This is a genomic window from Spirillospora sp. NPDC046719 (assembly GCF_040645715.1).
In the GTDB taxonomy this organism is placed as follows: Bacteria; Actinomycetota; Actinomycetes; order Streptosporangiales; family Streptosporangiaceae; genus Spirillospora.
Map to the genome: position 1 here is coordinate 1 of NZ_JBEYYT010000027.1, position 46,702 is coordinate 46,702.

Annotated in this window: 39 protein-coding genes and 1 pseudogene; 17 read left to right on the forward strand and 23 right to left on the reverse strand. The window is 70.6% G+C overall.

The annotated features are described in order from the left end of the window. Together ABZ914_RS07535 and ABZ914_RS07540 are read right to left on the reverse strand one after the other, a co-directional pair. A partial coding sequence (locus tag ABZ914_RS07535) for a LacI family DNA-binding transcriptional regulator (RefSeq protein WP_500192239.1) occupies positions 1-566 on the reverse strand: 566 nt, incomplete at its 3' end. A gap of 18 nt (positions 567-584) precedes the next feature. Continuing rightward, a complete protein-coding gene (locus tag ABZ914_RS07540) occupies positions 585-1,088 on the reverse strand; it encodes a winged helix-turn-helix transcriptional regulator (protein WP_500192276.1) in 504 nt (167 codons plus the stop codon). A gap of 90 nt (positions 1,089-1,178) precedes the next feature. Between ABZ914_RS07540 and ABZ914_RS07545 the strand changes: the two genes are divergently transcribed. The 4 genes from ABZ914_RS07545 to ABZ914_RS07560 all read left to right on the forward strand — a co-directional run bounded on the left by ABZ914_RS07545 (position 1,179) and on the right by ABZ914_RS07560 (position 4,175). Further along, on the forward strand, positions 1,179-1,880 hold the full coding sequence (locus ABZ914_RS07545; RefSeq protein WP_500192240.1) for an SDR family oxidoreductase: 702 nt from the start codon (positions 1,179-1,181) through the stop codon (positions 1,878-1,880). 37 nt (positions 1,881-1,917) lie between these two features. Next, positions 1,918-2,343, forward strand: a complete 426-nt coding sequence (locus ABZ914_RS07550; protein ID WP_500192241.1) for a tautomerase family protein — start codon at positions 1,918-1,920, stop codon at positions 2,341-2,343. A 390-nt stretch (positions 2,344-2,733) separates the two neighbouring features. Further along, positions 2,734-3,375, forward strand: a complete 642-nt coding sequence (locus tag ABZ914_RS07555) for a hypothetical protein (protein ID WP_500192242.1) — start codon at positions 2,734-2,736, stop codon at positions 3,373-3,375. A gap of 317 nt (positions 3,376-3,692) precedes the next feature. Continuing rightward, positions 3,693-4,175, forward strand: coding sequence for a hypothetical protein (locus ABZ914_RS07560; RefSeq protein WP_500192243.1), 483 nt, complete (start codon positions 3,693-3,695; stop codon positions 4,173-4,175). Between the two features lie 928 nt (positions 4,176-5,103). Here ABZ914_RS07560 and ABZ914_RS07565 read toward each other — a convergent pair. The 5 genes from ABZ914_RS07565 to ABZ914_RS07585 form a co-directional block, all read right to left on the reverse strand. Continuing rightward, the gene (locus tag ABZ914_RS07565) at positions 5,104-6,537 is read right to left on the reverse strand and encodes a M1 family metallopeptidase (RefSeq protein WP_500192244.1); all 1,434 of its coding nucleotides are present in this window, start codon (positions 6,535-6,537) and stop codon (positions 5,104-5,106) included. 194 nt (positions 6,538-6,731) lie between these two features. Continuing rightward, the gene (locus ABZ914_RS07570; protein WP_500192245.1) at positions 6,732-8,705 is read right to left on the reverse strand and encodes a serine hydrolase domain-containing protein; all 1,974 of its coding nucleotides are present in this window, start codon (positions 8,703-8,705) and stop codon (positions 6,732-6,734) included. A 199-nt stretch (positions 8,706-8,904) separates the two neighbouring features. After that, a complete protein-coding gene (locus tag ABZ914_RS07575; protein WP_500192246.1) occupies positions 8,905-9,510 on the reverse strand; it encodes a response regulator transcription factor in 606 nt (201 codons plus the stop codon). A gap of 11 nt (positions 9,511-9,521) precedes the next feature. Next, complete coding sequence (locus tag ABZ914_RS07580) at positions 9,522-10,475, reverse strand: nucleoside hydrolase (protein ID WP_500192247.1); 954 nt, start codon at positions 10,473-10,475, stop codon at positions 9,522-9,524. A gap of 107 nt (positions 10,476-10,582) precedes the next feature. Then, entirely contained in the window at positions 10,583-11,023 is a 441-nt protein-coding gene (locus ABZ914_RS07585; RefSeq protein WP_500192248.1) for a hypothetical protein, read from the reverse strand. Between the two features lie 120 nt (positions 11,024-11,143). On the opposite strand from ABZ914_RS07585, the gene add reads away from it, so the two are divergent. Genes add through ABZ914_RS07600 form a run of 3 tightly spaced genes read left to right on the forward strand, consistent with a single transcriptional unit; the run spans position 11,144 to position 13,897 of the window. After that, positions 11,144-12,178: an adenosine deaminase gene (gene add, locus ABZ914_RS07590; protein ID WP_500192249.1), complete on the forward strand. Its 1,035-nt coding sequence runs from the start codon at positions 11,144-11,146 to the stop codon at positions 12,176-12,178. Continuing rightward, positions 12,175-13,230, forward strand: coding sequence for a LacI family DNA-binding transcriptional regulator (locus ABZ914_RS07595; RefSeq protein WP_500192250.1), 1,056 nt, complete (start codon positions 12,175-12,177; stop codon positions 13,228-13,230). Before add ends, ABZ914_RS07595 begins: the two co-directional genes overlap by 4 nt. 40 nt (positions 13,231-13,270) lie before the next feature. Next, positions 13,271-13,897, forward strand: coding sequence for a TetR/AcrR family transcriptional regulator (locus ABZ914_RS07600; protein ID WP_500192251.1), 627 nt, complete (start codon positions 13,271-13,273; stop codon positions 13,895-13,897). A 158-nt stretch (positions 13,898-14,055) separates the two neighbouring features. Here the strand turns inward: ABZ914_RS07600 and ABZ914_RS07605 are convergent, their stop codons facing one another. Then, on the reverse strand, positions 14,056-16,539 hold the full coding sequence (locus ABZ914_RS07605) for a DUF4429 domain-containing protein (RefSeq protein WP_500192252.1): 2,484 nt from the start codon (positions 16,537-16,539) through the stop codon (positions 14,056-14,058). A 677-nt stretch (positions 16,540-17,216) separates the two neighbouring features. On the opposite strand from ABZ914_RS07605, the gene ABZ914_RS07610 reads away from it, so the two are divergent. Further along, a complete protein-coding gene (locus tag ABZ914_RS07610; protein WP_500192253.1) occupies positions 17,217-18,137 on the forward strand; it encodes a cyclase family protein in 921 nt (306 codons plus the stop codon). Between the two features lie 406 nt (positions 18,138-18,543). On the opposite strand, the gene ABZ914_RS07615 is transcribed toward ABZ914_RS07610, so the two are convergent. Continuing rightward, the gene (locus tag ABZ914_RS07615) at positions 18,544-19,419 is read right to left on the reverse strand and encodes a YhjD/YihY/BrkB family envelope integrity protein (protein ID WP_500192254.1); all 876 of its coding nucleotides are present in this window, start codon (positions 19,417-19,419) and stop codon (positions 18,544-18,546) included. Between the two features lie 240 nt (positions 19,420-19,659). Continuing rightward, positions 19,660-21,930, reverse strand: a complete 2,271-nt coding sequence (locus ABZ914_RS07620) for a catalase (RefSeq protein WP_500192255.1) — start codon at positions 21,928-21,930, stop codon at positions 19,660-19,662. Positions 21,931-22,115: 185 nt separating this feature from the next. Here ABZ914_RS07620 and ABZ914_RS07625 point away from each other — a divergent pair, with 185 nt between their 5' ends. Further along, positions 22,116-22,916, forward strand: a complete 801-nt coding sequence (locus ABZ914_RS07625; RefSeq protein WP_500192256.1) for a helix-turn-helix domain-containing protein — start codon at positions 22,116-22,118, stop codon at positions 22,914-22,916. 117 nt (positions 22,917-23,033) lie between these two features. Beyond that, a complete protein-coding gene (locus ABZ914_RS07630) occupies positions 23,034-23,429 on the forward strand; it encodes a VOC family protein (RefSeq protein WP_500192257.1) in 396 nt (131 codons plus the stop codon). 337 nt (positions 23,430-23,766) lie between these two features. Here ABZ914_RS07630 and ABZ914_RS07635 read toward each other — a convergent pair whose 3' ends face one another. From ABZ914_RS07635 to ABZ914_RS07660, 6 genes are all read right to left on the reverse strand, one after another. Next, a complete protein-coding gene (locus ABZ914_RS07635; protein WP_500192258.1) occupies positions 23,767-24,618 on the reverse strand; it encodes an oxidoreductase in 852 nt (283 codons plus the stop codon). A gap of 130 nt (positions 24,619-24,748) precedes the next feature. Continuing rightward, on the reverse strand, positions 24,749-25,624 hold the full coding sequence (locus tag ABZ914_RS07640) for a helix-turn-helix transcriptional regulator (RefSeq protein ID WP_500192259.1): 876 nt from the start codon (positions 25,622-25,624) through the stop codon (positions 24,749-24,751). A 274-nt stretch (positions 25,625-25,898) separates the two neighbouring features. Next, a complete protein-coding gene (locus ABZ914_RS07645) occupies positions 25,899-26,624 on the reverse strand; it encodes a hypothetical protein (protein WP_500192260.1) in 726 nt (241 codons plus the stop codon). Between the two features lie 28 nt (positions 26,625-26,652). Next, positions 26,653-27,768 carry a hypothetical protein gene (locus tag ABZ914_RS07650; RefSeq protein WP_500192261.1) on the reverse strand — a complete coding sequence of 372 codons (1,116 nt, stop codon included), beginning with the start codon at positions 27,766-27,768 and terminating at the stop codon, positions 26,653-26,655. A 663-nt stretch (positions 27,769-28,431) separates the two neighbouring features. After that, on the reverse strand, positions 28,432-28,839 hold the full coding sequence (locus ABZ914_RS07655) for a DUF4328 domain-containing protein (RefSeq protein ID WP_500192262.1): 408 nt from the start codon (positions 28,837-28,839) through the stop codon (positions 28,432-28,434). 12 nt (positions 28,840-28,851) lie between these two features. After that, entirely contained in the window at positions 28,852-29,136 is a 285-nt protein-coding gene (locus ABZ914_RS07660) for a hypothetical protein (protein ID WP_500192263.1), read from the reverse strand. Between the two features lie 707 nt (positions 29,137-29,843). Between ABZ914_RS07660 and ABZ914_RS07665 the strand changes: the two genes are divergently transcribed. Both ABZ914_RS07665 and ABZ914_RS07670 read left to right on the forward strand, forming a co-directional pair. Beyond that, positions 29,844-30,650 carry an SAM-dependent methyltransferase gene (locus ABZ914_RS07665; RefSeq protein WP_500192264.1) on the forward strand — a complete coding sequence of 269 codons (807 nt, stop codon included), beginning with the start codon at positions 29,844-29,846 and terminating at the stop codon, positions 30,648-30,650. 302 nt (positions 30,651-30,952) lie between these two features. Further along, on the forward strand, positions 30,953-32,221 hold the full coding sequence (locus ABZ914_RS07670) for a barstar family protein (RefSeq protein WP_500192265.1): 1,269 nt from the start codon (positions 30,953-30,955) through the stop codon (positions 32,219-32,221). A 35-nt stretch (positions 32,222-32,256) separates the two neighbouring features. On the opposite strand, the gene ABZ914_RS07675 is transcribed toward ABZ914_RS07670, so the two are convergent. The 3 genes from ABZ914_RS07675 to ABZ914_RS07685 form a co-directional block, all read right to left on the reverse strand. Next, positions 32,257-33,279, reverse strand: a complete 1,023-nt coding sequence (locus ABZ914_RS07675; protein WP_500192277.1) for an LLM class flavin-dependent oxidoreductase — start codon at positions 33,277-33,279, stop codon at positions 32,257-32,259. A gap of 157 nt (positions 33,280-33,436) precedes the next feature. Beyond that, entirely contained in the window at positions 33,437-34,561 is a 1,125-nt protein-coding gene (locus ABZ914_RS07680; RefSeq protein ID WP_500192266.1) for a hypothetical protein, read from the reverse strand. Beyond that, entirely contained in the window at positions 34,554-35,123 is a 570-nt protein-coding gene (locus ABZ914_RS07685) for an RNA polymerase sigma factor (RefSeq protein WP_500192267.1), read from the reverse strand. Before ABZ914_RS07685 ends, ABZ914_RS07680 begins: the two co-directional genes overlap by 8 nt. A gap of 252 nt (positions 35,124-35,375) precedes the next feature. On the opposite strand from ABZ914_RS07685, the gene ABZ914_RS07690 reads away from it, so the two are divergent. Further along, entirely contained in the window at positions 35,376-37,634 is a 2,259-nt protein-coding gene (locus tag ABZ914_RS07690; protein WP_500192268.1) for a hypothetical protein, read from the forward strand. A 218-nt stretch (positions 37,635-37,852) separates the two neighbouring features. Continuing rightward, positions 37,853-38,278 (forward strand): PH domain-containing protein, encoded by a 426-nt coding sequence (locus ABZ914_RS07695; RefSeq protein WP_500192269.1) that lies wholly within the window; start codon positions 37,853-37,855, stop codon positions 38,276-38,278. A 56-nt stretch (positions 38,279-38,334) separates the two neighbouring features. Here the strand turns inward: ABZ914_RS07695 and ABZ914_RS07700 are convergent, their stop codons facing one another. Continuing rightward, positions 38,335-40,023: an MFS transporter gene (locus ABZ914_RS07700; RefSeq protein WP_500192270.1), complete on the reverse strand. Its 1,689-nt coding sequence runs from the start codon at positions 40,021-40,023 to the stop codon at positions 38,335-38,337. Positions 40,024-40,162: 139 nt separating this feature from the next. Next, a pseudogene (locus ABZ914_RS07705) lies at positions 40,163-40,858 on the reverse strand (acetoacetate decarboxylase family protein); the annotation flags it as partial. A gap of 17 nt (positions 40,859-40,875) precedes the next feature. Between ABZ914_RS07705 and ABZ914_RS07710 the strand changes: the two are divergent. After that, complete coding sequence (locus tag ABZ914_RS07710; protein ID WP_500192271.1) at positions 40,876-41,613, forward strand: TetR/AcrR family transcriptional regulator; 738 nt, start codon at positions 40,876-40,878, stop codon at positions 41,611-41,613. Positions 41,614-41,656: 43 nt separating this feature from the next. On the opposite strand, the gene ABZ914_RS07715 is transcribed toward ABZ914_RS07710, so the two are convergent. Together ABZ914_RS07715 and ABZ914_RS07720 are read right to left on the reverse strand one after the other, a co-directional pair. Beyond that, positions 41,657-44,905: a tetratricopeptide repeat protein gene (locus ABZ914_RS07715; protein ID WP_500192272.1), complete on the reverse strand. Its 3,249-nt coding sequence runs from the start codon at positions 44,903-44,905 to the stop codon at positions 41,657-41,659. Beyond that, a complete protein-coding gene (locus ABZ914_RS07720) occupies positions 44,902-45,399 on the reverse strand; it encodes a hypothetical protein (RefSeq protein WP_500192273.1) in 498 nt (165 codons plus the stop codon). Before ABZ914_RS07720 ends, ABZ914_RS07715 begins: the two co-directional genes overlap by 4 nt. Before the next feature lie 359 nt (positions 45,400-45,758). On the opposite strand from ABZ914_RS07720, the gene ABZ914_RS07725 reads away from it, so the two are divergent. Then, positions 45,759-46,448, forward strand: coding sequence for an RNA polymerase sigma factor (locus tag ABZ914_RS07725; RefSeq protein ID WP_500192274.1), 690 nt, complete (start codon positions 45,759-45,761; stop codon positions 46,446-46,448). Next, on the forward strand, positions 46,445-46,702 hold a 258-nt coding region (locus tag ABZ914_RS07730), incomplete at its 3' end, for a hypothetical protein (RefSeq protein WP_500192275.1). The genes ABZ914_RS07725 and ABZ914_RS07730, both read left to right, overlap by 4 nt.

Consider the following 46,702-nt stretch of genomic DNA (forward strand, 5'->3'; position numbering starts at 1 on the left):
TCCTGCCCGATCGCCAGCCCGATCCGGCGGTGGCCCATTGCGGCCAGATGCCCGACGATCGCCTCCAGCGACGCGACGTCGTCATTGGAGATGAAGGGGGCGTCGATGTCGGGCCGGTACCCGTTCACGAGCACGACCGGTAGTGCCTGCTCGATCAGCCGCGCGTACCGGGCCCGGTCCGAGCGCGCGTTGGCGTGCAGCCCGTTGACGAAGATGATCCCGGCGACGCCGCGTTCCAGCAGCATCTCGATGTAGTCGTCCTCGGCGACGCCGCCCGGCGCCTGCGAGCACAGCACGGCCATGTACCCGTGCCGGGCCAGCGCGCTCTCGATGACCTCGGCGAACGCCGGGAAGATCGGGTTGGTCAGCTCCGGGATGATCAGCCCGATCAGCCCGGCCCGCTGCTGGCGCAGCCGGGCGGGCCGTTCGTAGCCGAGCACGTCCAGCGCGGTCAGCACCGCCTGGCGGGTGGACGGGGACACGCCCGGCTTGCCGTTCAGGACCCGGCTCACGGTCGCCTCGCTCACCCCGGCGTGCGCGGCGATGTCCGCCAGGCGTGTCGTCATAGATCTCAAATCACGTTTCTAGGTGCTGCGGTCGCGGCCGCCAGCCGCGCCGCCAGGGGGGTTCAGCCGGATCTCGATGTTGTTGGACATCGCTTCCGGCGCTGGCTCGGCGGTGACACGGGCCCGTACCGGACGGCCGGTTCCGGCCTCGACGAACGACAGGGGCGGGTGGTCTTCCTGCAGGTACTTGTCGCCCCATTGCATCAGCGACAGGAACACCGGCAGCAGGTCCTCGCCGGCCTGGGTCAGCCGGTACTCGTCGCGGGCCCGGCTCCCCGGCTCCCGATAGAGAACGGGCTCGACGACACCCGCGACCTTCAGCTGTTTGAGCGCCCGCGACACCGCGGGTGCCGAGGCCCCGATCCGTGCCACGAAGTCGTCGAACCTGGTTGTGCCATAGAAGCATTCGCGAACCACTAGGAACACCGTCTTGGTGCTGAGCAGGTCCAGCACCCGACCCGCCGAGCATCGGTCGCCGATCGCCCACGCATCCCGGTCGCTCAGCCGTTCCTCGAAGTTCATCGCCACCCCGTCAGTGTAACTAACGCTTGCGTTATTCAGCAGGGTGTGATTCGATCTAGCTAACGAGATCGTTAGTCAGGTGGAGGTGCCGTGGTTGCCGTAGCGGGCAAAGTGGTCGTGGTGACCGGAGGCCGACGTGGACTCGGCGCGGCGCTGGTCGACGAGGTGCTGGGGCGCGGGGCGCGAAAGGTGTACTCGACCGCGCGCTCGGCGTACATCGACGACCGTCCAGAGGTGGTCACCGCCGAGTTGGAGGTTCGCTCGGAGGCGTCGGTCGCCGCGCTCGCGGAGGCCGCCGCCGACGCGGAGATCGTGTTCAACAATGCTGGGATCCTGCTGCCGGGCCCGCTGCTGACGGGTGACTTCCAGCGCGCCGTCGTGACGTTCGACGTCAATGTCTTCGGGTCGCTGCGGATGGCGCGGGCGTTCGCGCCGATCCTGGCCGGGAACGGCGGGGGCGCACTGGTGAACGTGCACTCCGTGCTGTCCTGGCTGGCCGGTAGCGGCGCCTACGGGGCGTCCAAGGCGGCGGCGTGGTCCGTCACGAACTCGCTCCGACTCGAACTGGCTCGTCAGAACACCCAGGTCGTCGGCGTACACGCAGGGTTCATCGACACCGAGATGGTCTCCGCCATCGAGCTGCCGAAGGCGACGCCGGCGGAGGTGGCCGCGCGGATCGTCGATGGTCTGGAGGCTGAGGCCACGGAGGTGCTGACGGACGACGCCACAGTCGCCGCCAAGGCGGCGCTCTCCGGCCCTGTGGAGCACCTGGCCTTCTCGGTCGCCCGTTGAACACTCCAACCCGACAATCGAGGAGTGGCGAACCGCCATGCCGTTGTGGACTATTCATCACACACCCGGAATCTTCGCCGACGAGGAAAAGCGCCGACTCGCCTCACACATAGCCGATCACTATGAAAAGGTCGGGTTGCCCCGGTTCTATGTGGTCACACTGTTCCATGAAACCCGGCCCGAGGAGTTCTACGTCGGCGGGGAACCCACCCCGCTCGGGGTCCGCATCGCCATCGACCACATCGCCCGGCGCAGCCCCGACCGGGAGAGCCGGCGTCGGAACGCCCAGTGGATCAAGGGCATGCTGGAGCCCTACCTCGAACGGCACGCAGGGCTGCACTGGGAGTTCCACGTCGACGAGACCAGCGAAGACCTGTGGATGATCAACGGGATCGCACCGCCCCCCGCGGGCTCCGACGCTGAGAAGCTCTGGGCTGAGAACAATGCGGCGTCCCTCTACTGACTGCGCCGCCGGTACCGTGCCCGGAGTAGACGAGCCGGACTGCCATCAGGTGGCTGGTCTGCGCGTACTTGTGGGGGCTTACGGTCATTGGCCCTCCATGTGTCAACAGTGGCGATCAGAGAGGTGCCGATGACTGCAGAGTTGGGACTCCAGCGCCGCGCCACGCCGGCCCGAGCGATCACCTAGGTGAGCGCCGTAGCGCTGCATGCTCGCAGAAATGAGTAGGGCTGATAGACCGGACACTTCCGCCGGGCTGCGTCCGGTTTATCCTTGACCTCCGTTCTCGCAACCCCTCGCCTGGCGCAATTCTGGAAAATGGCGGGGTGATCGCTCGCCGGGGCGCGGGAGGCGGTGGTCGGTTTGTCCTTCCGCTGACGAGGAGGTCGCCGCGTGGAGCCCGGGATCGTCGTGGTGTTGAACGGCCTTACCGGCGCGCGGAAGGCGGGTGCTATCGCCGGGTTGGCCGTGGGAGCGTTTATGGCGGCCGCTTTGGGGGTCGCCTTCACTGTCGGTGTGACGATGGGGAGTTGTTCGCGGGCGGGCGTTGCCGCCTGGGCGGGTGGCGTGGCGGTGCTGATCGCCACCGTCGTGGTGTGGCCTTCGGTGCCGCGCCTGCGGCGCCGGTTCGCCCATCCTGCGGTGTGGCTGGAGGGGACGGTTCTGCACGCCCGCATGGGCGACGGGTTGCGGAGTTGCGACCTTGCGACCGCGCATGTCGTGATAGACGACGTCCCGCCCCGGCGGGGCCGGCAGTGGAATCCGGCGTTCCAACGGGCGGGGATCGTGACGGTCCCGGGGATCGCGCGTTTCCGGGTCGAAACCGACGCGGGGCCGATCGATTTCGCGCTGTATGACTCCCACCGGCGGGCGGAGGTGTCGCGGGAGGTGCTGAAGGCGTTGGCGGACGCGATTCTTGCCGGTCCGGACCGTTACGGGCAGGCCGGTCAGGACACCGAAGATGCTGTCCGGAAGCTGCGCGAGCGGGCGGTGGCGGCGTTGAAACTCCGGGGGCAGCCGCGGTGGCTTCGCTGAGCGGCTCGACACTGCGGAGGTCTAGCAGGTGCTGCGGTGCTTCACCCACGGCAGCCCCAAACACCCCACCTATCAAGGACTCGAAGAACTCGGCCGCACCCTGCTCACCATCCTCGCGTGCGAGCCGGCTGGATGCGCACTCGGCCAGCACGTGCACGGCGGCCCACACGTTTTCGAACTTAGAGTAGGGCAGTCGTTACCGGACTTTCTGTGTTCAAGTACGGCGATCTTGGAAATGGGAACGGTTGCGAAGGGTGGCACGTCCGAGAAGGGCGAACTGGGTGCGAGATATGCACCACGTGAGAAAGAGGAGCATCATGCCGCTTGCCGACCAGAACGGCCGCCTGTCGTCCCGGAAGCTCCTGCCCGGAGAAAAATGGCTTCCATCCGTCGCCGCCGGGTGGTTTATCGCGGTGGCCTTGACTGGCGCCACCTTCCTGTTGAGTTGGGGGATCGCAGGGAGCGTCGACGCCGGGTGCGATTATCATTACAACCGCCGCGGCCAGCGCTCCTGCGGAGTGCCGGACGACGGAATGGATAGTTTTATCGCAGTAATGATCGGAGTTTTCTCGTGGGGGCTTGCGGTGTGCGCACTGGGCTTCCGAGTGATGTTCAATGGTTCGTGGTGGCCTGCTCTCGGCGTCACCGTCGGTGCGGCCGCGGCCTTGGTGGTCTCCGTGATGGGAGGCGTCACCACGGGTGAAAAGGTCATGCTATTCATGGCCCTGGCGGCCGCCGTGGCCGTGCCATGGGTCACCCGCTACCGCAGTAACAAGCGATCCGAGAGGCAGGGGAATTGAGCGGGCAGAAGGGTGGAGGACGCGGCTGGCGGGCAGCCGAGCACGCTGATGGCGGCAGGTCGATCAGGGTGGTGGCCGTTGCGTCACCTCGCTGGTCGAGGGCGGCGAGGTCACCGCGGCGATCGAGGTGTCCGATGTGTTCGTGGCCGTCGCCGCCGAGCAAGGGCGTCCTGACGGCGGCCGCCTTCGAGGCTACCTGACCGCCGGGCGGCCCGCCCTGAGGCCACGAAGGCAGTCGTCAGGCACGCCTCACCGGCTCCTGCGCGCCTCGCCATCTGACCGGCGGCCGGGGTAGGAGCGATCCGCGCGCGATGTTCAGTTGGTCCTTCTGCGGAGGACGACACAGGACGCGGAGCGGACGCTCACCATCACGCAACGAGCACTGCGATGGACCAGCCAGAAGCACGGGCGGCGGAGGGTCGCCCTCAGGGGCGGATGGTCGCCGGCGCCGAACCTTCGCCGCCGCGCCAGCGTGGCGGCGCCGTGCCGCAAGTGGTGCACCCATACCGGCGGCAGCCGGTACTCCACTGGCAGGCCCTGGAACATGGGCGTGAGCCGCCGCGAGGAGACCGGGCCGCCGTTGAGGCTGGTGCCCGCTCACCTGCCGTCGCGGTACCGGTCCGCGTACGCGGCGGCCGCCACCTGCTACGGGTTCCGAATGGCACGCAGCGCCGCGATCGCGGTGCGGTCCAGCGCGATCACGCGGACGCTGTACGCGGTCTTGGGCGGACGCACCTCCAGCCGTCTGCGCCGCCGTCGTGACCGTGTACAAGCGACCATGAACCGCCCGACCGGGGGCCGCAGGGCCTCCCGCGTTACGGTTGATCTTGAATCTGCTCATCGGTCATGAGCTCCCCCTGGGCCTGTTGGCCACGCACCGAACGCCGTGGAAGATGATCTCGCTTGGCGTGGCATCGGGCCGACGCCTTCAGCGGTCCCAGGTGGGCTTGCCCGGCGAGTGCAGCCAGACCCGGAAGAACTCGCGGAGGTCCTGCCCGGAGATCCGTTCGGCGAGCGCTTCGTAGTCCTCCGTGGTCGCGGTGCCGTACTTGTGCTCGGCCAGCCAGGTACGGGTCAGCCGCAGGAACCGCTCGTCGCCGATCCTGTGCCGGAGCGCTTGCAGCGCCATCCCGCCGCGGAGGTAGATCGAGCGGTGGAACATCTGGTCGCGGGACGGGTCGGCGATCGCGAGGTCCCAGAACCCGGGGCGGCCGGGCGGCATGGGCGGCGGGTCGGCGTAGATCTGCTGGAAAGCCTCCTGCGCGGACTGGCCGCCGTGCTTCTCCGCCCAGTACTTCTCCGTCCAGACCGCGTAGCCCTCGTTCAGCCAGGTGTCACTCCAGCGGCCGACCGAGACGCTGTTGCCGAACCACTGGTGGCTGATCTCGTGCACCACGCCCTTCTCGACGGGCGGCGTTTCGTAGGTGGGACGGGTCTGCGTCTCCAGCGCGTTGGGGACGTTGAGCGGCGGAACGTTGTTGTTCTCGATGATCGAGCCGGTCGTGGTGAACGGGTAGGGACCGAAGTAGTCGGCCAGTTCGTCGGTCGCCCGCGCTGTCCACGCCGGAGTGCCGACCGAGCCCGGGTCGGACGCCACACCTGGATCGACCGCGTCGAGCTGCGGGATGCCCTTGCCCGTGGTGGTCCTGGAGATGTCGAACCGTCCGATCGAGCCGGTCGCCAGGTAGGTCGCCATAGGGCGGTCCTCGCGCCACACGAAGGTGTCCTTGCCGTCGGCGCGCCACCGCTTGACCAGGCGGCCGTTGCCGATCACCTGGAGCCCCTGCGGCACGGTCGTCTCGATCGTGAAGAACGCCTTGTCGCGCGGATGGTCGTTGGCGGGGAACCACGTGGACGCGGCGTTCGGCTCGGAGACGATCGTCGCGCCGTCGTTGGTGTGCAGGAACCCGTACGGCAGGTCGAACCCGATCGGGCCGCCCAGCGTCTCGGGGACGCCGTCGTAGCGGACGACCACCGTGAACCGGCTCCTGTTCCGCAATCCCTGGCGCGGCGTGATCTCCAGTTCGCGTTCGCCGCTGCGGGCGAACGGGACGCGGTGGCCGTTCACCTGCACCGATCGGACGTTCATCTTGTAGAGGTCGAGATCGAACCGGGACAGGTTCTGGGTGGCGGTCGCTCTGATCGTGGTTTCGCCGATGAGCTGGTCGGTGGCGGGATCGTAGGCGGTCTTCAGGTGGTAGTCGCCGACGTCGTATCCGCCGTTGCCGAGATCGGGGAAGTAGGGGTCGCCCAGCCCCGGCGCACCGGGTTCGTACCGGACGTCGGCGTTCGCGGCCGGCACGCACAGCCCGAGCGCGATGGCGGCGGCCGCAGTGATCCGCGCAGGCTTCACAAGTCCCATCGAATGACCTCTCCCTCGAAAATCACACAAAGGCCGTCGAGACAGTCCAATTTGATCAACATCAACCGAGTTCGTCGATCATGCGAACAGGACGGGCCCGCACCGGCGCCGGGCAGGGCGGTGACGCGGGCGGCCCGTCGGTCAGCCCGCGTTCATGGATCGGAAGTACTTTTTCGGCGGTCATAGTGCCTCGCTCAGTTGGTCGGGAACGGCAGCGCGAGGAGGTTGTAGGTCATGGCGACCTTGTAGAAGGCCACGGCTGCCACCACCAGGAGCGTGTAGGAGAGCCGGCCCGTCCACCCCCACCAGCCGCGGACCCAGGCGACGACTGCGGCGCCGGTGACCGCGATCGAGAACAGCAGACCGGTCGTGGCCACGAACGGCAGCGCGGCGAACCGCGGTGAGTTCAGTGCGGTGAGTTCCATGAGCACGTTCGGGTCGGACACGGTCACGGCCACCGCGGCGGTGAAGCCCGTCACGATCGCGGCGGTGACCCAGGCGAGCAGTTTCGCGGCCCGCGGGCCCGCGGGCTCGGGAGGAGTTCCGGTGCGGGACGGGCGCCGCGCGACGCGCACCAGCCCTTTGACCGGCAGGAGGAGGAAGCAGACAAGGAACGCGAGCGCGCCGAGACCGAGAAGGATGACGTGCGGCGTCGGGGTGTCGTACCAGGCGAGCTTTTCCAGGGCCTCGGAGGGGTTCATCGAGCTGGTCAGCGTTCCGTCGCCGGTGAAGGCGATGCGGGCCTGGCCACCGCGTTCCTGGAAGAGCCTTGGACCGATCCGGACCCAGTGCTGGGTGGTGTCGTCCGGGTCGGGGGAGAGTCCGGTGGTCGTTAGGGTCCCGTCGCTATGGGCCTCGACGGACGGCGCCGCGAACAGCGACGCGACCTTCATGATGCTCGTCCTGCTCGTGCGGGTGGACCGGTAGGTGCCGGCGAGGCCCTTGATGTCCTCGGCTTTGGTGGCGGGGGCCGGCGGGGCCTGCGACGTGGCCGGAAAGTAGCGGTCGACGATCTGGTTGACCAGGCTCTGGCCGTCCCATGGGGCGGTGGTGCCGACGCCGTCGCCGTTGTAGACGACGTAGATGCCGGTGCGGTCGTCGGGGAGCAGGGCCATGACGTTGTGGTGGCCTGGGACGTCACCGTCCTTGTAGACGAGGCGGTGCCCGTTGCGCGGCCGCTGCTCCAACACATAGCCCATGCCGGGGATCCGAGGGTCCTGCGCGTAGTGCTGCTGTTGCATGCGCCGCGCGACGTCGCGGCCCAGGCGCGGGTCGTTGCTCAGCTGGGCGAGCATGAGGCGGCCCATGTCGGCGGGGGTGGTGACCGGCCCCGTTCCGGTCGGTGTCCACGGCCCGTACTGGCCCTTGACGGTGGCGTAGCCGTCCCCGTTCGGGCGGTACGCGCCGGCGAGGCTCGCGTCCAGCTCCGCCGTGTGCGGCACCGCCATGCTGGTCGCGGTCATGCCCAACGGCTTCAGGATGTGCTGCTCGACGTACTGGGCGAACGGCTGGCCGGACGCGATCTCCACCAGGTGTCCCGCGAGTGCCATGCCGTAGTTGTCGTAGGCGACACGTGTGCCGGGGGGCCGGACGCGGCGGGGCTGCCGGTCGGCGAGACTGCGTGCCAGCGAACCGACGTCGGCTGGGTCGGCCTTCGCGAGCCCGACGATGTCGTCGTCGAAGCCCGCGGTGTAGGTCAGCAGGTGCTCCAGGGTGACGGGTCGCCCCGGGTAGGAGTTCTTGATCTTGAAGGTGGTCAGGTAGCGGTTGACGTCGGCTCGCAGATCGAGCTTGCCGGCGTCGACGAGTTGCAGTGCCGCGGTGGTGGTGAACAGTTTGGCCAGCGACCCTGTGAAGAAGCCCGTCTTCGGGGTCACCGGCTTCTTCCCCGCTGCGTCGGCGGTGCCGTACCCCTTGGCGAGAACGGTCCGGCCGTCCGAGACCACCACGACCGCCGCGCCGGGGATCTTGTCGTCGGTGAGCTGCCGGCGGACGATGCCGTCCACCAGCCCGGTGAGCCCGGGGAGGTCGGCGGAGCGGGGCGGCGGGACGATCGGTCGTGTGGGCCCCGCCGGGGGCGGAGCGAGGGCCTGTGCCGGCAGGGCGAAGCCGAGGACCGTGGCCGAGGCCAGCGCCATGGCCGCCCAGCGGGCGATCTTCGGTTTCATGATGATCACAGTGCCGACCTGCATGGGGACCGGACCAGTGTCTGCCGCCCGGTTCTCATGTGCGGAACGCACGAACAGGACGGGCGGTACGATCTCGCCTCGCGGCGGCCGCTTCGGTGGGGCCGGTGAAAGCCGGTGAAAGCCGGTGATGCCGCCGCCCGTCCCGGCGCGCACATGGGACGGCTACCTGCCGATCGTCCTACAGCCAGCCGGCCTCGGTGGCGATCCGGACGGCGTCGAGCCGGTTGCGTGCGTCCAGTTTGGTGACGATCACGCCCAGATAGTTGCGCACCGTCCCCTTCGACAAGTGGAGCGCTGAGGCGATCTCCGCGGGATCCGCGCCGTCCGCCGCGAGCCGCAGGACATGCGCCTCCCTGTCGGTCAGCGGGTTCGGCCGCTTCGTCAGCGCCTCCGCCGCGAGCCGCGGATCGAGGACGTGCTCGCCGGCCGCCACCCGGCGGATCGTGTCCGCCAGCTTGGCCGGCGGCTCGTCCTTGAGCATGAACCCGCGGGCTCCGGCCGCCAGTGCCTTCCGCAGCGTCTCCGGACGGTCCAGGGACGTCAGGATCAGCACCCGGCACTCGGGAAGCCGCTCCGCCAGCAGCGCGGTCGCCGCGAGCCCGTCGCCGCCGGGCATGCGCACATCGAGGACCGCGACGTCGGGACGGTGCGCCAGCGCCAGCGCCACCGCCGCGTCCCCCGACGCCGCCTCGGCCACGACGGCCAGATCGCTCTCCAGGCCCAGCAACGCGACCAGGGCGCCTCGGATGAGTTCCATGTCCTCGGCCAGCAGTACCCGAATCACGTCCGTCCTCTTTATCCGATCAGCCGGGGCAGGGGAGCGGCGACGGTGTCGAAGAGCAGCCGTTTGAATCCGGCCTCGTGCACGCGGCGGACCAGGGTCAGGTTGGGGGGCGGGGCCGTCCTCCGCCGGTCGATGACCATCTGCCCGCGGGTCAGGCCGTCCAGGGCGATGTCGACGTGCGCCTCTTCCTGCTCGGTGACCAGGTCGGGTCTGAGGGCGACGGCCATGGCCACCGGATCGGGCAGGTCGTAGCCGGCCAGGCCGGTGACGTCGCGGGCCCAGTCGGCGACGGTGCGGTTGATGCGATGGGCGAACGAGGCCAGCGGGGTGCCGATCTCCTCCAGCCGGCGCTGATCGGCCGGGGTCATCACCGCGTCCCGGCGGGAGACGTCCCAGCCGATCCACGTCACCTTGTCCGGGGTGGCGGCCTGGGTGAGGACCCGGGCCGCCTCGGGATCGGCCCACACGTTGAACTCGGCGGTGGGCGAGACGTTGCCCGCCATGTCGGCGGCGCCGGCCATGCAGTAGACGTGCCGGAACCTCGACAGCAGCTCCGGGTCGCGCAGCAGAGCGGCGGCGATGTTGGTCAGCGGGGCGAGGGTGACCAGTGTGAGTTCGCCCGGGAGCCTTCGGGGCAGCGTCAGCAGGACATCGACCGCGTGTGCCGCCCGAGGGACCGTGACGGGGTCGGGCAGGCCGATATCGCCCATGCCGTCCTGGCCGTGGACGTGCTGGGCGCTGGACAGGGCGCGCGTCATGGGGCGCGGGCAGCCGGCATGGACCGGGATGTCGGGGCGCCCGGCGGTCTGCAACGAGATCAGCGCGTTGCGGGTGCCGGTCTCCAGCGGCACGTTGCCCGCCACCGTGGTCACCGCGCGGACGTCGGCCAGGCCGCTGGCGGCGGCCAGCACCAGGGCGACCGCGTCGTCGGAGCCGGTGTCGGTGTCAATGATCAAAGGCCGCATGGCGGCGTTCCCCAAGGATGTGAGGCGGTCTCGAAGGACCGGGTGTGGCTGATGGCGTGTTCGCTGTGGCCATGGCCCTGATCGCCCAAGGGCGCAGGGAGCCGTGGTCAGGCGGGCTGCTCCACCGCGGCACGGACGCCGTGGAGGATCTCAAGGGCCCGTTCGGGACGGATCGGAGGCGTCCAGGCCGGCTCCGCCGGCGCGAACTCGATGAAGACGATGGTCGTGGAGGTCATCGAAACGCAGGCGGTGTCGTGCGCGGGCGGTGTGCACACGGCCGAACCGCTGCCGGTCAGGCCACGGAAAACGACCAGCCTGTCATCGGACTGCTCCATGTCGAAGGGGCCGTACGCCTCGGTCCGGCTCCGGTCGATGGGCAGGCCTGCGGCGGTCGCCGGGACGATGAGCCGGTACGGCCTTGTGCCGCCGTCCGAGACGCCGCCCGGGGACATGGCGGCCACCGCACCGGCCACCGCGACCGCCGCCATGACGGCGCCCATGCTCGCGACCAGTACGAGCACACCCTTGCGGTCCCTGGCGATCGGCATTGACGGCCCCCTTGATCGGTCAACGGCACGGACGCTAGTAAAACGTATGACGTCCGTCAACGCTGGCTTGTGAGCAGATGTTGTAATACGTTCCATGGTTAGATCCGGAGGGAGTCGCCCGTGGAGGTCCTGCCGCGTTCGCAGCCCAAGGCCGAGCTGCATCTGCACTTGGACTGCTGTGTCAGCTACGCCTGCGTCGCCGCACTACGGCCGGGCACGTCCCTGACCGAGTACCTGCGTGACTACGTCGCCCCTGCCAGATGCGCGGATCTGGTCGACTTCCTCACCAGGCCCACCAGGATCGTCCAGCTCATGCAGACGCCCCGGGCACTGCGCCTGGTCACCGATGACCTGTTCGCGCAGCTCGTCGCCGACAACGTGGCCTACGCCGAGATCCGGTTCGCGCCGCTGCTGCACACGGCGGGCGGGATGCGCCCCGAGCATGTCGTCGAGGAGGTCGAGACCGCAGTCGCCCGGGCGAGGGAGGCGACGGGAGTGCGGGCGAGTGTCATCCTGTGCACGCTTCGGCACTTCGACGCCGACGCGAGCATGGCCACGGCCCGCCTGGCCGCCGCCCGGCTGGACGGCGGCGTGGTCACCGGGTTCGACCTCGCCGGCGACGAGGCGGGATTCGGGCTGGACGCGCACGTCGCGGCGTTCCACCACGCGCGCGAGCACGGTGTGCGGATCACGGCGCACGCGGGCGAGTCACGAGGCGCCGACGGCGTCAACGACGTCCTGGACCGTCTGGGCCCCGAGCGGATCGGGCACGGGGTCCGCAGCATCGAGGACGAGCGCACCGTCGAACGCCTCATCGCCGGCGGCGTCCACTTGGAGGTGTGCCCCACGTCCAACGTGCAGACGATGGGGAGGCTGCTGCCGTCCTACGCCGATCATCCGGTCGACCGGCTCCGATCGGCCGGTGTCCCGCTGTCCATCAGCACCGACGCCCGCACCGTCGCCAATGTGACCCTGGACCGGGAGTACGAACGCCTCCGGCGGGCGTTCGGCTGGACGGCCGACGACCTGGCCCGCTGCAACCTCGCCGCCGTCCAAGCGTCCTTCGCCGGTGCCGGCCTCCGGCAAGAGCTGGTGCGGATGTTCACCGCACCCGCCTGCCCGCCCGCACCTCCGGCTAGGATCGCCGCGCCATGACCGACAGCCCCACCGACCCATCCCGCCGCTCGCCCGGCGGCACGGGCGGCGCACACCGCCGTCCGACCGGACACGAGGTCGCCGAGCTGGCCGGCGTGTCCCAGTCGACGGTGTCGCTGGTGTTCTCGGGCAAGGCGGCCGGCCGGGTCTCGGCCGAGGTGGAGCAGCGCGTCCGGCACGCCGCCCGGCAGCTCGGCTACCGCCCGCACGCCTCCGCCAGCACCCTGCGCGCCGGACGTACCCGAACGGTCGGCCTCCTGGTGCCGGACATCACCAACCCCTTCCTCGGCCATGTGCTGCGCGGCGCACAACGGGCCGGGCGCGCGGACGGGATCACCGTCGCGCTCATCGAGCCGGGGCCCGAGAGGAACTGGCAGCTCACCGCCGTGGAGGCCCTCAACGCCGCGGCCATCGACGCGATGATGCTGTTCGGGATCGAGCCGCCGTTCTCCGACGCTCCCGGACCGACCGTCCTCATCGAGGCCGTCGCCGACGGGTTCACCAGCGTCCTCCTCGACGTCCGGCAGGGCACCTCGGCGGCGGTCGGGCACCTGCTCGACCTCGGTCACCGCCGGATCGCCCACCTCGGAACCGACCTGCCGTCCACGACCTTCAAGGCCCGAGCCTCCCGATGGCGCCGCGCACTCGACCAGGCCGGTATCACCGCCACCGAGAGCCCGGAGGTGCTGGCGGGCTTCAGCCTGCAGGCCGCCCGCGGCGCCGCCCATCAGCTGCTGTCCCTGACACCGAGGCCGACCGCCCTGTTCTGCGACGACGACCTGCTCGCCGCCGGGGCGCTCATGGCCGCCCACGACCTGCGCATCCCGGTCCCCGGCGAACTGTCGATCATGGGCTTCGCCGGCACTCTGCTCTCCGAGGCCGCGACACCCCAGCTCTCCACCGTCGTCGCACCCGCCGAGGAACTGGGCGCCGTCGCCCTCCAGACGCTCCTGCGCACCATGGACGGCCACGTCACCGCGCCTCGTCCCCTCCCCATGACCCTGGTGCCACGTGCTTCCACCGCCCCTCCGCACCGGCCGCCCCCTCGATGAACCGCCGCGCGACCTCCGTGGCGGCGGTCAGGAGTCCGCTGTGAGCGCCGCCGCACCGCGTCCGCCGCGACGCCACCGCCGGATGTCGCGCGCCGACCGGGAACGGCAGATGCTGGACGTGGCGGAGGAGGTGTTCGGTGACCGCGGCTACCAGGGCACCTCGATGGATGAGATCGCCCAGCGGTGCGGCGTCTCCAAGCCGATGCTGTACGAGTACTTCGGCTCCAAGGACGGCCTGTTCGCGGCGTGCGTCGACCGGTCCAAGGCCGAACTGCTGGACGTCACCCAGAAGGCCATGGCCGCCGCTTCCACGCCCGAGGACGTCCTGTGGCACGCGATGGTCGCCTACTTCGCGTTCGTCGACGACCACAGCAGGTCGTTCGCGATGATGCTCAGCAGGCCCACCGACGGGTCCTGGAAGACGGTGGACGCCGTCGAGGCGATCCGCCGTCAGCAGGGCACACTGATCTCCGCGGCGCTGACGGCGTTCGCTCCCCACATCGGCGAGCAGGCGATCGCCGCGTTCACCGAGATCATCATCGGTGCGAGCGAGCGGCTCGCCCAGTGGCGGACCCTGCACCCGGAGGTGCGCATCGAGGACGCGGCACGGCACATGACCGACTTCTGCTGGAAGGGCCTCGGCCCCTACCTCGCCGAACCCGGCTGAAGCCTGCCCCCGCAAGCCGCCTGAGCCGGCCGGCGCCCCACGGAATGTCTCCTTGCGGGCGCCTGCCCGGTCGGAGAGGGCGCGACACGCCGAGGTGCCCGTCGGGCGATGCTGAACAAGCCCCAAAATGCCAGGACGCCAATCGGCCGTAAGAATGGTCAGTGGCGGCCCAGTAGCTCGGTCTTCTTTGCCTGGAACTCCTGTTCGGTGAGGAGTCCCGCTTCACGCAGCTCGCCCAGCTTGCGTATCTGGTCCAGGACGTCCTCCTGGGCGGTGGGTGCGGGCGCCGTCTGCGACGGTGCGCTGGAAGGTTCGCCATCGGCGAGACCTTGGAGGAGCTTCCGGATGGACTTCTCGAACCGAATGGCGTCCTTCTCCTGGAAGCAGCAGTAGGTGAGCCGTCGGTCGCTGTCCATGATCTGCAGTTGCAGGGCTGCCCAGCCTTCGGTGTATTTGGGCCGCACGCTGATGCCGCCGATGAGCGCGATCTTGATCGTGCGGAGTCCTTCCGGACCGACGAACAGGAGCCTGCGGCCGGTCAGCGCCAGCAATCCCTCCTCGCCGGCGAAGACCACCGGTTCCAGTTCGTGGAATTCCTCTCCCTCGTCCAGCTCCGCGAAGGCGGCGGGCAGGGCGGGGCCGAGGGCCAGGACGTCGCGTCGTGAACGTGACAACGCCTCCGCGACCTCAGGGCGGGTGACGATCGAGTCGAAGGCCATGTCCGGCTGGACGATGGCCCGCGCCGGGCAGCCGCGCATGGCGTCGATCGCATCCTGGAAGCGCTCGCGCTGGCGCAGGTTCTTGAATTCGAGCGTGTCGAGGTCCCCGGTGGTCACCTTCAGTTCTGTTCTCTTCCTCAGATAGAGGGTCATGTAGAGCACCTGGTCCAGCGCGATGCCGGTCACCTCGCCGTTCTGGCGCGCGAAGAGCAGCCGCCGGTTGGTGAGACCCAGCAGGCCGTCGCGTCGCTTGTGCCGCGCGGACTCGACCTCTTTGAGGATCTCCCCGGGCAGGAACGCTCCGGTCAGCATGTCGAACTCGCGTCGCAGGGACGCGAGGTCGGTCGTCGTTCTGCTCAACGCCCCGGCTACGTCGGGCCATGCGCCGCTCGGGTCCGGCCGCAACGGCCAGTGTGGTGCCGCCGCCGGTGATGGCGTGGTCGCCGGTGACGGCGATCCGCCGACCGCGTCCGGGGCAGATGGGACCGGCTGTGCCCCGGCGGCGAGCCGACGCAGCGTCCGCCGGAAACGTGCGGGATCGTAGACGCCGTGGTACGCCAGATCGGCGCCGTTCCGCGTATGGAAGACGATTTCTCCGACGTCGTCGTCGTCCCAGGTCGCCGCCGCGCCGGCGAACTCCGTAAGTGGGACCGAGAAGTGATCACCGAAGTGCTCTCCGGCCTCGACCACGAGCAGTCGCCGCGCCGTCAGGGCGACCACCACCACATTCCGGGCGATGGCCATCTCGACCTCTTCGAGTTCCTCGGCCGGTTCCAGAGCGAGCGTCAGCGCGACGAGTTCGCGGGGCATCCCCCTGACCCTGGTGCTCGCCCGCGACAGCGCCCGCTCCAGGTCGCGCCGCAGTCCGGTGGTGCGAAGCAGCTCCCGGTCAGGGATCCGTGTCACGGCCCCGAGCGCCCGTGTCACCTGGAGTGTGAACTCCAGCGCCGACGGTTCGTCGCCGTATGCCACGGCGTTGACGTCGAGCGCGGGTTCCACTGCCCGCGCGTCGGACTCCGCGCCGGTGAGATGGACGCGGACGAAACCGGACCCGTCCGGTGTCTCCAGCATCTCGACCCGCTCGATGGCCGGCACCGGGATGGTGCGCGTCAGGCCCTGACTGGTCAGCAACACGACCGAGCCGTCGAATTCGGCGCGGCCCCGGGGACCGTGCAGGACCAGCGGAGAGTCTGCAGAGGCCTCGCGCGTCAGCGGAGGAGCGGGGGCGGCGTCGCCGAACGTCCGCAACCGCGAGGCGACGCTCGCCGCGAGGATCAGCGTGTCGGCCTTCTGCCGGTCCCCGGCGAACTCGAGGCGGCGCAGGCCACTGGGCGTCGCGTCCCCGACCGTCCGGAACAGCACGTCGTCGGTTCGCAGACCCTTGCGATCGCGCCACTCCACCGAGTCGAGGGCGGCCAGCGGAATCGTCTGCGCGTCGCTCTTGCCGGAACGCCCGCGACCGTTCCACGTCAGCGTCACCGACTCACCGTCGAACCGCGCGGTGCCGTCCAGGCCCGTGGCGGTGACCGGCGGCCGCCCTACCTCGATCATGAATTCGTCTGCGGGGACGTCCGCCAGGCCGGTGGCGTCGATCGCCGATCGCAGTCGCGCGGCCACCCGGCTGGCCTCGTCGTGCTCCTTCCGGGAGAACTCGACGAAGTACGGGAGATCGTCCGAGGGCAGCGAATCGCCCGCCACTGCGGCGATCGGATCGGCCCCGTGCCGGGGAAGCAGCGACAGCCTTCCCGACCGCATCAACCCCGGTGCGTTGACCTGGACGTCGCGCAGCGCCACCAGCGGTACGACGAGGACGCCCAGCCTCCGCCGCAGCCATCCCTGGGAGGCCGCATCGCGATACCAGATCCGGCAGGTGATTCCGTCGAACTCCAGCCCGCCGTCGTCCCCGTCGAACCTCGTGATCACGAAGTCACGATATAGCCGGCCCTGTGACGAATACCCCGGGAGGCGATACCGGCCGCCGGTCATGGGGGTCGGGCTGGACGGCAGAGTGCGATGGCCGTTGAGCCCGAGGTCGAGGAAACCGGGAACGCGGTCGGCCAGAAATGAGCTTGTTGGGGTCTGAGGCGCGGTTTACTGGTCAGTCGCCTGGCCTTGGATGCTGTTCGGGGGTCCTGATGCGAGTGGCGTGGAGCCAGTCGGCTTTGTACTCAGGCTGGGATAATGGACTTCTCGCCGGCGGAGGGCGACCAGAGGTGCCGGCTGGTGGGTCGAGTGAGCGTGTCCCAGCAGGTGGGATACAGCTTGTGCGTCCTCGGTCAAAGGCTTCTTCAGCCGTTCCGCTGCAACCCTTCCGCGCGGTCTGTTACCGCCATTCTCAGCACCGGCCTGCGGTCGTCCGATCCCCGGATCGCGATGCGCCGAGTTGCACGCGCCGGGAGGTCACGGTGCTCCAGCCCAAGGAAACAGCTGCTTGACCATGAAGCGAGCCGGCCACGGGTCACCCAGCGCGCTGTCCGCGTGGCTAGGGCGGGCCGCTGATCGCCGGCAAGGAGAAGAATGATGTTGACGCACTCGGAGGAGCTGACCAGAGGGGCGATGCTGCGATGACGGCAGAGCGACCGATACCTGCACAGGATGACGTGCTCAGGTACTTCGACACGCTGTCGAACTGGGGACGGTGGGGTGACGACGACGAGCTCGGCACTTTGAACCACATCACCGACGACGTCCGGCTGGCGGCGGCGCGGGCCGTGCGCCACGGCAGGAGTGTGTCGTGCGCATGGGAGGTGGCCGTACCGGAAGAGATGGAGCGGTCGACGACGACGTGCCCGTGCTTCGCCGACATGCCGGGCGTCGAGAACATGCCGCTGCCCGGATTCCGCAACGACCGGCGCTGGGGCTATTCGAACGAGCGGCTCGGCATCCTGTTCCACGGCAACACCATCACCCACGTCGACTCGCCATGCCACATCTTCTGGGACGGCACGATGTACAACGGGCGGTCGCATTCGCTGGTCGACGCCACGACGGGATCGGCGTGGGGGGCCGTCACGGCGGCGGCGAACGGGATCGTCACGCGTGGTGTCCTGCTGGACATCGCGAAGGTCCGCGATGTGCCGTGGTTGGAACCGGGTGAGGGTGTGTTTCCCGACGATCTCGAGGAGGCCGAGCGTCGCCAGGGTGTGCGGGTGCGATCCGGCGACGCGGTACTGCTGCGGACCGGCCATGGCCGCGCCCGGCACGAGGCCGGTGCGTCCGGCGGTTTCACGCAGGCCGGCTGGCATGCGTCCTGCCTGCCCTGGCTGCATGAACGGGGAGTCGCGCTGATCGGCGCCGATACTCCCCAAGACGTTCAGCCGTCGGGGTACGAGGACATGGCGATGCCGGTTCACACCGTGGGCCTCGTCGCGATGGGCCTGTGGCTGCTCGACAACTGCGACCTGGAGGCGTGCGCGGCGACGGCTGCCGAACTCGGTCAGTGGGACTTCCACCTCGCCGTCGCGCCGGTCCGCTTCGCCGGTACGTCCGGCAGCCCGGTCAACCCGATCGCCACATTCTGACCGCGGGACGCGCGCCCGACGGTGTCGACGCAAGTGAGCGCTTACCCGCCTCCCTCCGTTCCTTCGCACCTCCGATGGTGGCACTCGCCTGGTGGGTGACCTGGGCCTCCTCGGTGATCACCCGCATCGACGGATCAGGATGGCGGCCGCCGCTCGCGCCGGCCCTGCCATCGCCCCGCGGGCGGCGACGGCGCGGGCAGTCCGCGCCGCAGCGCCCGGATCCGCGATCAGGGCCGCCCGCGCCCCCAAGCCGCCTGACTCTCCTGCGGCCTGGACGGCCGGCCGGACCGGTGGACAGTCCGGCCACGGATCGCCCTTGGCGGGGTAGCGGAGTTGCCGCATTCCGCCCGACCCGAGGAGTGATCGGACCCGGCGCCACGGCCGGGGGAGGCCGGGCTGCTTCTGCTCAGTCGCGGTGCCGTTGGCGGGGGGCGTGGGCGTGGCGTTCGCTGTACAGGCGGCCGGCGATGGAGCCGAGGTGGACGACGACGCCGACGGCGACCAGCCAGGACATGATGACCATGACGACGCCGATGGAGCCGTAGCTCTGCTTGTTGGAGACGATCTCGTCGGAGAAGAAGCGGGACGAGAAGGCTCCCAGCCCCACCCAGAACAGGCCGGTGGCCAGTGCCGAGGGCAGCAGGGACATCCAGTCGGCGGCTTTCCCGAGCAGGACTTTCATCGTCCACCACCAGAACAGGACCGCCAGCGCCAGGCCGGTCAGCCCCTGGAGGATCGGTCCGACAAGGGGCCCGAGAGGACCGAGGGCCCAGCCGAGGGCGGCGTGCGCGGCGCCGTAGCCGAGGAGGCCGGCGAGCCAGGCGCCTTGGGCGCCCAGATCCCGCAGCCCGCGGCCGGGCAGGTCGAACACCCGCCGGTACCAGCCCTGGAGTGTTCCTGCGACGGCCAGGGCTCCCAGGATCAGCAGGGATGCGCTGATCACGGTCGAGGATCCGGTGGCGGGAGTGGCGGCGAACAGGCCGGCCACGGCGTGCGAGGCCGGTTCGTCCAGGCCCAGCCAGCGGGTGACGACGGTGGCGGTGTCCTGGCCGGCCGCCGTGGTGATCACGATGAGGAACGGGAAGAAGCACAGGACCGCCAGCGCGGCCAGCTGGATGGAGTTGCCGAAGAAGTCGACCGCCGTCATCCGGGTCCACAGGGGGTTCTCCTTGATCCCCTTCAGGCGTGGGACGGCCCACTCCCGGCTCGCCCGGTGGAGGGCGCGACGCCGTGGTCGAGGCGGTGGTCCGAGCTTGTGAACCCCGGACGGTTCGGCGCTCATGTGGCAGACCTTCCCTGGCACCGCACCGCCACCTACCAGCAAGCATACGCACCTCGCCGCGACCGGCGCCGCCGCCGGAGGGCGGGCGGTCCGACCGCGGATCTCCTCCGAATGGGGCCAATCGCGCGCCGGCCCACATCCGTGCAAGTCCGTACGGCAGGGCAATTCGCGCGGGCCGCCCCCACGGCCTGCTTTCGCGGGACGTGGGGGCGGGACTTGCCGACGTGGTGCGCCTGCCGATCAGGCGGGGGCAGGGAACCGTTCCCAGACGCGGTGGAGCGCGAGCAGCTCGACGACGCCGCGCAGGGCGGTGGCGGGGTCGTCGTTCACCAGCACGCCGGGCGCGTCCTGCGGGATTCCGGCCCCGGGCAGTACGGGGCGGGCGGCGGCCAGGACCCCGATCGGCTTGGCGTGCCGGTAGGCCTCCGCGAGCAGGAGCAGGACGCGCGGGTCGGTGCCCGCGTCGACGGGACCGTTGCCGGCCTTGGCGTCCCGCGCGCCGAAGGCGTCGCCGCCGGGCGCGCCCGGCGCCGCGAGGATCAGCGCGTCGAACTCCACCGAGCGCGCGGTGGCGAAGGTGCGCTGGACGGTCACCGGTTCGTCGGAGCCGAGCTGCCCGCCGGACGGCGCGATGACCAGGGGGACCATGTCCCCGTCCAGGACCGACTGCCGGAGGGAGGCCACCGCCGCCAGGTCCGCGCCGGCGTCGGCGACGATGCCGATGATGCGGCCGGCCGTCGGCCAGCTCCGGCCCACCTGGGAGAGCGCGGGGCTGGGCTGGACGTCGGGGAGCGCGCCGGCGGCCTCGGGCGCGGGCAGTCCGAGCCCGGCGGCGACCTGCTCGCACAGGTAGGGGTCGATCTCGGCCAGCACCCGCAGGTTGCGTTCCTTGATGGCCTGCTCGTAGCACTTGCCGAGTTCGAAGGTGTAGGCGGCGATGATGTGCTCGCGTTCGACCGGCGACATGCTCAGCCAGAACAGCCGGGCCTGGCTGTAGTGGTCGGCGAAGGAGGCCGGCGCCTCGCGCACCTTGCGCGCGGCGGGGACCTGTACCGGCGTCTCGACGTAACCGCCCTCCTCGCTGCCGGCGAAGAAGGGGCAGCCGCCGTCCAGGGAGTTCGGCTTGTAGGGGGCGACTCCGGAGTGCACGGCCGTCTGGTGCATGCCGTCGCGCAGCATGTCGTTGATCGGCGCGTGCGGGCGGTTGATCGGCAGTTGCGCGAAGTTGGGGCCGCCGAGCCGGGTGATCTGGGTGTCGAGGTAGGAGAACAGCCGTCCGGCCAGCAGCGGGTCGTCGGTGATGTCGATGCCGGGGACGAGGTGCCCGGGGTGGAAGGCGACCTGCTCGGTCTCGTCGAAGAAGTCGGTGGGGTTGCGGTCGAGGGTGAGCAGGCCGATCGGCTGGACGGGCGCGAGCTCCTCCGGGACGATCTTGGTGGGGTCGAGCAGGTCGATGCCCTCGAAGGTCTGCTCGGGGGTGTCGGGGAAGGTCTGGATCCCCAGTTCCCACTGCGGGTAGGCGCCCGCCTCGATGGCGTCGGCGAGGTCGCGGCGGTGGAAGTCGGGGTCCACGCCGTTGATGATCTGGGCTTCCTCCCACACCAGCGAATGCACGCCCGCCTTGGGCTTCCAGTGGAACTTCACCAGGGTCGTCCCGCCGTCCGCGTCGACCAGGCGGAAGGTGTGGACGCCGAAGCCCTCCATGGTCCGGTAGGAGCGGGGGATGCCGCGGTCGGACATGTTCCACAGCGTGTGATGGGTCGCCTCGGTGTGCAGGGACACGAAGTCCCAGAAGGTGTCGTGGGCGCTCTGCGCCTGCGGGATCTCCCTGTCGGGGTGCGGCTTGCCGGCGTGGATCACGTCCGGGAACTTGATCGCGTCCTGGATGAAGAAGACCGGGATGTTGTTTCCGACCAGGTCGAACACCCCTTCGGAGGTGTAGAACTTGGTCGCGAAGCCGCGGGTGTCCCGCACGGTGTCGGCCGATCCCCGGGACCCCAGGACCGGCGAGAACCGGACGAACACCGGCGTCTCGACGTCCTTGGCGAGGAACGCCGCCTTGGTGACGCCGGACGCCGTCCCGTAGCCCTTGAAGACGCCGTGCGCGCCGGCGCCGCGCGCGTGGACGACGCGCTCGGGGATCCGCTCGTGGTCGAAATGCGTGATCTTCTCGCGCAGATGGTGGTCCTGCAGCAGCACGGGTCCGCGCGGGCCCGCCTTCAGCGAGTGGTCGCTGTCGGAGAGCCGCAGCCCCTGCGCGCCGGTCAGGTAGGAGCCGTTCTGCTCGCGCACTCCTGCGGGGGCGCCGGTCGGCCGGCCGGTCGCCGTGAACGGCTCTGGCGCACCCTGGTCGGCCTTGGGCGGCAGCGGCTCTCGCGGGTCGGTCGGTTCCTCGACCTGCGGCGCCCGGCTCCCAGGCGCGCCCGGTATGACGTCCGACGGCGCCATCGCGTCCTTGGCCTTGTCCGCCACCTTGTCGACCACGGACTTGACCGGGTTCTTCTCCTCCACGAGTCTCCCTTCGAAATGTCACGGCTGCCGCCGTCGTCGACCTGCTCCTTTCCTCGTGTCCGGGATCAAACGCTCGGGCGTTCCGGCCTGCGAAGGCCCCCGCCCTTTGCCCGGACGAGGTCACCGACGCGACCTGCGACGCGTCCGGCGGGCCGGCTCGCGGAAGTCGACCTACTGTGGTGAGCATGACGTCCGCCCCTCAGCTGCCCGCGGCGCTGGCGCCGTTCGTGGCGACGCTGAGCCCCTACGATCTCGGGACGGGCTCGGCCGGTGTCCACCGCGGGCTTCCCTCGACCACGGTGTCGATCACGATCCCCGAGGACCCGATGGAGATCGCCTGGCTCGGGCGGCCCTCCTCCCGGCGGCGGTTGCGGGCCGTGGTCGCAGGGCTCCACCTGGAGGCGGCGGAGCTGCGGCAGGTGGGCGGCACCCGCGGTGTCTGGCTGACGCTCAGCCCGATCGGAGCCGGAGCCCTCCTGGGCGTCCCGGCGGCGGCGCTGGCGGGGCACTTCGTCGAGCTGGCCGACGCGGTCCCGGCGATGGCGTCCCTGCCGGAACGCCTGGCGTCCTGCCGGACATGGCCGCAACGCCGGACCGCGGTCGTCGAGGCTCTTGCGACCGCTCTGGCTCAGCAGGGGGCGAACGCCGACGCGAACCGTCAGCAAGCGATGCTGGCGGCGCTGTCGGGAAGCGGGCGGGTGCACGAGGCGGCCCGGAGTCTCGGATGCTCGCGACGCCACCTGAGCACCGCGGTGCGCGCGGAACTCGGGGTGACGCCGAAGGAGTATCAGCGCCTCCTGCGTTTCGAGGCCGCGCGAGGCGAACTCGTCACCGCCGCACGCACCGGGACGGTCGGTCTGGCGGCCGTGGCCGCCGCGTCGGGGTTCGCCGACCAGGCGCATTTCACCCGGGAGTGGCGGGCCATGGCCGGGTGCACTCCAACCGAGTGGCTGCGGGCGGAAGGTCCGGCCGCGCGGACTCCGTGATCCGCTGTGGGGTGCGGTCCGTTCCTGGTGCGGTCCGTTCCTGGTGCGGTCCGTTTCTGGTGCGATCCGTTCCCAATCGTTCAAGACTCCGGCTTCGCCCCGCACCACGCTGGACGCATGAGCGCAGCCATCGACATCCTCGCCCGCGTCATCGTGCCCGATCCGGATCGTGCGTCGGCCTTCTACCAGGACGCCCTCGGCGCCGAGCAGGTGTTCCGCGCTCCGCCGGGCGACGACGGCAGGCCCGCCGTGGTCGACCACCGCGTCGGCGGCTCGTTCTTCCGGGTCTCGCCGGCCGTCGCCTCGTGGGGATGGCTGTCACCGAGCGATCTCGGCGGCTCCCCGGTCCTTCTCGAGATCGAGGTCGACGATCCCGACGCGGTCGGCGAGCGCATGGTCGCTCATGGCGCCGAGGTGGTCGTCCCGATCGAGGACCGGCCCTACGGCAAGCGCTCGGGCCGCGTCCGCGACCCGTTCGGCCACCTGTGGATCATCACCGGCGAACCGCGCTGAGCCGCCACAGGCCGCTGCGCGGGCTTCGGGACATCCTGCTCGCTGGGTGTGGACGATCGCCGTCCAGTGCCGGTGCTGCGTCCACTGTGCGGCGCCGCCCGCCACGAGTGCGGGCAGGCCCACCGTCACCAGCGGAGCGTCCACGGTGGCCGCGAGAACCCGGCCGATCCACGTGACGGCGACTGTCGTGTTGTGAGCGGGCGAGCCTCCGCGAAACGACATGGCGCGGCGCACCCGGCTCGTCCGAGGCGGTGTGCGTGGTCCGCGAGGCCGAGGCCCGCCGCAGTCGGAGAGCCTCGGCCTCGCGGTGAGCAGGAGAGATCTGGATCGTCCAGCGTCAGGCGACGGTGACTCCGCCTTCGGCGGAGTCGGTGGAGCGGCTGAGTTCCTCCCAGGCGTCGAAGTCGTCCTGGACGCGTTGGCGCCCGGCGGCGACCAGGCGTATCGCGTCCGAGCCGAGCAGGACGTGCACGGGAGGCTTCTCCGCGTCCAGGAGGGCGAGGACGGCGTCGCCCGCGCGGTCGGGGTCACCGATGCCCTGGCCCGCGAGGGCCTGGCGGCGGGTCCGGATCGGGTCGAACAGCGCGTCGTAGTCGGCGATGCTGCGCGGTGCGCGGACCAGTGACCTGCCTGCCCAGTCGGTTCTGAACGCGCCGGGGGCCACGGCCGTGACCCGCACGCCGAACTGGGCGACCTCTTGGGCGAGGGTGTCGGTGATGCCTTCCAGGGCGTGCTTGCTGCCTTCGTAGAACGCCAGTCCGGGGAAGGTGGTGTGCCCGCCCATCGAGGTGATCACGAAGATGTGGCCGCCGCGCCGTTCCCGCATGCCGGGCAGGACCGCCTTGACGGTCGCGACCGTCCCGAACACGTTGACCTCGAACTGGCGGCGCACATCGGCCATCGATGACTCTTCGAAGGTGCCTTCGAGCCCGTAGCCGGCGTTGGCGACGAGCACTTCGACCGGGCCCAGCTCCGCTTCGGCGGCCCGCACCGTGGGGTCGATCCGGTCCGCGTCCGACAGGTCGAGGACGAAGGCCCGGGCGCGGTCGGGATCCAGGGCACGGAAGGCGGCCGCGTGCTGCTCGGTGCGCACGGTGCCCGCGACCCGGTGCCCGGCCGCCAGGGCGCGTCGGGCGATGGCCAGTCCGAGGCCGGTGCTGACGCCGGTGATCAGGAATGTCTTGCTCACTGCAGGTGTCCTTTCGTGGACGAGTGCCAGGCCGCGGGGCGTGCGTGGGCACGGCGGCATCGACCCCGCGGGTATGGCGGGGTCTTGAACTTGGTGGTGTCGGTGTCGGATCGCCCGGTTCGGGCGGTCGTCAGGACTCGGCGGCGGTGTCCCTGATGGTCGCGGTCGCGGGTTCGCTGCCCCAGCTGGCCAGCAGCCGCAGGCGCTCCTGAGACGGCGAGCCGGACGGCGCGCTGTAGACCACGAGCGATTGGCCCGGGTCGGCGACGGAAGTGAAGATTTCGTACTGCAGTTCCAGGTCACCGGCGACCGGGTGGTGGAGTCGTTTCAGGCCGGTGCTGCGTTCCTGGACGCGGTGTTCCGACCACCACGCCGGGAACTCCGGTGAGCGCATCATCAGCTCACCGATCAGGCCGGCGATGTGCTGGTTTCGCGGCTGGGCGGCGGCTGCCATCCGCAACCCGTGCACGTAGTCGCGGGCGACGCGTTCCCAGTCGCGCCACACCAGGCGAGCACGCGGATCCAGCAGCGTCCACCGCGCCATGCTGCGTTCCCGGCGCGGCAACTCGGCCACTTCGGGGAACAGCAACGCCCACATCGTGTTCCCGCCGACGACGGTGAGGTTCCGGTCGCTGACGAAAGCAGGAGCCAGATCCATCGACTCCAGCACCTGCCGCAGCGCCGGCCGTAGCCGTGACGAGGGCGCGGCCCGGTCCTTGTGCCCGGCCGTGGCGCCCGCGAGGGCGAACAGATGCCGTCGCTCGACGTCATCGAACCGCAGCGCGTCGCAAAGGGCATGCAGTACCTGTTCGGACGGCTGCCGGGCGCGGCCTTGTTCCAGACGGGTGTAGTACTCGGTGCTCACCCCGGCCAGATGTGCGACCTCACTCCGCCGCAGACCGGCGACCCGGCGACCGGCGCCGGACTCGACCGGCAGACCGATCTCATCCGGCGTGAGTCCAGCACGGCGGGCCCGCAGGAAGTCGCCCAAGTCGTTTTTGCCCATGCCCCAAGTCTGCTCAGCCGCCCCGCCGATCACCAAGGGCGTAGCTGGCCCCGCCAGTACTACGCACCAGGTCATGCGAGGCCGCCAGGCTCGGCAAGGCCCGCCTAGAACGGGCATAGCCAGCCAAGCCGATGCCGGTCGTCCCGCGCCCTTGGACGTGGGACGTCCTCGCGCGAGCAGCGCGAGGACGCCGCTTGACCTGCGCGGATGCCCTTCTAGGTGAACTCGGCGTTTCCTGCCCTTGCTGACAGCCCATGCTTCCAGTCCGCCGACTTCAGATGGGCGGTATCAGATCGCTCCCGCTGATGGTGTACGTCAGCAGGGGATAGACGAAGTCCGTTTCGTTGTTCTCACGGCGCCGTAGCCGGTAGAACTCGCGCCTCTGCTCATCGTCGGCCAACGTGAGGCGCGCACTCTGCGGGAGGAACGCGTGCCCGTCGCGAAACCGAACGAGGGTCTTTGACGTCCGGAAGGTCACGCCCAGCCATTGGTTGTCGGTCGCCTGGGCGGACGGGTCCAGTACGATCTTGTGCTTGAGTCGCCGATTCGAGTCGGTGGAGAATGCGACGATGCTGTTGTGGCCCAGGGTGATCTCGAACTTCTCCTCACCGGCCCCCTTCGATTCGAAGATCAGCTTCCTCGATGGGCTCGCTTCGGCGTGCTGGTAACAGGAGAAGACGGCGATGAACGACCCGTCGGCCAGATCGAGGGCTTGGTCGGAATGGCTGCTCATGGTTTTGTAAGCGTTCGTGTAGCTCTCGATGAGGGCGTTGTTGAAGCCGACCGGAAGTGCCGCACGCTCTTGGATCTGTTGAGCTAGTCGTTCGTGCACCGTCCGAAAACGCTGCGTCGGGGTGCTGTATTGAGTGGTGGTACGTACGAGAGGCACGCCTTTCGCCTCGTCGACCCTGGTGAGCACGGCGCCGCGCCGGCCCTTTCCCACGTCTTCCAAACGAGTCGACGCCGACAGTTCTGCGAAGAGGTTCCCCTCGGACGGCAAGGCGTACGAAAGGATCTCAGTCGAGATGCTAGATCTGGGGGGCACTGTAGTCTCCCGTGTTCATGCTGAAGGAGAACGCGTTGCCGTAATCAATGAAGGACGAGGTCTTGTTCTCCTCGGCGTACAGTCTGCGCAGTTCGTTCATGCCTGCCGGGGTGGGCGGCTCCAGCTTCACCAGATCACCGTCGACTTTGAGGAATGTGCAGCCGTCCTTGTGGACGGCTTCGGCGCTCGAACAGCGCACCACATATCCCAAGCGGGTCGGGAGCAGGTCCGCGTCCAACGTCGAGGGGCGGATCTCGTGCGTGTACAGGCGGTTGGTGGACAGTGGCATGAAGAGCACGGATCCGGGATAGAGGGTCACCGTGAATTGCCGAGGGAACACGGCCTCGTCGCGTTCTCCGGTCGGCTCCTTGAGGCGAAAGTGCAGCTTGGTCAGACCACTCGCACCCTTCACACCGTAGTCGAAGGGGTCTTCGGCCAGAGGTTGCAGTTTGTCGAGCCGGTCATAGAAGGTGCAGAAGGCCATGATGCCGTTGACGGGCATGTCCTTGGTCTTGTCGGCATGCGCTGAGATCTTGGCCTTGGATTGCCTGCGCTCGTCCGTGGCAGGGGTGTTGTGGTAGATCTGAGCGAGGACGTGGTTCAGCGGCGCCTGGTTCCGGAAGACGGCGGCGGCCTCACGGTTCAGTGCCTCGACGATGCGCGTGTCGGTCGAGCGAAAGCCCTCGGTCGGCCCGGACAGATTCGTGGAGCACCGGAGCAGGCGAAAATGCAGTTCGTCACCGTTTCGCGTGACCGGCGTCAGATAGATTCCGCTGCGATGGGCTGTTCCAGGTTTGGTGGACTCCGTCAGGGACTGGAACGCATGCTCCGCACGGATCCGGTTGAAGTGATCGGAGTCGGGGTCGAAAAAGCGCCGATAGTACACGCCGGCGCCGTGTACGCGGATGGGAACCTGACCGAGGCCGATGAGCGCCCAAGATTCGTCGCCGTCCTCGTGATACCCGTGGGAAAGCTCCCGGATAACGAACACCCGGGCCGCCGCGTGCAGTTGGTGGCCGCTGATCCCGGATACGTCGCCACACAGGTAGACGGTCTTCTGCGCGAGGTCGAGGGAACTGGAAGCCAGATCCTCTTGCATGATCACGCATCCGAAAAAGTCCCGGATCAAGTCATGGTCTCGCAACGTCGAAGGCGCGACCAAAATGTTGCGAGTATCCTCAAGGCAGGCTTCTGCTGGTTCCGTCGTGTACATTGAGTTGTACCCGCCATTCGCGCTCTGGGACACGAACCCGCAGAGCCGACCGGATCCCTGCCGGTCCGTTCGCCCCGTTCTTTGGTCCCCGGACGGTAGAGAACGCAAGATTATCACCCTCCGGTCGGTCACGCCTTGGCTGAAGGATGATCGGCGCCGGAGGCATATTTACAAAGGTCGGCGAGCGTGTGCACGGCCTTCTCGAAGACGCCGGAGCCCTGTCGGCCTTCGTCGACGCGACACAGGTCGCCGGGAGGATCGGCGTGCGCTTCGCGGGCGCGGCCTTTACCGAGCCGCGGCAGCCGGGGGAAACTGTTGGCGGTGCGCGGCCGTCGTCGCGTACGAGGTGCATGTGTACGAGGGCATGGCCGAGCGGACGGAGCGCCGTGCAGGCTCGGGCGGCTCTCGGCGACCATCGCCGGGGTATGGAGGAACAGCCTCTCGAACGGCGCCTTCCAGACGTAGGTCGACCCATCCGGCCTGAACGGCTTCGTCCCCTGAGTCCGAAGCGCGTGCCGTCGACACCGGTAGGGTAGAGGTCAGTCCTGGTCAGGGCTGGTCCAGCGCGACTGGCGGCCGGAGGGGCGCGGGTTCACCGCCAAGAGCGTGCCCGTGAAGACCGGGCGCGCTCGCAACGGCCGCCGCCAGGCGGACGGCGTGGTCCTCCTGGAAACGCGTGAGCCGCCACACCACCAGCGCGCCGAACACGGCCGCGGCCACCCCGTCCACCGCGACCGGCACATAGAGGGTGAGCACGTTGCTGATGTGCCCTCCGGTACCGGCGAGCGTCAGCCGCGACGACAGCCGGACGCCCGCCAGATAGATGAGCCACGTCGCCCACCACGCGTTGACCTGCCAGATCGACGCGCCGGGCGGGGCGCTGGCGCGCCACACCGCGCCGACGATGGCGCGCGGAACACGCAGGTTCAGGAAGGGAACGAACCAGCCGAAGATCACCCATGGACGGCCCTAGCCGTCCGGGATGTCGATGACGTCGGCGTTCGTCCGTGCCCGCCACAGCCAGACGATCACGGGGACGGCGGTGAGGAGGGTCAGCCCGTACTCCGCGGCCGATCCGACCGCCAGGACGTCGCACACCCGGTCGGCCGTCGACGTGACGCCGCCCCCGCTGAGCAGCGCGATCGCCCAGATCGCCGTCCCGGCGAGGACGGCGAGCAGCAGCGCGTTCGCGGCGAGCCCGGCCAGCGCCGCCAGCGCCGCCGCTCGCGGCGGCTTGATGATCTGATGCGTCACGGGTGGACCGTACCTTTCTCCTCCAGGGAAAAACGAAAAGTGATCTTTGCAGAAGCGGCCGGTGCGCGGAACCGCACGGAGATCACAAGACAGTGACGCCTCAGGCCGCCGGTAATTTCGGCGCATCCGATTTCGGAAACGGATGTAGCTCACCGCGACTACGGAGGGTCGCGTTTCTCGTTCGGGCCGAACGCGAACCGAGTTGCCGACCGAGACCAACCGCCCCGAACGTGCCTTCTCGACCTGCTGAGTGACGGGCCGACGGCCTGCGTCCGGGTGCGGCGAGCTGCTGCATCACCGCCCATGTGCGTGCCGAAAACCACGGCCATGCAGATGAAATCGACGGGCCAGCGGGGCCTCCTCGATCAGCCGTAAAGGAAAGAGCGCCGAGAGTTCTGGTGCTGCGGCATCAGATCGGCGTACAGGAGCATCAGCTTGCTGAAATGCGGGGGGTGTTTCACTGCGGTGGGCGGCGCTGGCGGCTCTGCCGCACCGGCGGTTCCTGGCGGCGCTGCGGCCGGGCATGCGCCCCGTCCGACTAGTGAAAGGGCACCGCGGACGCCGTCCAGACCGGCGCCGACCATGCGTAGGTGCGACACCTGCTCGGCGCGTCGGACGGCGACACTGCCGTCTCAACGGAGTTGGCCTCCTGCCGCACCGTGGCTAAGCTACACGCACAACAGTTTGATCTTGAGCGGAGGCCATTCGTGCCCGAGGACGGTTCATCACCGGAGATCGACACCACTCGGCCGAGTGTCGCCCGCATGTACGACTACTACCTGCACGGCAAGGACAACTTCCAGGTCGACCGCGACGCCGCTGACCGGGTCGCGCGGGCCATGCCGGAGATCGGCGAGCTGGCCCTGGAGAACCGCTCCTTCCTGCGCCGCTCCGTGCGGTACATGGTGCGCCGGGGAATCCGCCAGTTCCTCGACATCGGTTCGGGGCTGCCGACCGTCGGCAACACCCACGAGGTGGCGCAGGAGATCCTCCCGGACGCCCGCGTCGTCTACGTCGACAGCGATCCCATCGTGCTGGTGCACGGGCGCGCACTGCTCGCGACCAACGAGTTCACCACCGTCGCCCAGGCCGACATGCGCCGGCCCGCGGACGTCCTGGAGCACGCCGCGACGACCGGTCTGATCGACTTCTCCGCTCCGGTCGGCGTTCTGATGATCGCCATGACCCACTTCCTCACGCTGGAGGAGCGAGAAGGCGTCATGGCGCCTCTGCGCGACGCCCTGGCGCCGGGCAGCCATCTCGCCGCGACGCACGTGACGACGGAAGGGCACGACGCGGCGGCCGTCGAGCAGATCGAGGCGGCCTACGCGGCCACCCCGACGCCCATCTATTTTCGCGGCAAGGCGGATATCGCACTGTTCTTCGAGGGCTTCGAGTTCGTCGATCCGGGGCTGGTCACCATCGACGCGTGGAACCCCGAAGACGATAAGACGGACAGGCCGGCCAAGGATGTCGGTAAATGGCTTTACGGCGGCATCGGCCGCAAAATCTGAGTCCACGCCACGCCGTTCGTCGAAGCGGCGGCGCATTTCCGCCTCCTATTCGGCCATGGGCGGCAGGCCCACTCGGGCGCGGCGGTCGTGCAGTCCGTCGGGATCCTCGATCGGCCGCAGTCCGTACCCCGGCGCCGGTCGGCGTGCTGGGCGAGCAGCCAGGCCTTGAGAGGCGAGAGGAAGGTCTGCGGGGTCGATGCGCGGACCCTCTGGTCCCGCGCGGCCCGGCGCAGCAGGTCCGCCCGCAGTCTCCGATCCACGACCCCGGTATCCGTCTCCGGGCTCCCGGTACGGTCGGGGTCATGACCGACCGCCTGGATCGATCCGACGACCCGTGGCAGCGGCGGTGGACATGGGACCGGCGGTTTCCACCGCGTTGGCTGCTCGTCGGATTCACCGGCGCACCGCAGTTTCCCGGCGACGACGCCCTGGCGTTGTGCGCCGACATCGACGGGTTGTTCGTCGACCTGCCGCCCCGTCCGCGGGAACGCTTCACCCTCCTGGACTGCGTGCCGGACGGCGCCCTCGCCTCGGTGCTCGACTCGCCGGCCTCCACCACCGCGGGGTCCGCACGAGCGTGGCTGGGCAACCTATGGCTGTCGCCCGGACCCGACGACCCTGCGGCACGGCGCGGCTGGATCGGTGAGCAGTTGCTGGACGTGACGGTCGTGGGCCACCGGCCGTCCAAGACGTCCCCGGAACACCTCGACATCGACCTGGAGGGCCTGGCCGATGTGCAGGACCGCACCGACGGTGTCGCCCGTCCCGACGACGTCACCGGATTGGTGTTGAGCGGTCCGGACGGCGCGCCGTGCGGTGCCTGCGCCGACATCACCGGCCTGTTCCGGGAACCCGCCGAGCCGCCGGTACCGCACATCACCCTGGTCGGTTGCCGGCCCGAGCCGCCGCTGCTGACCGCGATCGCCGCGGCACACCAGACGACGAAGGCCGGGCTGCGCCGCCGCCGGATGTCGGCGGACGTGGGAGCGGTCGCCGCCGACGGTTCGGCGGTACCTCTGGTCGGCGGCAACGTGTCCGGCACGGTCATGTCGAGCGTCCCGTCCGCGCTCGGCCCCGACCTCCTGGACGTCACCATCGCCGCCGACGCACGCGAACCGCACCCTGCCGCGACCCGCGACATCGTGGACCTGTGGTTCACCGGTCGGCCCACCGAACGCAACCTGTGGGCGCGCTATGACCGGACGCTGCGGCACGAGTGGGCCGGCGTGGCGCTGGCCCATCACCGCTACAACGACCCCGACCAGCGGGCAGGAACCGTCTTTCACCTCGACGGCCGCTTCGTCACCGACATCGAGGGCTTCTACTGCGCCATCGGTGAGGCGATCAACGGCCCAGGCGGCTACTTCGGCTGGAACCTGGACGCCCTCGACGACTGCCTGAGCGGGAAGTGGGGCGCCGCGGCTCCCTTCCGGCTGGTCTGGCACGACTCGGCGGTGGCCCGCCGGCACCTCGTTGCCGGCCACGACCGCCACCGACACGCGCCGGCGGCGCCCCTCGACACACTCCTGGAGATACTCACCGCCCATGGCATCGAGGTCGAACTACGCTGAACATCGACACGCGATGGGCCGGGGCGGGTGCGTCCTCAGCGCCAGCCGAGTTCGGGTGCCACGTGAGTCAGGATGTTCTCCAGGACGTGCACGTTGTAGTCCACACCGAGCTGGTTGGGAACCGTGAGCAGGAGCGTGTCCGCCGCCTGAATGGCCTCGTCGCCGGCGAGCTGCTTGACCAGCACGTCCGGCTCGGCCGCGTACGAGCGTCCGAAGACCGCCCTGGTCTTCTCGTCGATCATCCCGATGTGGTCGTCCGAGTCGGCGCTCCGGCCGAAGTAGGCGCGGTCCAGATCGCTGGTCAGCGCGAAGATGCTGCGGCTGACCGAGACGCGCGGGGTGCGTTCGTGCCCGGCGTCCTTCCACGCCTGCCGGTAGGCCTCGATCTGCTTGCGCTGCTGGACGTGCAGCGGCTCGCCGGTCTCATCGTCCTTGAGCGTGGAGCTCTGCAGGTTCATGCCCAGCTTGGCCGCCCACACGCTGGTCGCGTTGGAGCTCGAGCCCCACCAGATGCGGTCGCGCAGGCCCTCGGAGTGCGGCTCGACGCGCAGCAGCCCGGGCGGATTGGGGAACATCGGCCGCGGGTTCGGCTCGGCGAAGCCCCTGCCCTGCAGCACCATGAGCAGCACCTCGGTGTGCTTGCGCGCCATGTCGGCATCGGTGTCGCCCTCGGGGGGCTCGTACCCGAAGTACCGCCATCCGTCGATGACCTGCTCCGGCGATCCCCGGCTGATGCCGAGCTGCAGCCGCCCGCCGGAGATCAGGTCGGCGGCCCCGGCGTCCTCGGCGAAGTACATCGGGTTCTCGTACCGCATGTCGATCACGCCGGTGCCGATCTCGATGCGCGAGGTCTTCGCGCCGATCGCGGACAGCAGCGGGAAGGGAGAGGCCAGCTGCCTGGCGAAATGGTGCACCCGGAAGTAGGCGCCGTCGGCGCCGAGTTCCTCCGCGGCCACGGCGAGGTCGATCGACTGCAGCAGCGCGTCCGCCGCGGACCTGGTCTGCGAGCCCGGGCCGTCACTCCAGTGACCGAACGAGAGAAAACCGATCTTCTTCACACCGGCGTCAACCATCTCGACGCCCGCGAGATTCCAGCACGCCTGATCACGGCCGTGCCACGGTCATCGACCGTCGCACACCAAGCCCAGCGGAACCCCTCTGTTCAGGGCGCCGGCGCGGGGCTGCCGATCAAGCAAGGGCGGCCGGGCCCTGGCCTCAGAGGCGGTGGGCGGGCAGAGTGGGGACGGTGTCGGTCCAGCCCTGCCGGCGGACGAGGGTGTACCCGTCGAGCTCGCCCGCGACGCGGCTCTCCACGGCGAGGGGGCGTCCCGTCCGCGGGTCGATGATCAGCCTGGTGTTCATGGCTCCGGTGGCGGTCCAGAAGGCGACGCCGTGACGGCCGAGGCGGTCGGTGACGGTCCCATGGCTGCGGTCGATCGGAAGGCCGGCCAGCACCCGGTACAGGGCGGCCTGGACGGCGGGCGGCGCGGGGGCACCGACCAGCAGGTCGGTGATCTGCTGGAACGTGACGTCCGGCGGGGGAGTCCGGCCGGCCTTCGGTTCCGCCGCCGGGGTGATGGAGCCGAGCCACAGCTCGTCCAGCGCCGTCTTGAGCGCCGTGGGATCGGTGGGCAGCGCGGCGATCTGATCGAGGGTGATGGGAGCGCCCGCCGCGCTCGGATAGGTCGGTTCTTCCTGCCGGGTGGTGCGCATGGTGCGTTGCAGGGCGAGCGCCGCGGGTGGGGCCGCCCGCAGGCCGACGCTCATGCCGCGGATCTCGCACGTGCGGGGACGCGGCGCGCCCGTCCGCCGCCAGGCGCGTTCGTCGGTGCCGCTCAGCCTCCGGTCGGTGACCGCATCGACGACCAGCCAGCTGGTGTCGCGCCCGGATCGGGCTGCCCAGAGCCGGGCGCGGCACGTCGAGGAGAAGCGGTACAGGGGCTTCCCGGTGGGGGGCGGCGGCCCCGCCGCGGTGTCGCCCACGTAGCTCGCCGTGGTGTAGGTGCTGAGGTCGGCCGTCCAGTACCGTCCGGCCGCCGTGTCGCCTTCCTGGAGCGTCGTGGCGGCGGCGAGGAGGGCTCGGCGTGCCGACGGCGGATCGGTGTCCTGGCCGGTCGGGCGTGCCACGACGATCAGCCCGGCGGCCAGGGCCGCCGCCGCGACGATGGCGCCGCCGTACCGGACGCGCCGTCCGGGCGCGCGAGCGGGGACCCGGCCCGGTTCCGGTTCCGACATCGCCCGGGCGCGGATGCGCTCGAGCCGTCCGGGATCGGCGGGCGGGTCGAGCCGGTCCGGCCGGACGGCCGCCATCGTCGCCAGCAGATCGGTCTTCCTACTCATCGGTGTCACCCTCATTTCCCGGATCCGCGTCGCGCGTCGCGTCGTCGATGTGGCGGTCGAGGTGGCGGCGCGCCCGGTGCACGCGCATGGCGAGCGCGGGCCGGGAACAGCCCAGGACCTCGGCGGCCTCGCGCGGCGACAGCCCGTGCCAGCCGAGCAGCATCAGGACCTCGCGGTCCCGTTCGGGCAGCGCGGCCAGCGCCCGCAGCAGGACGTTCCGGTCGACGATCAGCTCGGCGACGTCCCCGGCGACCGGCGGCGAGGCCGCCGCCCAGTCGTGCAGTTCCGCGGCGATCAGGTCCTGCCGCACCTCCTGCCGCCACTGCTCCCGGATGACGTTGCGCGCGACGCCGATCAGCCAGGCCAGCGGGACGTCCGGCACCACGTCGCGCCGCCGCCACGCGATAACGAACGTCTCGCTGGCCACCTCCTCGGCGAGCGCGCCGCCGACCCGCGTCACCGCGTAGGCGTACACGCGGGCGAAGTACCGGCCGAACAGCTCGTCGAACCATTCGGTCGACCCTCGGTCCGCGCGCTCGGCGCGAGGCTCCCGACCGCTCACGCCACGCTCGTCCAATCCCGTCACACTGAGAAGTGAGCAAAACCGGCCCGATATCACCAGGGACAGGAAAAATGATCCTCCCTCTCCGGGAACGGTGCCGGAGACCAAGGACGCGCGGCTGCGTGCGGACGGCCGCGGGGGACGCGGCGACGCGCTGGCTCTCGACAGCCGTGGCCGCGGTGGTCATAACACCGGGATCCACCGAAAGGCCCTAGAGTCGATGGCTCCCGGTCACTGCAGGGAAGGTGCGCGATGGTGGGCTCTGTGGGATTGGACGCCGGCGCCGTCGGCGAATGGTGCGCACGTGCGTTCACCGGGGCGCCGACGGTGGCCGCGCGGTTGCCGGCCGGTTCCGGCAGAGCGCACGGCGAATACACGGAGCGGGCACTTGCCCTGCGCATGGGCGCTCTTGTGCAACAGGTGCCGCCGTATCGCGCGTTGCGCGGCCTGCAAGCGGTCGTTCCCTACGGGTGGGCGGACCGCATGGCGCGACGGTACGCATCGCACGCGCAACTGGTCCCGCCCTTCCGGGAAAAGGCCGCCGATATGCGGCCCACTGCGTACGGATGGGTCGACAGCCTGCGGGAACGGGACCTGAGGAAAGCGTTCACCGCGTTATCCAGCCCGCCGGAGCCCGGCCCGGTGGAAGCGGTCCTGTCCGAGCTGATCGACCGCGTCCGGCGCTATTTCGCCGCGCACTCGAGAGTCGGCGTGATCGGCGGCGCGGAGACGGGACTGGCGCGGCTCTGCCTGATGCTGGCCCGGTTCGAGGCGGGTGTGCTGCCGGAGGCGGACGCCACCGTCGAGCAGATTCACCGGAGCGTCCCCGAGGACGAGGTGCGCGAGCTGGTCGGCCTCGTCCGGAAGCTGCCCCGCGCCCTGGGCACCCGGCTGGGCGGGCCGGGCACCATGCGGGGCGTCGCCGAGCCTGTGTTCGTGCCCGGGCTCGCGGAGGGCGACCTGATGATCGGCGACACGCTGGTCGCGGTCAGCCTCGGCGGCGCGGCCGAGGTGGCCCGGCGGCTCCGGCACCTCGTCGCGCACGCGTGGCTCGACACCGGCGACCTCTACGGCGTCCGCGCGGCCGGGGTGTACCTCGCGGCCCCCGGCACCCTGGTGACCTGGCCGGTCGCCGACCTCGCCGCCCGGTTGCTGTCCGGCGCCGACCCGGACGCCGCCCGCGCCGAGTTCCGTGCCCTGGCCGAACGGGAGATCGCGGCGCCCAGGCCGGTGGCGCGTGCGGATGCCGCGCTCCGGCACCGGCGCGACTGCGCCCTGGTCGAGACGGCGATGCCCGCCTCCGGCGGGCGGCCGCGCCCCGGCTGGTCGGTGACGCCCAACGGACCGACCTGCCCCAGCCGGGACCTCGCCGAGCTGGCCATGCCGTTCTGCGCGGGCCTCCCCGACGGCTGGCGCCTCGACTACTCCGAGGACCCCTACGGCAACATGCCTCCGCACTGGGAAGTCGTCAAAGGGCGCCAGAAGTACCCTTCGCCCGGAACCGATGCCGACGGTCTCGCCCTCATCCACTTCTTCGCGACCGTGCACGAAAACCGGAGTGCGCCGGTCGAAACGGAGGAGCCCATTCGCGCGACTCCGATGAAGTCCACCGTCTACGGGCCGGAAGTGTGGACCACCGCCTTCGGCGCCGAGTGGACGTACTGGGACCTGTGGTTCAGCGTCGTGTGCGTCGCGGACCACAGCGGCGACTGGGACGAACTCGACGCGAGCCTCTTCGCGGAACTCGCCAACCGGGATTTCGCCGAGTGCATGTGGTCGCACCTGGTCGACCTCAGGAAGCGTCTCACCGCCGTCGGGAGAACCGCCGCGGATCTCGCCGGTGATCTGCCCACCGACCGCAAGACGCTGACCAAGGCACGATCGAAGGTGAAGAAGGGCACGGGTGTCCGGGACAAGGACCATTCACCCGCCATGCGCGACACCCCGAGCCACCGCCACATCGTTCGGGCGCACTTCGGCAGCTGGGATCTGTACCCGGTCTCACCGCGCCCGTTCTATGAACGACTTTCCGCGGCCGCCCCGTTCGACCTCGAAGCTCCGGGCTGGGGTATTTCGGCCTTGAAGAACGTCAGACCCCTGTTCGACAGGCTGAAGGAACTGGAGGACGAGCACGCCGACGATCCACCCGTTCTGCTGGCCGTCCGCCGGGCCGGGCTCACCGCCGCTTCGCTGGCCTTCCACCGTTGCGACGACTCCTACGGCGTACTCGGGGACGATACCTCCGCCGCGATGCTGCGCTTCACCCGCACCGACTGGCGCGCCACCGGCATCGACCCCACCGTGTTCTGGCGCGACGTCCTCGAAATCTTCGCCGTTCTCGCCAACTTCGGCGCGACGTACAAGCACGAGAGCGAGTTGATGGCGAATCTCGGCGCGGACCGCGACCGGGCGCTGCTCGATTCGCTGGTCGAGGACCTGCGCGCCTCGTACATCGCCGACCGGCTCGACTGGTTCGCGAAGGAGGTCGCAACCTTCCGGAATTCCTTCTAGGAACCGACCTAGGAGGATGTGCTCGTCAATGACCGTGCGCTAGTGGGCCGCTGCGCGCAGAGGGCCATCTGCGGGCGGGGATCGGTGCCCGGGATCCGGAATCCGCCTGGTCGGGCATCGTCCGCCGACGACTCGGGTTCGTGCGACCGGTCTTCGAGCTGCTAGACATCTGGCGCATGGAACAACGAACCGTGCGCTGTCACCGCTATCTGCTGATCATGACAGCGCTGGTGGTGTTCCTGGCCGTCAGTGCCGGCCTGCTGGTGCGAGCACTGCTCCAGGGGCTGGCGTACCTGGAGACGCTCGGGGCGATCCTCCTTCTGGCCGTTCTCGCCGGGGCCCTCGTGACGGCCGTTGGCGCGCTGCGCAGCCGCGCCATCGTCGACGGCCAGGGCGTCACGGTCGTGGGTGCACTGCGCCGGTGGCGTTACGCCTGGGACGACGTCACCGAGATCACCCTGCACGCATCGCTGCGCTACTGGGAGGTGTACCTGCGCACGGCCGACGCCGAGCGCCGGATCTTCTTCTACCCGGTGGGGGTGTTCGCTCCTCCGGCTTCCGGGGAGCGCTACTCCACGCCCCCGCCCTACACCCCGCCCGGCCTGGCGAGGCTCTACGCGCGCCTTACCGGGGTCCGTGGCTGAAACCCGGCGGAGCACCCGCGTCCCCGCCCGTGGCGGCCATCCCGGGCTGAACAAGATCAAGCCACACGTCCTGAGCTATATGCTGACCTGCGCAGATTTCGCCTAGCAGGATCGAACAGGGTGACGGGACAGCGATGCCGACGCACGAGTGGACCATGGCCAATGACGATCACGGCTCGCGTCCGCGCCCCAGGCGGAGGAAGTACTTGATCTTCGCCTTGGGCTTGGCGGGGGTCCTGGGACTGTTCGCCGTGCTGTACCTGATCGGTGGGCAGAAAGGAAGCGCCCAGTCCCTCGGCCCGAAGAGCTACAGCACCCACGTGGAATGCCAGGTGAACACGTCCGGATCGCAGGGCACCGTGACGGTCAGCGGCACGATCACGGGCAATGCGACGCGCTACGCGGTCACCGTCGAGGTTCTGGACGCGGCCTCTCACCAGCGGATCGGCTTGCAGACCTTCGAGGTTCGAGGCTCGAAGACCTTCGGCGGAACCACCCCGGCGCAGGCTCCGATCGGACCCGCGGGCATCGAATGCAAGATCACGAAGGTCGCCTAGGACGCCGTCTCCTACGGTGCCGGTCTGGCGGATGTCGGCGCGCGGTCCTCGGCACCTGAGGCGGGGGAGGGGGCGCCGGCCTCCTCCAGGCTCACGCCATTGGTCTCCGGGGCCCACAGGGCGGTGAAGACCATGCCCAGCAGCAGGGTCGCGGCCGTGGCGACCATCACGGCGCCGACTCCGCCGTGGTCGAGCATGACCGGGAGCAGGAAGGTGCCGGCGGCCGCCCCGACGCGGCTGATCGCCGCGGTGACACCGAGGCCGGAGGCGCGCAGCGCCGAGCCGGGGGAGGACGGCCAGCCCCAGCAGCGAGCCCACCACCGCGAAGGCGAGCGGCAGCACCGTGCCCCAGAACTCGTCGCGGACGTCCAGGGCGTTCAGGACGTCGGGGAGGAACACGAACAGGGAGAAGTTCGGTACCGCGAGCGCCGTCCAGAACAGGCCGCCGACCAGGGTCCGGCGCCACATGGCGCGGCCGAACAGGTCCCGCCAGGGACGCTGCTCGGCGGTGTCCGCCGCTTCGTCGAGCGACACGTTGGAGCCGAGCCACCTGTCGACGACGGCCCGCGCCTCGGTGCCGCGGCCCTTGCTGATCAACCAGCGGGGCGACTCGGGCGCGCCGGCGCGCATCAGCAGCACGACCGCCGCCGGCACCGCGCTGGACGCCAGCGCCCACCGCCACCCCTCGTCCCCGGCCTCCCGGACGATCACGTAGCCGACCACGGCCGCGGCCAGGTAGCCGACCGCCCAGAGCGCGTTGAGGGAACTCATCACCGAACTGCGCAGCTTGCGCGGGGTGAACTCGGCGAGCAGCGCGGGGCCGATGGCGTAGTCGGCCCCCACGGCGAGCCCGAGGACGAGGCGGACCACGCCCAGCTGCGCGGGGCCGGAGGCGAAGAGCTGGAGCGCCGAGCCCACCAGCAGGAGCAGTAGGTCGAAGGTGAACAGCCGCTGGCGTCCCACGCAGTCGGTCAGCCAGCCCACGACGATGCCGCCGATCACGACGCCCAGCAGCGGCGCGGCGGCGACGAGGCCGTCCCACCAGGAGTTCATGCCGAAGCGCGCGGGGATGGCGGGGAAGGCGAAGATGACGGCGCCGAGCAGGTAGCCGTCGATGAACGTGCCGCCGCTGACGATGGCGGCGGTTCTCAGGTGGAACGGCCGGAGCGGCATGTCGTCCAGTGTCACGGAAGGTGGCGATGGGCTCATGGGGGTCACCCGTTCGGAGAAGCGGACAGGGCGAGCGTTCCGGGACGGGAGCGACGGCCGGACCGTGCGGGGCGGGGGACGTGGTGCGCGGGGGACGTGGTGCGCGGGGGGAGCGGTGTCAGATGGCCCGCGAGTCGACGACCTCGCCGAGCGGGAAGTCGAAGGCGTGGCGGTCGACGCGGGCGGCCAGCACGTCGAGCCCGCCGAGGACGTCGAGGTCGTCGCGGGGCCCGCTGGTGACCTCCAGGGTCGCGGTCGCCCGCGTGCTCTCGTACTGGACCGCGTTGGGGTAGTCGATCCGGAGGACGTCGGCGTGGTCGGGGACGCCGAACGGCGTGGGCGCGTAGTGGCGGACCTGGAGGCTGGACGGCCCGATCGGCGGGTACCCGACCTCGTCGGGCCAGCCGTCGGCCGCCTGGTCGCCGAGGGTCACCGTGCTGCGGAACAGCAGGTCGCCGTGGCGGCGGCAGTCCAGGCGCAGGCGCGGGCCGTCCTGCTCCCAGACGAAGTCGCCGCCCTTCTTGGGATACGACCAGTACTCGCGGCCCGCGGCGAGGCCCATGTCGAGGTCGATGTACTCCAGCACGCAGCACTTGCCGGTGTGCTCTCCCACGCGGGCCGGGACGCTGACGGCCACGTTCTTGCTGTCGGCGTAGCCGTCGACGTCGCCGATGAGGAGCCAGCTCACCAGGATGACGTCGCCGGCCGGCTCGAGCGGCGCCGGCAGCAGCCTGCCGGCGAGCCCGTCCTCGCCCCGGCAGGCGAGCAGGACGCGGGTGCAGTCGGCGAAGCGGTGCGGGGCCGGCCGGACCGGCGATGCGGGAGTGTGCGATGGGAATCCTGGGCGACGAGGGGTGGGCCAGGACGGAGGCGGCCCTGGACCAGGAGGGGGACGCGTCCCCCGACCTGTCCCGCGTGCTGCGCCACCGCCCCGCCCAGCGCCGCTCGCGCCGCAGCGTCCGCAAGATCATCCAGGCCGCCGACGCCCTGCTGCCCGAACTCGGCTACGCCGCGATCACCGCCGCGCCCTGGCCCATCGTGGAGCGCGCCGGCGTCACGGCCGGCGTGTTCTACCACTACTTCGAGAACGGCGCCGCCGTCCTGGAGGCCCTGAGCCTGGTCTACTTCGACCAGGCCAGGATCATGATCGACCGGCTCGCCGGGCGGTCCTTCGCCGACTGGGAGTCCGCGCTCGACGCGGTGACCGACACCTTCGCGTCCTTCTACAGCGAGCCCTCGGTGCACGAGCTCTGGCTCAACGACCGGCTGCGCGAGACGGCCGGCGAGGTGTCGGAGCGGATCAACGGCTACATCGCCGACACCATCGCCCGGGTCCTGGAAGAGGTCTCCGGCGGCGAACTGTTGCTGCGGCCGCCGGCGCTGCAGATCCTGCGGACGCTGGGGGACGACCTGCTGCACTACGCCTTCAGCAGGCCGCCGGAGGAGACGGACGACTACCTCACCGAGGTGAAGATCGCCATGCGCAGTTACTGCCGGACGATGCTCGGCGGCCCCGACGCCGCGCTGCGCCGCGCGAGCGCGCCCGGCCGGATGACCCTCACGCCCTGACCGGCGCCGCGTGCCGGCACAGCCCCCGACATCGTGGCCTCGTTCACGGGATGGCCAGGTCCAGGACGGTCTGCGCCGCCTCGTCGAGGGCGCCGGCTCGTGTCAGACGGCGCACCCGCCTGGCGTCTTTCCAGCGCAGCAGTATCCAGAGCATCCGCTTGGCGACGTCGAGCGACGCTTCCAGGCGAGGCGAGTACACGTCCGGGACGGCCTCGGTCAACTCCCGGTGCAGCGCCACGGACTCGCGGATGGACGCGAACCCCCCGATGAAGTCGCGTCTCCGGCCCTGGGCCACGGAGAGGGTGTAAAGGGACATGGCGAGGTAGCGGGTGAAGCTCCCCGGATCGCTCGCGGCCAGCGGCCGGCACAGGTCGACGGACTCGCGGGCGGCGTCCAGCGCGTCGCGTCCGCGTTTCAGCTCGCCCAGGATCGCCGCGAGGTTGTTGAGCGTCTCGGCGAGATCGGCCTGGTAGGCGCCGGGCGTCGCCTCGGCCAGGTCGCGGTGGATCCGTACCGACTCCTCGGTGACCGCGGCCGCTTCCTTGTTCCGTCCGGTCTCGGAGAGAACGGCGCCGAGGTTGCTCAGCGACATCGCGACGTCCGCCGTGTACGCGCCGGGGGTCGCCTCGGCCAGCCGCCGGTACCGGTCCACGGCCTCCCGGGCCGGCGCCAGCGCGTCCTGGAAGCGCTCCAACCCGATCAGCCTCGTGCTGAGGTTGCTCAGCGAGTTGACCAGTTCCGGTTCGAACGCCCGGGGATGGGCCTCGGCCAGCCGCCGCCGGATGTCCACCGCCTCCCGTGCCGCGTCGAGGGCCTCCTCGAACCGTCCCAGCTGCCCCAGCCTCGTGCCGAAGTTGCCCAGCGCCACGGCCAGGTCGGGCTCGAACGCGACGGGGTCCGCGGCGGCCAGCCGCCGCCGGATCGCCACCGCCTCCACGGCGACGTCGAACGCTTCCTCGTACCGGCCCAGTGCGGCCAGATCGATGCCGAGGTTGTTGAGGGACGTGGCGAGACCCGGCTCGAACGCGGCCGGGTTCGTGCGGGCCAGCCGCCGCCGGATGTCCACCGCCTCCCGCGCGGCCGCCGCCGCCTCCTGCCGCCTCCCCACCGCATCCAGCGTCGTGCCGAGGTTGTTCAGGGTGGCGGCGAGCCCGGGCTCGAACGCGGAGGGGTCGGTGTCGGCGAGCCGCCGCTGGATGCCGACGGCCTCCTGGGTGGCCGCGAGCGCCTCCTCCCGGCGGCCGAGCTTCCACATGTTGCCGCCGAGATGCTGCAGCGTCGCCGCCAGATCCTCCTCGAACCGGGACGGGTCCGCCTCGGCCAGCCGTCTGCGGATCCCGACGGCCTCCCGCGTCGCCGCCAGCGCCTCGTCCCGCCGTTCGAGCGCCAGCAGGATCGGGCTGAGGTTGTGCAGCGAGGTGGCCAGGTCGGGCTCGAACGCGGCGGGGTCCGCCTCGGCGAAGCGCCGCCGGATGGCGACGGACTCCTGGACGGCCTTCAGCGCCTCCTCCCGGCGGCCCAGTTGCAGGAGCGTCCCGCAGAGGTCGTTCAGCGACATGGCGAGGAGGGGTTCGAAAGCCTCCGGATCGGTGCCCGCCCTGCGCCGGTACAGGTCCACCGCCTCGGCGATGGCTTCGAGGGCCTCGCCGTGCAGTCCGGCGTTGCCGAGGCGCACGCCGAGCTCGTGCCGGATGCCGGCGATCCGGCCGGGATCGCGGACGGTGGCCAGCCGGTGGGCGGCCAGGCGCCGGGTGAGCGCCGCGATGCCGACGTCCAGGTCGACATGGCGGCGGCCGGGCACGTGGGGCTCGATGGCCTCCAGGACGCCGACGGGCACCTCCGCCGACTCCGCCAGGGACGCCAGGGCCGTGCCGCCCGCCTCCAGCGCCAGGCGCGGCCGGTCCCGCAGCAGCGGGTAGACCTGGTGCACGGCGACGCGGCGCCACCTCCGGCCCGTCTCGATCAGCGTGATCACCGCCTGCCGGGTGTAGGGGAGCGCGCCGGGGCCGTCCCGGTCCGGCGCGAGCAGCCGGACGGGCGCCGTGGACGTCCACGGGTCGGTGGCGTGGTAGCCGGCCTCGTCCTCGGCGCCGGGCAGGGTGAGGGCGAGGAAGTCCTCGCCGAGCCGGTCGGGGTAGAGCGGTTCCAGGAGGAGCGCCGGATCGGCGGGCGGGTAGCAGCGGGAGTGGTCGCGCAGGATCCCCTCGCGCGCCGGTGCGGTGTCGGCGACACCGGTGCGCGCCAGCGCCGCTTCGGCGTCGGCGGGCGGGAGCGGGCGGGTGAGGACTGCGACGTACACGGCCTTCCCCATCGTCGCCGCCGGTGTCCCTATAGGGCCGTTCCCGTCGTCGTGGGACGAGCGCCAGTGGTCGTGCTCGCGGTCCAGCAGGTAGGACGACAGGCGGGCCTGATCGCCGCCGGTGGGCGCGGCCGTCCCGCGGGAGGCGGCGTCGACGTCGGCCAGCGCCCGCATGTGCAGGGTCAGCGGCGAGGCGAATCCCGGGTCGTCGAAATCGGCGGGGCCCGCGATCGCGTCCGGATCCGGGACGTCGAAGATCTCCGCGAAACGGTTCCGGGCGGCGGCGTACATCGCGGACCGCACATCGGACCCGCCGGGGAGCGCCCGCATCCGCACCGCCTCGGCGTCCGGCATGTCGAGCTTGGCGAACTGGTGCGCGAGGCCCTGCCACCAGGTGCCTGCAGGTCGTGCCAGGAGCAGGACCCGCAACCGGTCCCGGGCCGCGTCGCGATGCCGGCGCACCAGCGCGACCAGGTCGCCGAGCGGCCACCGTTCGGCGTAGTCGACGACCAAGACGAGGCCGGGCGCCCGCACCGTCAGGTGCACGTCGCCGCCGTCCGCGGCGGCGACCTCGCTGACGTGGCGCGCCAGGGCGACCGTCCATCCGGCGGCCGCCGTCCGTGCGGCGAACTCGGCGGCGAGCCGCGTCTTGCCCTGGCCGCCCTCGCCGTGGACGAGCCGCACGGACAGTTCCGTCCCGGCGTCCTCCCGCCACGCCTCCAGCAGATCCAGTTCCGGCCGAGGGAAGTACGGCACCACCTGGTGGCGGGCCATCAGCAGGCGGCTGGGGACCCGCGCCAGGTCGGGCAAGACCGTCGCGGGGCCTGGCAGGGGGAACGGCTCCACGCGGTAGGGCGGTGCGCCGCGGTAGATGTAGTTGTACTGGTCGCCGTGCTGCACCGCGTTCACACTGCCATCACCGGCCGCCGCGACGTTCTGGGTGAACACCGGGCGGTCGGGTCGTCCGGTCGGGTCCGGCCCGCGATCGGTCACGCCTCCGCCTCGCCATCACCCGAACCCGCGCCGCTCCCGTCCTGCGCGGGTCGTCCCGGAGCGGGCGCGTCCATGTAGAAGGTGTACTGGTTGCCGTGCTGCACCGCGTTGACGACACCATGATCGTCGGCGGTGTTGTTCTGCAGCCAGACCCGCTGGGTGACGGGCAGCTCTCCGCTCACGTCGTCGATCAGCGCGCGAAGGCCGGCCTCGGACTCGGGGAGTTCACGCAGGAGCGCCGCGAACCGCCGCTTCCACGGCCCGACGAGGTCCCGCCGCGCGCCGTCCGGATCGTCCTCGCTCCGGACGAGTTCCGCGTCGCCGTCGAGCTGGGCCTCGACCGCCGACGCGGCCCGCCCCTGCCGGTGGAACAGCCGGGCCGTTCTGGTGCGGGTCGCCTGCCACGCCTCGGTCGCCATCGCCGCCACCACCGTCGTGGCGCCGGTCAGCGCGAGCGCCTCGACCACAGCCTGAGCGTCCTGAGGGTCCGTCATCGATATCCCCTTAGAGCGAGCCCGCCCGCCGACCGGTTCTCCCGGCGAGGACGCGGGAAGCGCGTCACGCCGATAGGACGTCTCGCCCCCGCTCACCGGTACTCCCGCGCGTCGTCCGCTTCCGGTCAGTCGCAGCCCCACCGGGCGCGATCGCGGCCGCCGGCGGGACCTCGGCACGCGTCCCGCTTGATCACCGACCAGGCGTCCGGGATCGCGCTGACCGTCCGTGCCGCCGAGCCGTCATGACGCGAGCGTGTACTGCAAGGGGAACCCGTTCCGGGCGAGCGAGGAATCATCCATGACGGATCCCCGGCACAGGAGGCCAAAGTGCACAGAACGACGACCCGGCGGGGACGGACGTGACTCTCATCGACGAACCGGACCGGTGCGTCGCCGCCGCGTCCGAGGACCCGAACGGGTCAGGTGCCGTCGGTGCCGATCCGGTCGCGCACTCCGGCGCGGAGCCCGGGGACGCGGTCCTCATGGCGCGGTCGCTGGCGCAGCCCGAGCAGTTCGCGCCGCTGTTCCACCGGCACGCGCCCCGCATCCACCGTTACATCGCCCAGCGGCTCGGGCCGGACGCCGCCGACGACCTGGTGGCCGAGACGTTCCTGGTGGCGTTCCGGAGCCGGCACCGTTTCGACCCCGGCCGCACCGACGCCCGGCCCTGGCTCTACGGCATCGCCACCAACCTCATCGCCCGGCATCGGGCGGCCGAGGTCCGCACGTACCGGCTGCTGGAACGCGCCGCGCCCGCCGGCGGCCCCGCCGCGCGGTCCGGTGACGAGGTGGGCGAGCAGGTCGCCGACCGGGTCACCGCGCAGAGCCTGCACGGTCCGCTGGCAGGGGCGCTCGCCGGGCTGCCCGCTCGCGTCCGCAACGTCGTGTTGCTGGTCGCGTGGGCGGACCTCAGCTACGACGAGGTCGCCGAGGCCCTGGACATCCCGGTCGGCACGGTGCGGTCCCGGCTGCACCGCGCCCGCCGCCGCCTCCGCGACGCGCTCGGCGGCGCCGACCCCACCCTGATCTCGGAGGAGGACACCCCGTGAACGAGCTGGACATGCTGCGCGCGGCGCAGCCCGACGTGCCCGCACCGAGCCGGGAGTCGCTCGACGGCGCCCTCGCCCGGATCCTCGCCGACGGGCCGGAGGCCGGGCCGACCGGCCGCCGCGCCGCGCTGCCGCGACCGGGCCGCCGGGCGGTGCTCGCTGCGGGAATCGCCGCGGCCGCCGCGGTGGCGGTCGGCGTCGTGCCGGTCCTCGGCGGGCACGGCTCCGCGCCGGCCGAGGCCGCCGTCGTGCTG

What these genes read in the sequence shown, in the direction of transcription:
- ABZ914_RS07540 (WP_500192276.1), bottom strand. Translation starts at nt 1,088, where the DNA reads ATGAACTTCGAGGAACGGCTGAGCGACCGGGATGCGTGGGCGATCGGC.
- ABZ914_RS07550 (WP_500192241.1), top strand. Translation starts at nt 1,918, where the DNA reads ATGCCGTTGTGGACTATTCATCACACACCCGGAATCTTCGCCGACGAG.
- ABZ914_RS07560 (WP_500192243.1), top strand. Translation starts at nt 3,693, where the DNA reads ATGCCGCTTGCCGACCAGAACGGCCGCCTGTCGTCCCGGAAGCTCCTG.
- ABZ914_RS07565 (WP_500192244.1), bottom strand. Translation starts at nt 6,537, where the DNA reads ATGGGACTTGTGAAGCCTGCGCGGATCACTGCGGCCGCCGCCATCGCG.
- ABZ914_RS07570 (WP_500192245.1), bottom strand. Translation starts at nt 8,705, where the DNA reads ATGAAACCGAAGATCGCCCGCTGGGCGGCCATGGCGCTGGCCTCGGCC.
- ABZ914_RS07580 (WP_500192247.1), bottom strand. Translation starts at nt 10,475, where the DNA reads ATGCGGCCTTTGATCATTGACACCGACACCGGCTCCGACGACGCGGTC.
- ABZ914_RS07585 (WP_500192248.1), bottom strand. Translation starts at nt 11,023, where the DNA reads ATGCCGATCGCCAGGGACCGCAAGGGTGTGCTCGTACTGGTCGCGAGC.
- ABZ914_RS07595 (WP_500192250.1), top strand. Translation starts at nt 12,175, where the DNA reads ATGACCGACAGCCCCACCGACCCATCCCGCCGCTCGCCCGGCGGCACG.
- ABZ914_RS07615 (WP_500192254.1), bottom strand. Translation starts at nt 19,419, where the DNA reads ATGAGCGCCGAACCGTCCGGGGTTCACAAGCTCGGACCACCGCCTCGA.
- ABZ914_RS07625 (WP_500192256.1), top strand. Translation starts at nt 22,116, where the DNA reads ATGACGTCCGCCCCTCAGCTGCCCGCGGCGCTGGCGCCGTTCGTGGCG.
- ABZ914_RS07630 (WP_500192257.1), top strand. Translation starts at nt 23,034, where the DNA reads ATGAGCGCAGCCATCGACATCCTCGCCCGCGTCATCGTGCCCGATCCG.
- ABZ914_RS07640 (WP_500192259.1), bottom strand. Translation starts at nt 25,624, where the DNA reads ATGGGCAAAAACGACTTGGGCGACTTCCTGCGGGCCCGCCGTGCTGGA.
- ABZ914_RS07650 (WP_500192261.1), bottom strand. Translation starts at nt 27,768, where the DNA reads ATGCAAGAGGATCTGGCTTCCAGTTCCCTCGACCTCGCGCAGAAGACC.
- ABZ914_RS07670 (WP_500192265.1), top strand. Translation starts at nt 30,953, where the DNA reads ATGACCGACCGCCTGGATCGATCCGACGACCCGTGGCAGCGGCGGTGG.
- ABZ914_RS07680 (WP_500192266.1), bottom strand. Translation starts at nt 34,561, where the DNA reads ATGAGTAGGAAGACCGATCTGCTGGCGACGATGGCGGCCGTCCGGCCG.
- ABZ914_RS07690 (WP_500192268.1), top strand. Translation starts at nt 35,376, where the DNA reads ATGGTGGGCTCTGTGGGATTGGACGCCGGCGCCGTCGGCGAATGGTGC.
- ABZ914_RS07695 (WP_500192269.1), top strand. Translation starts at nt 37,853, where the DNA reads ATGACAGCGCTGGTGGTGTTCCTGGCCGTCAGTGCCGGCCTGCTGGTG.
- ABZ914_RS07710 (WP_500192271.1), top strand. Translation starts at nt 40,876, where the DNA reads ATGGGAATCCTGGGCGACGAGGGGTGGGCCAGGACGGAGGCGGCCCTG.
- ABZ914_RS07720 (WP_500192273.1), bottom strand. Translation starts at nt 45,399, where the DNA reads ATGACGGACCCTCAGGACGCTCAGGCTGTGGTCGAGGCGCTCGCGCTG.